Below are 55418 nucleotides of genomic sequence, written 5' to 3'. Positions count from 1 at the left end.
TGAAAGCAGTTGAGCGCCAACTTCCCAAACCTGAACCGGGAGAAATGGTCAAAATTACAGCTTACCTAACACCGAATAGTTTACCCGAATAATGCGTAAAAATCTCAAACCAATCCTGAGTCTGTTGCCCGATTCGATCGTCCTGTCATTCACCAAACAACTTCTGATTTATCTGAAATTGAAAGGTGCAATCACAGAATGGGTGATTGATCCACCAATCTCTGACGAATATGAGCACTGTGGATTGATTATCCGTTTGCGATGCTTTCACATTGATGGAGAGGGACGCTGGAGCGAACAATGGATCTGGTATGTCTACGATGGTATGTATCGGTTTCTTGACCAAGGCATGACCTATGACTCCGCTGACTCCCTCCTAGCAGCCAAAAAGTGGATTAACGATTTCATGGAGTATGACGATGAAGAATTGGGAGAGGTAAGCAATAATGTTAGATAAATTCTTGAATTTGTTGTCCGATCGTACCGTCAGCAACTTAGCCATGAAACTCTTGCTGAATCTGCAAAGAAGAGGCGTTATAGAATCTGACTCTGATGCTGAAGAATATGAACATTTAGGCTTAACAATCCAGCTTAAATCGGTTGAGTTGAACACAAGAGTTAAATGGTGTGTGTACGATCGACTGAAACAAGGTGCTTCTCACGACACGAAATCAGCTTTGTCCGATGCAATTATCTGGATCGATAATCTAAATCTTGATGATTCAACACAATTAGATTAAGAGGAAAATAATGCAACAACAACTCGACCAAGAACAAGATGTTTTGACCTACCTTCTCACAACGCTAGTCGGTGGCGCTCTTGATGCTGAAGGTGAGCAACTGTTGGATGAGGTCTTTGGCATCACAACTGCTGACTTGAACCAACTCACTCCCCAAGGCTGGGCTGCGATCGGCGATCGGGCAATCCAAGCAAAATGGTTTCTTGACCACATCACCGAAATCAAAGAGAAATTCAAGCTACTCATTGACGCACAAATCTGTTTCCGTGAGTTCCAAGGCTGGCTGATGGAAGCTGGCTATAAAGGCGCTGAGAAAATTAAGAAAGCTCAGATAGATGTTGCCGTTGCTCGTGCCAAATATGGCGCAACAGTAGAAGTCCAAGATTATCGACTTACGAAAAGCCAAGAACAATTCACTGGGGAAACTGAACAAGATAAGATTTTCTGGGACAACACGGTAATTGCTGCCCTCGCCAAGAAAGTTGCCGAAGTTGACGCAGCCAGTTTAAAGATGCAAGGAAATCCAGAGTTTGCTGCTGATTTAGCAAAATGGAAAGAAGAAGAAACCAATATCTATAAGCAAGCTTCATACGGTTTGAAACACGGTACTCATGGTTTGAGCCATCCATCTCTCGGCGGTTCCACTTCTGCTCCCCTCCAAATTAGTCAGTCCAATTACTCTCAACCTCAATTTGTTTCAGCTTCAAGTTCAGCTACACAACGATCGGCAGCAGTACAACGCTCAACAACAGCCAAAGCGAAGGATTCCATCAACGTAGCGGTTAACTGGTCAGGCGACATGGCAGGCAAAGTTAATGGTGTTGCTTCGCAGATAAATCGTGGTTTTTCAAGATTTACTAAATTCTTCAGAGGTGAAAGTTGATTATTTCTAAAGGTCAAGTTTTCAAAGTCGTCAGCTCGATCGATTACAAGAACGGCGCTGCTGCTACGACAAACACAGGCTGGTTAACGACAGATGACCATCAACCGGGAATCAAAGTACCCAACCGTTACGGATATTTAGTAGTTGCTGAAGCTTCGGCAATACAGAATATCGAGATTTGCCCCAATTGTTGTCTGCTCTACGGCAAAACCTTCAATAAATGCACCAACCATGTTTTTACAAACTCCACAATTACCACAAAACCCGAAGCCTGCTGTACAACAACCACAGCAACCTAAAGAAGAACTCGTTTTCAAGCCGTCAGCGGAACTGAAACACCTCAAGAATGTCAACAACTGGCTATTTTTGATAGTGAATTTCTCGATCGGCATTGGCATAGCGAATGTGTTTCGGTTCTTTCCGTCACATATTTTCTTAGGAATCGTGGCGATCGTCATCGGCTCTCTCAGTCTGTTTTTCATGTCGCCAGCCGATCGCGCTTATGTCGGACTCTGGCGGACTGGCGGTGCAGCACTGGCGATCGGAGGCATTCTCTGCTTCTGGGATTTGTATTATCTCCTGACCTGGCAGCATGGTTTGGCGATCGCAATCTTTATCATTGTCGCGATGTGGATCATTGGTGCGGGTAGTAAATAACACTTACCTCCCTGTTGCTACGGCTGTACTGATTTGAGTCAGCAGCAGGGAGATTTAAGTCTTGGCATCACTCATCACTCATCAGTCATCAGTCATCAGTCATTAGTCATCGGTCATCGGACATCGGATATCGCGCATCGGGCATGGCATCGGGCATCGGGCATTGGATTTTGGGTATTGGGGATTGGGTAAAGGATAGGAGTCATGAGTCATGGGTAACAGGGTAACGGTCGGGTCATTTTTCGGAGCATTTTGCTGTCTCGGTCTGGCATTGATGCCGCTTCCGTTCGATCGCTGGGTGGGAGTTCGGCAAGCCAGCTCGTTCGCTGCGATCGGCTGCGGATATTTTGGCTGGCACGACAGCCAGAAAAAAAAGGAGCAGCTCGAACGGCAAGAGCTTTGGGAATTTGAGCAGCGACTGAAACAACAAGCGCTTGATGCTGCTGTTAACTCCGCCCTCACTGAGGTTCTAGTTGAGGAGGTAGTGGTCAAAGAGAAGCTTCGGGCTAATGCCTCTGTTGAGGTCTACAAAGCCGAGACTCAGCAGAATTTTGTCCGAGTCATGGCTCACGATCACCCCACCATTCTTGAGCATCTTCTCAAAACTTCACAACCCCCAATACCAGAAACAAAAACTGTTTCTGATTCTCAGTCAGAAACAGAAACAGATTCTATTTCTGATTCTGTGGTTGATAGTGTGCCTGGTGGTGTGGCAAGAGAGAAAACAGCAGAAGAGAAGAGAGCGGAGTATATAGCTGCTGCCCGATCGACGCTGTTGAAATTGATTGAGGAGCATGAAGGTGGATGGATTGCACAACTGATGCACAAACCCATCCTAATTTATGGGGATATGGGTAGCTTTAAAAGTTACTTTGCAGCTTTTTTAGCACTGTGTCGGCATTATTTATATGGTCACAAAATCATTTCGATTGCCGACCCTCACTTTCACCAAAATTATGATGAATGCTGGAAAACTCTGGTTAAGTTAGGCGTTCCCGGCTACGGCGCAAATCAAAACTTTGAGGAGGTTGGCGCACAACTTAATGCTATGTACGATCGATTCAAGGTCAGAACTTTGAAGGATGATTGGCTGACCTCTATCTTTGATGAGATGACACAATATGGCTTTGAAGAAGGTACGGCGGAACCGGCCAGCAAACTAACCAGAAAAGTTGTTGGCGACCCTCGCAAAGGCAAAGAAGCGCCCATCTTTATTGCTCACAATGATACTAACGCTGCTTTCGGCGGTGGTGACGGTTTCAGTAAATCTGTCAACTCAGGAGTTATCAAACTTCAATTACGATCGGACAGCAAATATCAGCCACTTTTCAAAGGAACTATTTCGGGTATCAAAGATGAAGAGGGAGAGTGCATCAAAGATTTACCTATTTCTATTCTGCCGAACTGGATACGTCCTGAATGGGTTTACGAGTTATTTAATGGCTTTAGTTTAGAACCTGACCATGAAGTTATTAGTAATTCAGCAGTTGACCAGAATGTAAATCTTAGCTTGCAAAATACAGAACCTGAAGCAGAATTTCAAACAGAATCTCAAACAGAATTTCAAACAGAATCTGAAATAAAATCGGATATAGACAAACTAAATCGGGCATTAAATCAGTCTGTCTCGTGGGATTATTGGTTAGCCGAATCAACCACTGAAGAACTCGATCAAAAAATAGAGTTACATCGCTCGCAAGCTGGTCAAAACTCAGATAATTTACCAGATAATTCGGCAGATAACTCAGGTGAAGAATTATCCAAGTCCGATAACCTTATCAAAAGCGAGATAACTCCAAAACCCTTATCCAGAGAGGATTATCCAGTTATCTGGAATGCCGAAGATTTCTCACGATTACTGCCAAATGAGTCAGAAACAGCCCTTTTTGAGCGCATTTTGAAATTATCCCATAAATATACAAGTCCAAGTAAACTCATTCAAGTCGGTTTGGGTTTCACCCAAGGAAGGAGGAAGCCAAAAAGTTATTCAGATGTAGGTAAAAGATGTTTTCAATACCTTGTAATGAAACATGGGACACCTTCACTGATAGCTAAATTCAAGGATTACTTGGAAAAGAGCTAAGCCAAATCGATCATTTATTCGATCGATAATCAATCTTAACACTCAGTCAACCAAAACTAAGAGAGAATTAGGAGACAAAATGCGTAAACCAACACCAGGCGAATCGGTATTTTTGGCAGGAACATTGACAGCATCGGTATTAGCAACAGTCGAAATTGTTCCCGATGTTGCCAAAGAATTAGCAGAAGATGCACAGAGAACAGCTCAAGTGTACGCACAGCAAAAGTTGGTACATCCAGTAGATAGTTTTACCGCTGGAGCAATTCTCGGTATAGTAGCTGGTTCAGCAGTAACTCTGAAGGTTATCGCGGAAAAGATGAATAATCCGTAATCCATAACCAAAAAAAGAAATCTCATAGTAAAATCATGTTAAGTTGATTTTACTATGAGATTCTGAGTGAGATTTATGAATCAGTTGACGATTTTTATATTCGGTATTTTGTGCGGATTAATCGGAGTTTTACTGATACTATTACTCTCCCACCTCATTCACTAATAATTCATGACGCTCTGACCGTAAATATGGTTGCTGTTGTTGCTGTCGATTTTTGGGAGTCCGAGGTGCTTTATTACTAAAAAATCCCCAGGCAATTAATGCAAAGCCAGCGACTAACTGACCATCTTCATTACTAATCTTGCCAGTAGCCACAAGTAATTCTGCAACACCAGCGATCGTTCCTAAAATACTAGAAATAAGGTCTAATTGATCAATAGTAGGCTTTCTAAATCTTAAGTTCATCATTTTTGATTGAGTTCAGAAGTATCAGTCTTTATCAAGTATCAGTCTTTATCATCGTCAAAATGACTTTCGATCGATTCAATAATAGTGCAGGCAGCGATTTGTAGTTTGTGTTCAATAGCTTCGATTCTGCATTCCAAAGTAATGTCTCGAAGTCTATTTATATCTTGCCAGCGTCGCATTTTGTACCCGGCAGTAATCGTGTCACTCTCTTGTTTTTTAGTTAAATCATAGGCAAACTGATCAATTCTACGCACTAAACTATCTTTAATTTGCCGAGAAGCTAACCAGAAAATATAGGTAGAAATGATGGCAACAGTTCCGATCGAAGCAGCAATATAATCCAAAGTTTCTTGTTTCATTTCCCCATAAATTAAAGTTTATTACCTGGAATGATAGTTGTCGTAAAAATATACTCTTGATCAGCAACATAGCGAGGGTCAGTCAAAAGCCTCTTCATGAAGTCAAAGTGCTCCCGTCTAAGTCTCCCAACGAAGCAGCCAGCTCCGGCTGTATGAATATCATTTACTGGATGATCGAAACCGTGGTGTTGATTGATGCCGAAGTAACCCTCATCGATCGCATCCCCAGTTCTTTTCATGTCCCGGTTCCAGTCGCGATGCACTTTGACTAGCCCGACCTGGATAAGAGACTCGTGCGGGTCAGAGTAGCCGTGGATGCCGACTTGCCATGCTCGATACTGTCCAAAAGCTATTCTGGCAGCACCATTGGGGTTCATGGGGTTGTCGGTGTAATAGAAGCCTGGTTCCGTTGTCGCTTGCCAAGCAGCTTCGATCACCGGCAACCCATCCCGAAATATTAAAAGAATTCGGGCATCGTTGAAATGGTTCGGCTCATCAGCGTTAAGGGTTCCATCCGGGTCCCTCCCTTCCACATAAATTATGTTTTTTTCTCCCGGTTTCCGAGCCAAGTGATAATTTTTGGCTTCCATATACTTGACAATTTTTTCAGCTAATTTCATAGTTTTTCAGGATAAGGTTAATTTTTTGAATTCGTTAGGAAGAATTAGGTCAGGGTCTGACCAAAGACCTAATTTCTTACGGTTAGCACTGGCAGTTTCAGTAATAATTCCTCGGAGTACAGTCAACTCTCTGGTGTTGTAAGCAAAGCGGTTATATGGGAGGAAACTTACCCCCATTCCGCTCTTGCATTGAAGAATCTGGATATTTGTTGCTGCTGAAATTTTGTCAAAGTAACAGTCACATATCCAGCGATCGTATTGGTCTTTCTCGATCGGAATGGCAATAATTGGTTTATTTGCCACCATATTCATCAATGCAACTTTTGCTTTTTGCGCCCATTCCCAATGTTTTAGGACTCTGGGGTCTGTGCTAGTTACTCCCGGTCTTTGAGCTTCAGGAGTATCTATCCAGCGGAGTCGAACTCGTAAATCAGCACCTCGAAAATCGAGAGTTAAAGTATCACCATCAAAAATGAATTTAGAAAAACAGTTATATGTAGTTCCTGGAGTAATCATGGGGTTCAGCCTCGGAAGTATTTTATTTATTGTAATTTACTCTTGAGGCTGATGAACTGCTATTGTGGATTTACCCAAACAGGTTGAATCCAAAGCCGTTTGCTATCTCTCCAGCGCTTACCATGACCTGATTCTAACACCCTCCAATGTCCTTGTCTCCAGTGGCTATACGGAGATAAATGAGTTCCTTTTTATGCGGATAATACCGAGAATTTTGGATAGTTTCTGCCCAGCCAACGCGGCTATTTTATATTAGAAGAACTCCGATCCATCGGCTTGAATCCCTTGCTTTTAGTTTTGATGTCGGAATCTGTCACACTCGTCAATAAAGATGGTGCAAATTCCAAAGTCAAAAGTACATTGATTGCCAGATTTCTGATGCGTTGAAGAAATACTCTATCTTCACTTGAGATAATATGTTTGCCAACACTCTCAGTTTCATCGTAAATCAAAGTACCATCACAGTTAACAGCAGTTCCAGAAGTCCAAACAGTTTCATTAGAATCAACTGTGCAAATCTGGAAATATCGATCGTGATCTAGCGAAAATGGTTGAATATCGATATTATGCCATTTGCCGGAATTCTATTCAGGATGTTCACAATCGCTACAAGAAACTGTTAGATAATCTACTTCACCGCCGTCCGGTGTGTGGATAAATCCTTTAGGAATTGCTAAAACAAAAGTAGGTAACAATGGTTGCCAATCTCTAAGGATGCCAGGTTTATAAACAGCATCGGTTTGATCGAATGCTGTAATTAACTGCTCAGTCAAGCAATAAAGAGGAGCATCTTTGATAAACCAAAGAGCTGTTTCGATTTTTGCTAGTTTAAGCCATTAAACTCATTTATCGCCCCTAGCTCAAAGCAATCCCACACAAGGGAATTTGAGGCAAAATTAAAAACTGAGGGCATCAACCTTGATTCTGATTAATTTTCTCAGTTTGCTTCTGACTCGCGTCCCGCTTCCGAACTGGGATGCGTTTTTTTGTCTAAAAACTGTCGCTTTGCCCAAGCACGCAGTTGATTGTACGAGGAATAAACACAACGAACTCGAAACTTCTTATCGGGACTTAAACAAATTTTAAGCCCAAACAAAGCCTAAACTGGCTTTATAAGCGGAGAATACGTCCCAATTTTGGTTCAACCATTTCACAAACCTAAAAGATATGGCTGTCCGAAATGCTTCGAGTGCATCAGTAAAAGTGTTTAAAGATTTGTTTGCCCATCTACGCCTTAATCCTCCTGTTAAGGTATGCCAGAGAATGAAAGTGTAGGCACAAAACACCATAATAAAATGTCTTTTAAGGCTGGTTTCATCTCTGATTTGATATTCATTTAACCCCAACCAGCCCTTGGCTTCCCGATAGAAAACTTCGACCCAATTTCTTTGTGAATAAGTTTTTACTATCCACTCCTCTGTCGCTGTTGATAAGTCAACATTACTCATCAAATAATCTATTTCAGTGGCGGTATCGAAAGTATCTGCATTCATGACGATGGCTATTACTTTCTTACCCGTGCATTTTGATAATTCGACTTCTTTAATTGCTACCCATACTGTTCTCGGTCGTTCGAGATTGAGTTGAATTTTTGTGAAAGCCTCTACAGGTAAGGCTTTTGTTAACTTGTCTGCTCGAATTTCCTCTGTTTCATTTTCGGTTTTTTGAATTATTACTTTGCGATTTTTGGCGATTCCTCCGATGTATTTTAATTTTCGGTTTTCTAATTCTTGTAAAAAACTGGTGTTATTACCATACCCTGCATCCATCAAGACTATTCCTGGTTTATAGCCTCTCGCTAAGGTTTTGTCGATTAAATTTATGGCTATTTCTGGTTTTTTCTTGAATTCTGGGTCATCTTTTCCTTCTGGTAATGACTCGGCTTTTTTATATAATTCAATATCTAATGGCAGGCTCTTCTTACCATCATATAGATGACTTGTAACTACTACTACCCCATTATCAGTTTTTCCGATTTGTCCGATGTATTGTCTTCCTACACCTTCGGTAAAGTTACCACTTTTTCGGTGACCTGAATCATCTATTATCAGGCTAAATCCTCGACTAATCTTGGTTTGGTTACACTGATTCATTACGTCTAGGCGACGTTGATTGACCTCATTGAATGACCAAGGCGCTGCTGTTAAAAAATGATGTAATTTGTGGTAAGTTACTCCGACGGCGTTTGATGCCATCTGCGACAAGTTTTTTCGCTCACTTTCTCCCAATAATCCCCCTAAATAGTTCCTAAACTCTCGTTTTTGGGCAAGATGACCAAAAATATCGTCAAATCTTTGACACCATCTATCGAAGCAGGGGGGCATCGCGGCTGGGGTTGTCTCTTTCATTGGTCATTTTTTAACGTTATATGCTTGCTATGCAAGCATTATAACGTATTTTCACCGTATTTTTTGTTTAAGTCCCGTTATACTTTTTCTGGATTGCGTAGACGTTTCCTCTTCTATGTTCGTATCCGCTTGTCTCGGTCAGATTAACAATTTCCCAATCAAAATATGCAAGAGCTTTATGAAATTCCTCACTTTCTGATTGTTTTACCTTGGGACACAAGAAGCGATCGAATATCTGAGTCAAAGATTCATAATTATTGGTGTCACAAATCAAGGTGGCGTGGCAGCCGGACATAAGAATATGGCTTCGGCAATCGAAGAACAGCGGATAACTTTGGCTCTATTTCCGCAAATCTCAGAGATATATTTCTGTCCAAATTCAGGAGAAAGCTGCTACCAGGTGTGCCGTGGCAATGAACCGCTCGAATTCAGTGCGCCGTTGCGGGGTGATGGCACAAAGATATCGTGCCGGAAACCGGGATACGGAATGTTGTTGTTGGCATCCCGACCGCTGGCAGAACCGAAAGACTGCATTATGATAGGCGATCGACAAGAAGATAAAGACGCTAGTGATGCTTGCGGAATCAAATTCTTTTGGGCATCAGTGTTGAGAAATGAACAAGATTGGAAAAATCTTAAATAAAAGGATTCATGAAGCATTTGCCTGGACAGAGCAACATTGACTAGCTTATCTTCAAGCGATAACACTCGATCACATTGTTGCTACACTACCTCAAGTTCTCAGATGTGCCGATTCCTCAATGATTCATGGCATCATTCACCAACGGCACATTTCTTTCTCGAAATCGCACTGTAAAAATGCTACCCGTACCCAATTTGCTCTCCACAGTCAGGCTACCGCCATGTGCTAAGGTTATAGCTTGCGCTATCGCCAAACCCAATCCCGATCCGCCAGTAACGCGATTGCGTGAACTGTTAACTCGATAGAAACGGTCAAAAATTTGCTTTTGATCTTCTGCTGCAATCCCACACCCTGTATCTTGAACATGAATCACAACTAAATGGTCACTTTTCTCTAAAATAACATTTACTTTGCCACCAGGTGAAGTGTATTGAATCGCATTGACAATTAAATTATAAACTAAGCGATAAAGCTGGTTACAGTCGCCGATAACATTCAATGGCTGATGCACCCGCAATTCCGATGTTAGCGGTACCTCTCTTGCGATCGCCATTGCTGCCAATTCCTCTACTAAATCGCTAACCAGGTCATTCAAACAACACAATTGAGGGCGATAGGCTATCGGTTGATTATCCATGCGAGCCAGCAGCAGCAAATCAGCAACTAACTGAGTCAGTCGTCTGTTTTGGCGCTCTACAGTTCGCAAAATTTCCCGCGCTTCTTTTTCATCCAATTCAGACATCAACAGCGCTGATTCTACTGTCGCCTGCGAAGCAGCTAAAGGCGTTCGTAATTCGTGAGCGGCATCCGCTGTAAACTGTTGAATTTGTCGGTAGGAAGCATAAATCGGTTTCATTGCCAATCCTGCCAATAACCAACTAGAAAAACCGACACACAGCAATGCTGTAGGCAATCCTAATTTCAACACCCATTTCACTGTACGGAGATAATCATTAAAGTCTTGCAGGCTTCGCCCAACTTGAACATATCCCCAATCTTGCTGTGTTTTGGTATGTAGCCCTACAGAAATTTGATGATAAACATTGCCTTTGGTGTCAGTTATTGTTTGCCAGTATTGGGAGTTAAATTGGGCTGGTAATTCTTCTGAATAAGCGCCGGCAGTAGCAATTAATTTACCGGAATAATCAAATAAACGAATATAGTAATAGCCTTGGTTGAGAGCGCTTAAAATATGGTGCCTTGGCAACTGTTCTTTAATGCCTTTAACTCCAATGAGGCGGAGGTTGGGCAAAAATTCGTTTACTATAGGCTCCAAGCGTCCGGGCTGCTGCAATTTGAGTTCTAGGCTGTCGTGTAGCGTCCCCGCTACCAATTCTAATTCCCGGTCTATGGCTACCCAGTGAGCGTGGGCGATCGCCCTATATACGCCAAATCCCAACACGCTTAAAATCAAACCCATTACTGCTGCATAGGAAATGGCTAATTTCCAGCGAGTCCGGTTAAATAGTTTATTTTGATTCATTTTTCATAACTTAATAAGAGGTAATTGGTCAGACCTTAGATATTTCAACGTAATTCGGTAATTTTAAGTGTAGCGAAGAATCTCACAAATTCTTCACTACACTGCGTTGCCTTTGACTCATGACAGACACAATAGCTGCCTCTAGGACTATCGGTAAATAACAGGGGTTCTGAACAATATCCACCCTACTTTAATTTCTCATCCGGTATCCTACGCCCTGTACAGTTTCAATTAAATTCGCGCCGCCAACCGACTCAAGTTTGCACCGCAAGCGCACTTTAGCTGCTATGACATTGCTAAAGGTATCTGCACTAACCTCCCATAGCTGATTTCAAATTTGGTCAGTGTTGACAATTTGGTTCGGATGTTTCCTAAAGTATTCTCTCAGTTGAGACTCTTTGTTTATTAGAGCAATTAGGTGGCTTTTGCCACTTATAGCGAAATGGCAGACAGTTCGATTTCCGCAGTTCACCACCAGATTTTCTACCTGTAGCTGTTGCGGTTGAATGTGGGTCGATCGCCTTTGCAAAGCCCCAAATTTTGCTAACAGTTCTGCCATTCCGAACGGCTTCACTAAATAATTATCGGCTCCCGCATCCAGTCCAGCTACTTTGTTTTCCCGGAGGTCTTTTGCCGTTAGCATCAACACAGGCAAATTACTATTGCAAGTCCGCAATTTACGCAGCAGTTCTAAACCCGATATTCCCGGCAGTAACCAGTCGAAGATTGCCAGCGTATATGTTTTTTTTGGGTTCTCTAGATAATTCCAAACCTGGGTGCCATCTAAAACCCAATCAACAGTATATTTTCCTGGTTCAATGTTCGCTTAATCGCCCCACCTAAAACTCGCTCCTCTTCAGCTAGCAGAACTTTCATAATCAAGGACAGTAGGATAGTGTGTCTGCAACAAAAATCTTCCTATCAATAGACATGAATTTGAGCTAAACCCATTGGAATTTCTCCATTAACCCCAACAGATTTAGCAGAAATCCGGTATAGCCAAGCGTTAGAAACACCTCTTATTGCTACATCGTTCAAAACAAGTTTAAGCTTTGATTCTGACGCAAGTGGTTGAGAGATTTTTACTATAATTTGGTTGTCTACCATAGAAAAATCAGCATTAATTTTTCCTTCCACATCGTCTGTTAAAGTGATATTCTTGCTGACTATTAACCCCTTTGGAACATCAATAATCAGATGAGAAAGAGCGCTACGGCCTTCAGGAATGTGCAACCTAATCGTATGCCGAACAATCCTTGCCCGACTTTCAGGAAATTGTACAGCTCCATCGATATGAGGAGTAGATCCTATGCGGGCATCCGCATAGTCAGCAGCAATCGGAACTGTGAGAGCTAAAGCTACAGCCGAACAGATTAGCCTTTTCATTATTTTACCCCTGTATGACAACCGATCTCGTTAATCAAGCCTCAGAATCCTTAGTAAACGACTCTGTTATTATCTAAATTGACATATTGAGATGAAATCAGGATGAAATTTTTGACCTTTCAAGCCCATTTATCCAGAAATCAGATTTTTAAAAGAAACTATTCATTCCTGTTGTGGTAAGTTGCTACTGCCGAGGGTGCGATGGGATAGTATCGAGAATAGTGGGTATCAAGATATTTTTTATACTCACAACACAAGATTTTCTTGACCAAGAGGGCACGGAGAACTCCGATCGCCAGTTTCTACTTGGAACGTAGTGTGTTCAATACCCAAAGATACTGCTGCATCAGCAATCAGGTGGAGGAACGCGCCTCTGATGTTCAAGTCATTATGACGATCGGCCATAAACATTAAGGCACTTCCCGTAGTAATAGCGATACCTACGGCTGCAATGCCAATAATTCTACCGCCTGATACTGAGCTGGGTTCTGAAAAACGTTGAATAGCTTCAGGAGCGATCGCCCCTGAAGCTACCAGCAGAAGAATAGCGTTCAACAGAGCCGCCAAAATGGAAGAACGACGCAGCCCATAGGTGTGGCGGGCTGTCGGTCGCCGACGGGTCAGGATGGTTGTTCCCCAGCCAGTAGCAGACCTAAAACATCACTCAAATTGTGACCTGCATCGGCAAGTAGGGCAAGGGAATTGGCAAGAATTCCATAAACTGGCTCAATGATGACAAACCGCGTGTTGAGTGCGATGCTGATGGCAAAGGCACGGTTGTAATTACCACCGTGGTCGTATCCGTGTCAAACGTGACTGTGATTGTGAGACACGATCGCTACCCTTGAAGCTTGTTTCTCTTGCCCTACCCAACAGGGAAAATTTACTGCTTAAAACTAAAGCGACCGTCTACTTTTTTCCCGCCAATATCCGACGTAATTTTCACCTGATACTGACCCGCTGCCTTTCCAGGAAGCAAAGCCGTGTAGCTTTTTTCTTGAGCTCCATAGGTCATGGGAAGTGTCTTTTGACTACCATCAGGTAGCTGAATTTGAGCCGTTACTTTAGCATTAGAGATTTCTTCGTTATTTTCTTCTTTTAGAAGATGGAAATCTAAACGAGTTCCATTATCTTCTTTTTCAGAGATAAACTCTAAGTGATAGGGAGCTGACTCGACAACTTGAGCGCCTTTGTGAAACGCGCCGGCATGGGTAGAGGGCTCTTTTTTTGCTCCATCGGACGACGCGGACTCGGCGGGCTGGGCACCAGTAGAACTGGCATCTGAATTGGCGGCTGGGTTGCTGTTCCCACAAGCTCCCAAGAAAAGCAGACCCACACTTCCTAGAACAATCAAGCCTGATTTGAAAAAATTCATGTGCTTTACTCCCGGCATTCAATGATCAGTAATCTTAACAAATTTTACATCATGTTTATCTTGTATACTCCCCTAAGAATTAATGCCAATCTTTAGATTAATTAATCTGTGCGAAACTCAGCTATACCTATGGGAATCTCTGTGTCACTACCAACGACTTTAGCTGAAAATCGGTACACAGAAGTAGAATCGAGAATGGGTTGTTTAACTTGGTTGAGATTAATATCAATCCTGCTGCCAGGAGCGACAGGTTTCAGGAAGTCTAATATAATGTTTTTGCCATTGACAGAAACATTGATGCTAATTTTCCTACCCTTGTGTTCCAGCACCTCAATATCATTACTCACAGCGACAGTGGGTGGAGTAGCAATAATTATCTGAGTAACAGCTTTGCTATTTTCAGGAAAGTGTAACACGAAAGTTTGTTTGACAAGCCGCCAGCGAGTGGGGGAAAAGTACACATCTTCGTCAACATTAGAAAACCTACTCTCATCTGTCTCGAAACTTGCATAACTAGGAGCCATTAAAACTGTACTAGCCAAAGTCAATGCAACAGCCTTAATTAGTATTTTCTTCATATTGATTCTTTTGGATGACATAAACGAATGAGAAAATGTGAGCAATATACCGCAAAAATCACTTCTCAAAAACGGCTTGAACTACCTTCCCGTTATCCGAAACGGGCGGTGTTTGTTTAGGCACTAAGAATCTTCCAAACTTGGCGTACAACGCTGGTAACACCAGCAACGTTAAGGCTGTAGAAGTAAACAATCCGCCTAAAACTACTATTGACAAAGGTTGCAGGATTTCTTTTCCCGCGCCGCCTTCTAATGCTAAAGGTGCTAAACCTAAAGCTGAAGTTGAAGCTGTCATCAAAATAGCATTAAGCCGTTCCATCGAGCCTTTAATAATTGCTTCCTTAAAAGGCATTCCCTCTGCCAATTTAGTGTTGTAGTTGTCTACTAAAAGCAAACCGTTGCGGGTGGCAACGCCAAATAATGTAACAAAGCCAACCAGGGAAGCTACAGAGATGATGCCACCCGTCAAAGCTACCGCGATTACTCCTCCCACTAATCCGAGTGGCAAATTAATCATAATCATAGCAGTTGAAGGAATTGACTTGACCGAAATATACATTAATACTGTTATTACAAGAAAGGAGATCGCACTAAATATCATAATATTTTGCGAAGCTCTTTGTTCTGCTTCAAATTGACCGCCGTACTGGATAAAATAGCCAAAAGGCAACTCTACTTCTCGTTTTACTTTAGCTTGAATTTCATTCACAACTGCTCGCAAATCCCTACCTTTAGCATTAGCCGCTGCCACAATCAACCGGGAAACATTCTCGCGGTTAATCGTATTTGGACCCGTACCGTATTTGACAGTCGCAACTTGGGCGAGGGGAATTTTATTGCCACTTGGAGTATCAACCAACAAATTCTGAATAGTTTCTAAGTTATTGCGGGCTTCAGGCTGCAACCAAACAACTAAGTCAAAAGTTTGTTGCACTTCCAAAACTTGAGAAACAACTTTGCCGTTTAAAGCTGTCTCAATTATTTCAGAAAGCTCCCCGATTTTTAAACCGTATCTACCCGCAGCTTGGCGGTTAAACTTAATTTGAATCTGCTGCACTGGCACCTGCGGTTCGAGTTGCAAGTCTACAATCCCTTGAACAGTTTTCATTTGCTCTTCAACTTTGGCACCGAGGATGCGAAGCTGATCCAAATCCGGGCCAAAGATTTTGACAGCAATCTGACTTCTGACACCAGATAAAACCTCATCCATCCGGTGAGAAATAAAACCGCCGATATTTGGTGCAACTCCCGGCAATTTAGCAAATTCCTGCCGCAGCGCCTCCAAAGTTTTTGGTCTATTTTTCATGCCCTCCTCGCTCAAACCGATATCAATGTGAGCTAAATTGACTCCCGCAGCATCAGCATCACCCGGAGCTCTGCCCGATCGCACTTGCACGTATTCAAACCTGGTATCATTCTTAAGTGCATCTTCAATAGCAAAAGCTGCGCTATCTGTTGTCTCCAAAGACACTCCCGGATAAAGCTGAATAGTATTCACCAAAGTTTGCTCCTGAAACTCCGGCAAAAACACCCGTCCAAACGAAGGCAAAATAATTAATGCAGCCACCATGCTAGCAGCAGCTAAAGCTAAAATAATCCACGAATAACGCATTGAAATTCTGATACAATAATGATAAATGTGCTTGCAAAATCTCGGTAACCAAGGTTCTTTACCACTCATGCGTTTGGTAGGCAACAAAATAGCGCAAAGAGCCGGAGATATGAACAGCGATTCCAGACTAGAAATTACCACAACTACCAAATAAGTAATCCCCATCGGCGTAAAAACTCGACCTTCTATACCGGGTAAACTAAAAATTGGCGAAAACACCACAATCCCAATAACAGTCGCTCCAATTAAAGAATCGCGCACCTCCTGACTGCCATCAAAAATCACATCCATCACCGGACGAGGATGAAGAGAAGACGTATTTTCTCTCAAGTTGCGGTAGGTATTTTCCGCATATACAATAGCATCGTCGATCGCAGTACCGATCGCCACCGACAAACCCCCCAAAGTCATCGTATTCAGCCCCAGCCCCAGCCAATACATCGCCAGCAGCGCGAACAGCCAAGTCAGAAAGAAATCCAACAAAACAACCCCGAGAGTGCGCCAATTCATCAAAAACGGGATGAGAATAAGGGTGACGATAATACTGCCTTCAACTAAAGCCGAGCGCACATTCTCCACCGAGGAATTAATATATTCTTCCTGTCGGAAAGTCACAGTAACTTTAATATCTTTTGGCAGAGCTTCTTTCACCTCAGCCATTGCTGCCTCAACCGCTTTCGTTACCGCTGGAGTATCAGCAACGGGCTGTCTGTTTACCATCACAATCACAGCTTTTTTGCCGTTAAAGCTGCCGTCGCCCCGCTTGATAGCAGCACCAACCTTGACATCAGCGACATCACCAATTCTGACGACTGTTCCTTGCCGAGATGCGATCGCAGATTGCTGCAAATCTTCCACAGACTCAATCCGCCCCACCCCCCGGATTAAAGTTTCTTTATCCGGCGTAATTAAATACCCCCCCGGCGCGTTAACATTCGCAGCCGCTGTCGCTTCGGCAACTTGCTGCAACGACACATTAAAAGCTTTTAACTTGGCAGGTTCTACTAATACTTGATATTGCTTCTGCTCGCCACCGTAAGCCATGACTTGGGCAACGCCAGTCACGCCTAAAAGGCGATTTGTGATTTGCCAGTCAACCAGACGGCGCACTTCCATCAAAGGAGTAGTTTCCGAGGTAAAAGCATAGGTAATCACCAGACCAACAGGTGAAGTTGTCGGAGAAATTTGCGGTGTTTCTACCCCAGCCGGGAGTTTGCTTTGAGCTTGCTGCAACCTTTCTGTTATCAACTGGCGCGCTTGATAAATGTCAGTTTGCCAATCAAAGATAACTTTAACAGCAGAAAGGCCCACAGCAGAAGCCGATCGCACTGCTGTTACCCCAGGAGTTCCGTTAATCGCACTTTCGATCGGTAGTGTTACCAAAGACTCGATTTCTTCCGGCGCGAGCCCTGGCGCTTCCGTCTGAATTTCCACCTGTGGCGGTGCGAAAGGCGGAAAGACATCCAGCGACATTTGGGGAATGATAGAAAATGTCCAAAGACTAACAATAATGGTGGCCACAACGACTAGCCACCGGCGGTTTATGACCCATCTAAGAATTGTGCTGAACATTTTATTAGCTTGGAGTTAATAGATACATACTTTTGCCAACTAAATTGCTATATTCACGCAATTGTTTACTTCAAACTCTTGACTTCTTCCTCTTGAGTTTTAACGTGATGGTTGTCATTGTGTAACACCAGTTCAGTGTCCAACGCCGGTGCAGAGGCGGAAAAACCATTATTTGCGGCATGGTTTCCTGAATCCGCTGCCATTGCTGGCAATTTACGTCGATTTCCCCACAACACGCCGGCTGTGAAAGTCAGGGATGCGATCGCAATTCCTCCCCCTATTCCCGCCCACCATAAAGACACGGGTAAATTATTAAAATTAACCTCTGTTGCCTTTGGAGTTGCCTCTTTCTTTTCCTCGTCTTCTGAGTGTTTATCGCTACCGCCCCGCAAAGATTGTGCGTAAAGTTGAGGTGCTCGCTGCGTTACTATCAAATCTCCCTCGAATAAACCGGTCTTAACTTCAACTAAATCTCCGGCCGTTTGACCTTGTTCAATTTCAACAGCTTGATAAGCATTGCCATTTTGGACGTAAACGGTTTTTTTACCGCTAACATCTACTACCGCCGAACTCGGAATTGCTAAAATATTTGTGGCAGTTTTGTCGGTTAAAATCTCCAACTCCGCAAACAGTCCGGGCTTTAATTCGCCGTTAATATTATCTACTTCTGCTTTTACCAGCACAACCCGCGTTTCTCCTGACACGGATGACCCAATGAAAGTGATTTTTCCCTTAAAAATGCGATCGGGTAAATTAGCGACTTTTACCCTGACTTCCTGACCCTGTTTTACTTGATTCAGGTCTTTTTCGTAAATATTGGCTGTGGCAAAAACGCGGCTGTCATTTAACAGACTCATTAACGGTTTTTCAGCGTTTACTGACTCTCCGGGGGTGATTTCGCGATCGGCTACCGTCCCGGCAATCGGAGCAACTACGGTAACGAGTCCTCGATCGTTGGCAACAGTTCCTAATTGTTGGAGTCGCGCTTGATAGGCTGCGTCAGCCAAGCGAATGCGCGACTGAGCGACTTCGACGGCAGTTTTGCCGCGTTTGAGTTGGTTCTCGGCTTCTAGAACTTCCCGGCGGCTCAGAGATCTGGTAAGTTGAGCTTTTGCTTCTGCTACTGTGCCTTGAGATTCCCGCAACTCCCGCATCGGCAGGTCTACTTCGGCTTGTTTAATTTCGGTTTGGGCTTTGATAACTTCAGGACGGCTTTTTGCCTTAGCAACAGCGGCTTGTGCTTCGGCGAAGCGGGCTTGCGATTCCAGCATTGTGCGCCGCGCGATCGCCCCAGATGCCACTAATTCTTTGTCGCGATCGAACTGTTCTTTAGCCACAGTCAGTTCTGTTTCGGCTCTGGCGATCTCAGCTTGCGATATTTCAATCTGACGCTGATAATTTTCTTTAGCAACTTTGACAACAGAGCGTTTATTTACTAATTCTTGCTCTTTTTGGTACTGTTGGGTAGTTGCTACTAATTGAGTTCTGGCTTGTGCTATTTCAGCTTCAGCTATTTTCACGAGGCGATCGTAATTTTCTCGTGCTAGTTTGAGATCGCCTTCCGCTTGCTGCAAATCCGCCTCAGCTTCGGCACGTTTCGAGAGAGATTCAACCCGCAACTGTCCTAATTCTGAACTCGATAAAACCGCAAGCGGTTGACCTTTTGATACTTTGTCCCCAGGTTTAACCAGCAACTCTACTACTTTCCCACCAACAGGAGCCGTAACTTCTACTTTTTCGTTGGGCAAAGTTTCTATTTGTCCGGTGGTTTTGATGCCGATATCTAGTCGCTGTCGAGCGGCAGGGGAAACTTTAATTCCTAATCGTTTTGCTGTTTCGGCATCGACAGAAATAGCAACAGGAGTTTCAGTTGTTTCGTCGCTATGCTTAAATTCATCTCCGTGGCCAGCGTGGGCAAAAACAGCGACAGGAGAACTTAGCAAAATTATGCTGAACAAAATTCCAGAAAAACTGCTAATAATTGCCGGAGATTGAACATACTTGTGGAATATCATCGTTGGCATTGTCCTTGAAATCAGGTTGAGTGCCCCAGGTTTAACGGTTGGTATTTTGCCAAGGTAAGTAAGTGACACCCATTAGGTAAAGTTACTTATTAGCATTTTCCCATAAGCGACCGATAAGCAATGACCAAGAGCTAGAAATGCTCTATTCAACCTAGTATTTCACAGTCAAATGAAATTAGGATGAAATTTCGCTTCAGCAGCCCAGATGCCTACGGGCTGCTAAAATGCCAATGTTGAAGCCGATCTCAAGACGAAATTGAGGACAATTCAAACTGTGCCACCGGAAAATCAAGTTAGGAAAGCGAGCGCATCTGTTGGCTATCCAGGCGCTTGAAGACAGAAGTCAGAATATTACCCATTCCCAATTTCAGAGTGCATATATGGATCACCTCACAGTCAAACTCCAAGGCATGAGTTGAGTCGATGGCCCCTTCTGCTGGTATCCAGCGCGTTTTTGCTGAAGTTGGACTAGACCCAAAAGCAGCTCAAATCTAAACACTGCAAGCACCAGGGAAAATTGTAGCGATGCTGGGAGATGGGATTAACGATGCTCCGGCTTGGGCAATAGCGGATGTGGGAACTGCGACGCTGCTCATATAAGGGTATAAATAAGCTTTCAGGTGTTGACATATCATTAGTTGCTGATATGATGATATAAAAGAGCTTTGTATTGAAGCTAAGCATATGATTGTCTCTGCTCAATCCCAGTCCACTCGCTTGAAAGCAAAACTCTTTCGTGGGTTTTCCGATCCATCACGATTGGCGATTTTGGACGTGCTGCGATCGCGTCCAATGACCGTGAGTGAAATTGTTGAAGCAACCGGGCTATCGCAATCTAACACCTCAAACCACTTGGGCTGTCTCCGTGATTGCGGTCTGGTAAACACCCTGCAGCAAGGACGGTACACCAGTTATCAACTCGCCGATGCACGAGTTGCTGAGATTTTGGAAATGGTCGAAGAGTTACTGGCTGATGTAGCAAAAGGAGTTTATGAATGTACCCGCTACAACTGCTCAGAGAACGAATAACAACAAGCTAAACAGGAGGCAGGATGTCAGACTGTGGATGTCACATGGAAGCCAAGAACGCAGCCGAGCGTAAAACGTTGCGAATTCTGTTACTTATCAATGGCACAATGTTTGTCGTCGGAATTGTGGCAGGAGTTTTAGCGGATTCAACTGCCTTAGTTGCAGACTCATTAGATATGTTTGCAGATGCTTCAGTTTACACGATGTCGCTGTATGCAGTTGGCAAATCGGCGCATCACAAGAATCGTGCAGCGACTCTAAGTGGTATTTTTCAGATCACGTTAGCCGTGATGGTTGTCGTCGATGTGATTCGACGGTTTGTTTGGGGAAGTTCACCGGAATCAGGCTGGATGATGGCAATGGCTTTTTTGGCGCTGATTGCTAACAGTTATGGTTTGTACCTTCTCTCAAAGCATCGTAAGGGTGAGGTACATATGCGGGCAAGTTGGATATTTACGCAGAATGATGTAATTGCAAATTTTAGTGTGATCGTCGCAGGTTTCCTAGTCACTCTATTTAATTCTCGGTTTCCCGATTTAATTGTTGGATTTGGAATCGCAAGTCTAGTCGTTTGGGGTGGAATCAGTATTATTCGAGATGCACAACGCGACAGAATGAAGCAACAACGGCTGTAGTAATATTGCTTAACAGGTTTTGCAGCAACGATTTGAACGTTTCTCGCTTCGTTTTAGTTTTTTCATCGCCGAGACATAGAAACAGTACCAAAAATAGCTATGAGTAAAGTGTACTTCAGCAACTTTACTTTGGAACAATGGGAGTTGATTGAACCTTTTATTTCACCTCCAACATCTAGGGATCGTCACCCAAGGTTGAGGTGGGGAATGTCGTGAATGCAATCTTTTACCTGTTAACCCAAGGCTGTACTTGGCGTGACTTATCGGGAGACTTCCCACTTTGGCAGAGCGTCTATCGCTACTTCTACACCTGGCGTAAAGACGGAACTTTGCTGAGACTACATGACCGACTTAGAGCCTGGGTTAAAGTTAGCCACAACCGAGCGGTGAGTCCGTCTGAAGCCATCGTGGATAGTCAAAGCGTCAAAAATGCAGCAATGGTAAACCAAGCAATGGGATGTGACACAGGCAAGCAAATAATATGAGTCAATAATTTTTACTTAACATGAGCAAAACGATAATAATTCTTACTCTCGATCGCAACTTGTGACCGCAAACTTGAGCTAACTAGCAGCCAAATTTTTAACTCAATAATTTACCAAATTGTTAGCTTTGGAGATATAGTATGAATATATGTTCATAAGTTAACTGTATTTTCAACCTAGGAGACATCATGAACAATCCAAAAACCTCGGATTCCGGCTGCTGTAGTCACGACGATCGCCCCGATCTCAGTCATGAGAATCATAACCAGAACCACAGCCACGGCCAGGGGAACGGAGATTTTAACCTGAAGCAAGAATTGATTCCTGTGATATTGGTTGTTGTACTATTTGTCGGCGGTTTAATTTTTGAAGAAAAACTGCACAACACGCCCTATTGTATAGGTGAATATCTGGTTTTCATCCCAGCCTATCTTTTAAGCGGATGGAATGTTTTAACCAGTGCGGGTCGCAACATTCTGCGAGGCAGAGTGTTTGATGAAAATTTCTTAATGACTATAGCAACACTCGGCGCTGTCGCTATTCACAAACTCCCTGAAGCAGTCGGGGTGATGTTGTTTTTCAAAATAGGAGAACTTTTTCAAGAATTTGCCGTTGGGCGATCGCGTCAATCGATCCGATCGCTTTTAGAAATTCGTCCAGACAGCGCCAACCTCAAAGCAAATGGCGAAATCAAAAAAGTTGCGCCAGAAACCGTAGCCGTCGGCGAGATCATCCTTGTCAAACCGGGAGAAAAAATTCCCTTAGACGGTGAAATTATAGACGGCAATTCTCAGATTGACACATCTGCACTAACTGGAGAATCAGTACCTCGAACCGTGAAAGTTGGAGAAACAGTTTTAGCAGGAACTATTAACCAGACAGGAGTTCTCACCGTCAAAGTTACCAAACTCTTTGGTGAATCTTCAATCTCCCGAATTCTGGAATTAGTAGAAAATGCCAGAAGCAAAAAAGCTGAAACTGAGAAATTTATCACCAAATTTGCTAGTTACTACACACCGTTTGTAGTATTTGCATCGCTAGCAGTAGCTTTAATTCCGCCTTTGTTCATTTCAGGAGCAACTAATGCAGATAGATTTTTATGGGTTTACCGCGCCCTAGTCTTGTTAGTTATTTCCTGCCCTTGCGGATTGGTGATCAGCATTCCTTTGGGATACTTTGGGGGAATTGGCGGTGCAGCCAAGCGCGGTATTTTGGTTAAAGGCTCGACTTTTTTAGATACCCTCACAGCAGTCAAGACAGTTGTTTTAGACAAAACAGGAACTTTGACAAAAGGAGTTTTTAAAGTAGCACAAATTGTGCCTCAGAAGGGTTTTTCACAATCTGAGTTGATGGCAATAGCTGCTAAAGTAGAATCTCAATCAAATCACCCCGTCGCGAAATCTATTATAGAAGCTTACGGCGGAAAGATAGATTCATCGGATGTGAAAGATTACGAAGAAATAGCGGGACACGGGATTCGAGCAAAATTAAATAATCAAATTGTGCTTGCGGGAAATGACCGTTTGCTGCACCGAGAAAACATTGCTCACGATGTCTGCAATGCTGAAGGTACGATCGTTCATTTAGCGGTAGACAACCGCTACGCTGGGTATATTTTGATTGCTGACGAGCTTAAGGAAGACGCAGTACAGGCTATTCGCGACCTCAAAAAATTAGGTGTCGAGCGAATCGTGATGCTAACAGGAGATAATCAAGCTGTAGCTGAGAGTGTTGCGAAAAAGCTCGGTTTAGATTCCTATTTAGCCGAGTTATTACCCGAAGGAAAAGTAGAGGCGATCGAAAAACTGATCGGTCAATCTAAAAAAGGCGAGAAAATTGTCTTTGTGGGGGATGGAATTAATGATGCACCCGTGCTTGCTAGGGCTGATGTGGGCATAGCGATGGGGGGTTTGGGCTCCGATGCAGCGATCGAAACTGCCGATGTTGTAATTATGGCAGATGCACCGTCCAAGGTGGCTGAAGCTATCCAGATTGCCCGAAAAACTCACAATATTGTTTGGCAAAATATCATTTTTGCCATGTTAGTCAAAGGCATATTTATTGCTTTTGGTGCTTTTGGGTTAGCTACAATGTGGGAGGCCGTTTTTGCCGATGTTGGGGTCGCTTTAGCAGCAATTTTCAATGCGACTAGAGTTTTGAAATAGAGTGTTCGCTGGGCGGGCATTGCCGAACTTACGCCACAATTGAAACATACATTTTGAGGTCAAATATACTATGCGTCGTCAACGTTCTCAGCCTTGGATTCACCGCTATTCTCGTCCCATCACGGCAGGAATTGCCTCGATAGGGGCTGCGATTACTGCTTATCTAACAGTGGTCAAGTTATCCAACGGGACGGCAGTTTGTCCGATCGAAGGCTGCGATATCGTGCTTTCGAGTCCCTATGCCTATGTCTTTGGTTTGCCTCTTTCTTTGTTCGGTTTTTTGGGCTACTTGAGCATGATAGTTTTTGCCGTAGCTCCCCTACTTGTTAATCCAGCAGAACAGAAGAGTCTCCGCTCTAAGTTAGAGTCTTGGACGGGCTTATTTCTGTTTGCTGGTAGCACAGCTATGACGATTTTCAGCGGCTATCTGATGTATGTACTGGCTGTTGATATTAAAGCAGCTTGTATTTACTGTATTGCTTCTGCTTTGTTTGCAACTAGCTTGTTTGTCTTAGCATTAATCGGTCGTGAATGGGATGATATCGGGCAACTATTTTTTATAGGGATTCTGGTATCTATGTTAGTGCTGATTTCCTCTCTGGCTCTTTATGCCGATGTCAATAATCTCGGTACAGCTAAGGAAACAAGTATGAATACTACAACATCCTCTGGTACTTCAGAAATTGCTTTAGCGCAGCATTTAAAAAGAGTGGGAGCTAAAATGTACGGTTCTTTTACCTGCGATCACTGTCAGATGCAGAAGGAAAGTTTTGGCAAAGAAGCGGCTCGCATTATCAATTATATCGAGTGCAATCCGCAAGGGAAAAATGCTCGTCGCGATCTTTGCGAAGCTGCCAAGATTCAGGGTACTCCTACTTGGGAAATTAATGGTAAGTTTTACTCAGGGCAAAAATCTTTGCAGGAGTTAGCTGATTTATCAGGTTATCAGGGAACTCGCGAATTTAGAAACCTTTCTAATTAGGAACGTTGACAAGAGTGATTTTTGGCGATCGACCTCATCATAGTCGATCGCACGCATCTCGGTTTAAGGTATGAAAAAATACACAATTTTATATTTATGGTAATCGTGCGGTTGTAGCTAATGGGCGATCGATTATAGTTTGTTACTTTTTCAGGAACAGAAACTGTTGATTGTGAGAGGAACTAAAGTCGGATGAGACGAATACGATTTTCGGGCATTCGTTGGAGATTGGCAGCAACTCTGGGGCTTTTATCGTCGCAAACGGCAAGCATAAAATCGGCTTCTGCGCTCATAGCAATATCTTGAGCGGGATATTGACCGACATTGACGATCGGATACCCCAGATTATCCTTGTTTACACTTTGATAAACGGTAACTTTATGATATTCTAAAATAAATAAGATTCCTAAAGCAATTTCGTCAAAGTCGCTAAAGTTTCCAATCAAGATTTCGGCATTGAGGTCAATTACTTTGCAGATTCTCAAACTGACTTGAGGATGGATTATTTCTAGATGGTCGGGCCCTGTAAAAAATACTTTCATTCGAGTTCCTGTTTGGTTAATGAGCGTGGAAGCTAAACTCGGATAATGCGAATACGATTTTCTGGCATCCGTCTCAAGTTAGCTTTAACTCCATAACTAAGACCGTCATGAACTGCCAACATATAATCTGCCGATCGATTCATTAGGATATCTTGACGTGGATATCGACCTGCATCAATGATTGGATATCCAAAACCTATATCGCTTCCCGCTTCATAAACTTTAACGTTAGGATATTCCAAAACATTTAAAAATGTTAATGCTAACTGATCAAAACCGCGATAATTCCCGATTAAAATTGTAGCATTGAGCTTCATGATATTGTGAATTTTCGTCCACATTTCCTCGTTCATTTTCTCAAGTCTTTCGGTTCCGGTGAGAAATACTTGCATAGATTTAGGGTATAATTAATTGACTTGCTATTGTGATTTAATTGACTGTTATATGAGCACGATGTAACAGTCAATTTTTGTGATGAGTTTTTAGATTCTTTTAAGAAGCATGGCAATTCGATCGTATCGATCGGCATGACTACCGCTATCATAAAATCCAAATCGGTAGTGAGAATAGTTAATGCTGAGTACCGAGATAACGCAGTAGTGGCTGTAATAAGGGAATAATATTGAGCCTAAATATGGCTCAATATATTCCATCTCAAACAAAGCTTTCGCTGTTAGTTTTTGATACTGTTGCTGGGTGTTTTGTCCCAAAAATTCTAAAGTCTGAATGTTCATTGGTCAACGATTAGCTAAACACTACCCCTCTACAGCGAAGCACTACGACTGTAATAATTCAGTTGTTTGACTTCTGTAAGTTGATCGATCGACCACATCTTGGCTAACAATTCACCAATTTCAGCATAAGTTTCGGGAGACTTAGCAGATTCAAATCCCTGGGTTCTGTCCGCAAGAGAACAGGTGTTACGGTAATAGCGAAAAAGTCTTTTTAGCTCTGGTTCAATATTCAATCTATCCCAACGTAGTCGATTAGCTAATCTTACCGCTGGTCGCTCGTATTGGATGGCTGAAGGATGGATGAAAGAATGATTGGAATCGTCGATTTTTGTGAGATAGGGTAGTGACATATTACTGTTTCTAGAAATCACTACCCTACAGCGAAGCATTACTTATGGGCTACCTAGCACCACGACTGTAATGATTTACTTTTCTCTCTTCAGTTAGCTGTTCGATCGGCCACAGCTTAGCCAAACGCCGACCAATCTCATCATATTCTTCTGTGCGAGAGTGGTAAAAGCCATAACCTTCTCCCACATAGCCTTCGTCACAGCTAAAGGTTAGGAAGATATAACAGGTGTCGCCATAGGATAGGAACAAGTCCCCCAAAACGGGCTTAATATGTTCTTTTTCCCAGCGAACTTTAGCGGCTAAGTTCTTAAACATTGATTCTGCACTAAACCCAGAATCAGAAGTAGAGGCAGGTTCAGGCTTAGGCTCAGGAAACTTTTCATTTTTCTTAGGAATGCGAATTGCCATATTATTTGTCCAAAATTTGAAACCCTTCGGCTACGCTTTACAGCGAAGCAAAACCAGCTAATTTTCTAGTAACCATTTTTGAATCACACTTAACTCGTAGTCTGACATTTGGTTTTCTAAGCAGATTTTATGCTTTTCATCCAAATGGCAGAGACTACGGTAAGCCCACAAATTATCTGTGGTTTCGACATAAATCAAGTGAATCGATGTCGCTACGCGACCCGCAAGCTACGAGAGTAGTTGCGGTTATAGTCGCTGTAAAAGTCACAGCTATTGAATCCGCAAACTTTAGCAACGCGGAACTTAAAAGCCATTAGATTGCCGGGTGTGATTGTGATATTGCGGTTCTTGTTTCCGTTGGCGTTCTCGATCGATATGGCAGGGAACGCAAACACATTCGACTTCTAAATGGTTCACGGCATCGTACCCGACACCGCAGCGGACAGCAGAGCATTAGGAAGAAGGAGTCAGTATAGGAAACTGACGAATTCTTAAATCTTCGGGAAATTCATCGATCGTCCCACCTTTCTTGTCTTTGAGTTTCAGTTTTTGGTAAGTAGTTGCTACTCCTTCGATAGAGCAGGCAGTTAGAAGAGGATTAGAGCCAAGTTGTTTGACAAATATCGCCACGTCTTTAGCACTTTGACATTGGTTAACCATGAATCGAATCCAGTCAAGTTGACAGGGACGCGCACCGGGCCCGGATTCACCCCCAATAATTACTTGGTCGATTTGATCTAGCCATTCCTTCTTAATGCTTACCCGTTCTAGTAAAGGCTCACAGCTCAGAAACCAAATTACTGATTCTGTTTCTAAAAGGTAAGGAATTCTTTTAGTACAGTCTTGGTTCTCGATCGTCGTGCCAAGCCAGAGATTCGGAATCGGCCACACAAACTCTGCCGGGGGTAATTTCAGTTCCCGTCTCAAATCCTCAACAGTTTTTCTGATTCGTTCTTTTGCTGATCGAAAATAGTCCGGCATCCGCTCCGGGCGTTTTGTCAGAATTTGGAAGGTGTGCTGGGACGCTATCACCATATAAGCAAAAGCTAAATCCAGCCAATCATTACTGACCCAATCCCCGAAGCAATCAGTCATGGAGAAGATGAAAATTCTCTCACCTTTCTTCATTTTCACCAGCTTCTCCATGATGACTGAGGAGAAAACCATGTTGACAGGAACTGTCCCGCTGTAGGCTAAGCCACTGGCAAAGATGAAGTAGTTACTTAGATTCATTGTTTCGGCATAACAATGAAGGCATCCTGGACTGATTTTATGACACCAGTGTCCGCCGTGTCTGCCATCGGCTTTGACCAAATGGATGGGATTAGCCGTGATGCCAGTCCACTGAATATTGCTCATGTGTTTTAGATGTTGGGGTAATCACGCGCGCGTGATAATTAACGTGCGCGTGTGTATGTAGAGAAATGAGAAACTAGCTAGTTACAGTGATATCCAGGTCATAGACGGCATTACCTTCAAGCAATCTTTCTGAGGTGTGGCTGCGGATGGCTTGCTCAGACTTGAGGTAGATAGTGCAATCGCCATCGGTTCCGTTGCCATTCGTAGCTTGCGGGCGCGTAGCGCATCGAATGTGCCAAGCCCAAGATACTGTTTCGACTAATTCAGCGGGAGAAGAATCTGTGACCCATTCCCAGTCAGACTTTTGAAATTCAGGCAAAAATTCTTGACCGTTTTCTTCGGCAACAGCTACAGCTTTTTTCAGAACATCTATCACATATTCCTTGAAGAGTTTGGCAATGTGTTCTTGATTGCCTGTTGTGCTAGTTATTTTGATTGTTTTCAGCATCAGATTACCTTTCTTTGACAGAAGAGCGAGTTAATTGGGTCAGCTCGTAAGTTGCGATCGTAAACAATTAAAATTGGGAAAAACAACACTTCAGAAAAATCGTGTCCTCCCCAATTTTAAGAATTATTTACCTTTGAGCTGCTTAGTCTCTGTTACTGGAACAGCAAGGTCTGCAACTGGAACTGTTGCACCGCCCAAGCACATCTGCTGATTTTCAACTAAGCGAGGGTCGCTACAGTAATCTATCCCGGATTGTTTCATTTCGTGAATCTGACGGACAACTTTCAGAGCTGCTTCATCAAGAGCGCTGGAAGGAGGGCGAAGCGTCGTTGCCACATAGTGGAACGGCCCATGTTTACCCTCTGTAAGGGTCAGTTGAAATCGAAAAATATTGGAGAAATAAGCTTCCGAAGCTTTGCTCCTCGCATATTCGTTGTGGTCGCCCTGCATCCCCTCCTCAACCCAGGAATTAAAAGCCGATCGACTGAACACTTCTATCAAACCCTTCATCCTGTCCTGAGACTGGCGATGAATCAAGAAAGTTGAGAGTTCACTGCATTTCTCATGGAAGAAGGTTTTCATCTCACCTGCGACTGGGATACCCCAGACTTCGGTAAATTGCTCATTGATGTAATGAGGTTCAAATGTCAGCGTTTTGTTATCGATCGCACAAATTGCCATCTCAACAAAGTCACCACGGGTCAAGCCCGCTTTTTCAGCTTTACTGACATTCATGCCTTTGGTATCGCCTGTTACGAAGCAACCGAAATCTTTACCGCAAGATGCGCGATATCGGCTAGCGATACCAGGAATTCTGAATGCAAATCCGTCCATCATTATTACGTTCATGATTTTAGTTCTGACTAAGTTGGAGATGAGTTTCTGTTTTGGTTTTGGTTTCTGTTTCTGTTTCTACCAATGGTAAAAAAGAATCAAAACCTCAAAGCGAAGCATTACGATTGCTTTGGGTATATCTATTAAGTTTACCGCAGGTTGCCATTGCCTTGCTATTACGCAAACCACTGACAAACTGCCAAGTTAGACTCGCATTTCATTCAATCTTTCATCCTGACAGAAATCTATCTCAGAGTTTAGAATATCGTCAGCAACTTCTAAAGCATACTTTTCGATAGCATTAACAGGATTGCGAGGAAAAGCGTTTACCGTGAACCCTTTCCCTAGGTCAGTCTTGAATGGCAGAAAATCTAATTTATAGATTTTGCCAGGTTCGATCGGTGGTAAATCACGCTTTAACGTAAGCACAGTTGAAAGTGTTCCGCCCGAATCATTGACGACAAATCCCCAAATTTCATTTACTGGTAAAGAGGCAAGTACCGAATCGAGTGTTAAGGTTCGGCTCTTAATCTTTACGATTGCCATATTCAGCGAAGAAAATTCTTGACTTTGTAAACTAAAGTGTCCTTTGACTCGATTTTCTTTGTAGCGGACAAAGGGTTCTACCTGAAAACTGGATTCATTGATTGTGATTGTTGTCATTTTAGAATTTACGAAAGAATCAACAACCTAAAGCGAAGCATTTTATTTAATGAATACTATCGCTTTAGGTTTATTTTAACGCTTTAGGTAATGAACATAAACCGCTAATCCTGGCACTTTATGCTCAGTTTTATTGATTGCGATCGCCCGCTGTTTCCGTAACGTTTCTAAATACGGAGAAGTGAGAAGCGCTTCATGTTTTGTTTCTGCTTCTGTAAGCATTTCTTTGATATCGTTGAGGTAAGATTCACTGTTGGCGATGGCGGTTGCGTTCGATCGACAGACTTTTTCGTATTCACGGACCATATCCTCATCTAACCGAACGACACTAAGGTTTTTGTCATCGTAGCGAGTTCGTAGCTGGATAACGATTTTCGCATTGTCGTCGTTATAGACTACGTTTTTGCGAGAGTTGTTGGATTCAATTATGTCAAACCCTTCCAGGATTGCATCAGGTTCGATCGCATCAGCTTCAGCTTTTAATCTTTCAATTTGATTGCGAAGTTCAGCAAGTCTTTTGAGATGTTTCATGTTAGAATTGTTGTGTGAAATACCTGAAACTGAATTTAAAAGCGGGTAGTCCTACGCTAACCGCTTTTTTTGTTGACTATTTAGCTACCAAGTTAAAGCATCTGCTGCTGCTTGTTGTGCAGTGCCAGTAAACTGATCTTCAAGACTAGAGTTATCGAATAATCCAGCTTCATGAGCATCACCGATTTCTTGATAAACAGCTTCAACATCAAACTCTCGTTCGATGGCATCTTGTAACTCATCAAACGGTAGATGTCGATCGAAATGCTTGAAATCCTTGCTCAGATACCATTCAGGTTGGAGTTCGATCGACTCAAGATGATTCTCAATCCATTTGAGGAAAGCAAACTTAACTTGATTAGGCGTGAATAAACTGCACTGCTGACAATCCAACGCCTGAAGCCGATCGACGATTTCATTCAGATTGATAAGTTTGCCGATCGCTTCTAGAAGCATCTGGTCTGCTGCTTTTTTAGGAATTAGAGTCTCAACAGTTTCACAATCAAGATTAGAATCGATTGCTAATTCTTGAACAGTTTGTGATAGAGTGGAAGATTGGATGGACATATTTGTTACCTTTGACAGATTGCTTGACAGAGTGATAGAGAATCAGTACCCCCCGGCGAAGCCTTCACGAGGGGTACTTTTGTTTTTGATTTCTGGAGCTTTTAAACTGTTTCTGTTTCTGTTTCTGCTACTGTTTCTGATGTGGGATTGGCTAAAGCATAGGAATTGAGAAGATAAAGGAGACTAGCAGCAGCGACGGTAGTATATTTGGTGGTTTGTGGTTTGCCGTCATTTGTATCGGGAACAGAACGCTTGATTAAGTAAGAGCCGTCGGAGATGCGATCGCAACTGAGAATGTCTCCACGTTCGATCGCACCCTTCGCTAGTTTCGTGATTCGAGCATGAATGTGGGTCATGATTACTTTTTTCTTCATGATTTTGCGTTGGTAAGTGTGTGATTTTGAACAATCCCCCTTTTTAAGGGGAATATGGCCCAATAGCTAGAAAAGTGACAATTGTTGATAAGCGGGTTCAATGATTACGAACCGAGATTCAGCAGGGATGTACTGATAAATGAGGAGATTGCGATTGCGGGCCATCTTGAAAGTTGAGGCAGTTCCACCGCCAACACCGCTAGGATCACCAGAGAAAACAGCTAGGCAAATGTCCGATCGGCTCACCATCCACTGATTTCGAGCGTGCATAACACCAGTGCTATAAGTCTGGTAAAGGCATCTCTGTTCTGTAGCTTGTTCCAGTAATCTTTTGTAACGGCTTTGTTGATGTGGTTTCCAAAGTTTGTGTTGATCAGCGCAAGGAATTACGGCTGTCCATTTCAGTTTACGCCGAACTAAAATCTCGGCTGCAATTTGGTCGGTCCCGAGTGCCATTCCACACAAGAATTTACTCACACCTTGATTGAGTGCCATTGTGATAAGTTTGTCAACTTTAATGTCGTACTCAAACCAACGATGCCCGGTTATCATTGCTGTGTGGTACTCTTTCGGTTCAAATGGTTCCTCAAAAGTGTACTGAGTTTCGCGATTGAGAGTTCGATCGACACGTTGAAGTAACGCTGGAATTTTGCTTGCTGCCATGAGTGTTTATCTGAAAAAGAATCAAAAACTCATGGCGAAGCATTACTTATTTATGTGGCTAATAAACTTGTCGAATTGTCAAGTTTAATCGACCGTTATTTTTGAGTAAATCTGACGTTTTTGGTAGAATTCTTTGGACTCCGTGATAAGCTAAACGGCTGTCACCGTGGAGGATAAGGACATCGCCCGATCGTAATAAAATGCCTTCGAGTGGATCTTTCCGATTGCGGTTGCTGCCGACAACAAAACTGCAATCGTCACCGAGAGATATTGAAATGATGCAGGGTTTGAGGTTGCGCTCGGTATTATCTTGATGCAAACCTAACTTACTTTTGGCGGTGGCTGGATAAAAGTTGATTAGACAGGTTTCGGGCTGGTAATCAAACTCACCAACTAATTTGGCTAAACTTTGAGCAATGTCTATCAACTCTGTCGGCATTGCTGCGAACGGCTGATTATTTACTGGATTGATGGATGAATAACGATAGCCTTTGCGATCGGACAGCCAGCCAACTATTCCGCAACTGGTTTGGCTACAGTTGAACTTTTGACCCGTAGGCATCACGGGAATTGTCATCCCGCCATTGACTTTGGCTATATTTCGGGTCATGTCAACGAGATTGTGTTGTTCCTGAACAGAGAAATACTTTTTGAGGTGCAGCATGGTTGATTCCAGATAGGAAAAATCAAATCCTTAACGCGAAGCGCTTTTGGTTATCTTCGATCGCTTTAAAAAAAAATCTCCAGCGAGGGCTGGAGACTCTTCTATTTGCATTCAGATTTGCGTGAATCCATTTTCTGCTTGATGCGCTGGGGTAGACCCAGAATTGCGCCTTGATAGACTCGATCGAACTCTTGCTCAAAGTGAGTGCCGACCGTGGCACTTTCAATCACCAACAAAGTTTCATCATTCGCTCGGTTGGCGGCTTCACTCCAGTTGTGAGAACCGGTGATGACTTTGGTTCCATCAACAACACCGAACTTGTGGTGCAGTCGATCGCCTAGAGGAAGTTTCGGCATCCCGACTGTCGCTAGTGGTTGACTCCAGAGACGGTTTTCGACTTCCAACTTGCAACCTTCCAGTAGGCTAGCGCCCATCATGTCCATCGCTTCACTGTAAGGACGGTAGACAAAACTCGAATCAACCAAAGCTCTGATACCTACTCCAGTCTGGGATTTAGCTCCCAGTGTATCTGCCAACTGCTGGGCAGAAAAGACAAACAGCGCCAGATTGACGGACTTGGATGAATTGGCTAAAGTCCGATCGATTAATCCGTTCGGTGTTTGCTGCCAGGGAGTTTTCGCGGTCGCTGGCGAGAACTGAACTGCGACAGTTGCACCGCCAACAGAAACTCTGGCGATGGCGCTTCGCGCCCCGCTAGCTAACGAACGAATCGCTTTCTTGACACCAAACTTACTGTCTGGCTTTCCGCCAGGGCCGTCTCCCCACATCTGACTGAACTCTTCACTGAAAACTTTTGCCAGCTCCGGGCTTTGCATTTTCAGCAGATTGTTGGGATTGCCCCGACTTTCGACGCTCTTGAAATCGCCGTGAATATCGCTGGTTGTGAAATTCGCTGAAGTGACGATGAGAGTTTTGCCATCAATGACAATGAACTTGTGGTGCATCAATCCGCTGCCTTTGCTGCCGTCAGCGGTATCGTCAATCATGGGGATTCCTGCTTCACGGACGATCGCCAGAGCATCACCGCTGGAGATTTCGGCATCGGAGAGAGAACCGTCTTTATCGGTATCTGCAAGGCTAACTAGCTCTGCATAGCGATCGTGCTCTCGCTTGGGCAATGCTCTCACCTGTGAGGGAGAAAGAGCGACGGGACGATTGTACAGATTTTCGATAATCAACCGAACTTTGATACCTGAGCGATGGCGATGCGCTAGAGCTTGCGCTATGCGAGGCAAGCGAAGTTCCTGAACTGCGACATCGACACTCTCGCGAGCACTGTTGATGGAATAGACCATGAGCTGTTCCAAATCATGACCCGATCGCGTGACCTGACGATATGGCTCAGTGTAGCTAGAAGTTTGAGATTGATTGAAATAAACCTGAAGTGATGGATCTTGAGGCAATGCTTTGATGACTGGAGCTGCGGAAATTTCTTCTGTTGGTTTTGGTTTCATGAATTGATTGCAGGAAACGAAACCAGCGACAATTAAAAGTGCTAAAGCGACGATTTTCTTGTTCATGATATTTTGGGTTGATGAGTAATATTTACGTGGGTCTAAAAAAAAATCTCTAGCTTGTGCTAGAGATTTTCTTGTACTTGAACATTGCTATCTACAATCCTTGTCAGTTTTGATGACGACTTCGCCTTGATTGCCCAAAGCTCCGCCTCTAACCAAACAAAACTTCTTTCTTGACCAGGGATGGCTGAATGTGATTGTTCCATGCTGACCGTAGCTACCACCAATTCCGCTGTTGGTTTCGCTACTCCAACTAATCAAAGTTGCTACATTGCTGCCAGCTCTGCCTGCAACTCTCGCATCAATGCCTCTAAAAGTTGATTCAATCTTGACTCCGCTGGGCAAGGAGATTTTCTCTCCACAAACTCCACCTAAACACTCTGCGATTGCTGCGTTCTCGCCTGTGAAAACTGCAACGCTTCTTACTTGACCATAATTAACAATTGCGTCATATCTGCTTTGCTTCGCTGTCTGAACTAACTGGACATGGGCTGCTGTGACTTTGGCATAACCAATCAATCCAGTAGCGCCTAACAAACCAAGCGCTGCTAATTCACCAGCAATAACGATAGATACCATTGTTTCAACTAAGTTAGCCATGAGAAATACCTAAATAACGACAGTGAGCTGCATTAACTACAGCTCACTCCCTTATCGCGAAGCGCCCTCACTAAAAAAATTCACCTCGCTCTTTCTCTTTCCATTTCTTTTAATTTGAAAGCCCCAACATCCATGACGGATATTGAGGCTTTTCTGTGGTATCGATCGGTACTAACTTACTTGATTAGAACTCATCAGTTCTATTGTTGTTGTTGTTGTACTCCTTCTTGTTTGCATAATATTCAGTACGAATCTGCATCAATTCATCTGGCGTATATCCAAGGTCGCTAACAAACGTATGGATTTCTGGCAGAAGCATTGTATGAATCTTGTAACCTTCCCAGTCACGCTTGAAAACGTCATACAAATCTAAGCCTTTGAGATCGGTATCATTCTCAGCTTTGAACTGACTCCAAGCCAAGATACGAATTGCATCTCTCAAATTGGATGCTTCTTTTTCTGATTTGGTCAAGATATTGATAGCCATGATAAACCTCTAAGTAAAGTACAGAAATCTAACTCAATCCCTTAAGGCGAAGCCCTACAAAATGCTTAACTTTACCATTGTTTCTTCATTCAGCGATTAGTAGATTAAGTCAAATACTTTCGATCGAAAAGAATCAAAAATATTTAACTTAATCTTACCATTGGCTGATGAACTAACTCACGCTAAAACAAATCGCCAACATCAAATTCTTCGTCAGGAACAGGAACAGAAACATTGCTATTAGCCGATGAATCGTTGACTTTCCGAGTAGGAGTAGCACTAGCCGTAGCCGTAGAAGTAGCACTCGTAGTAGCACCAGAAGAATTGTTCTTCTTTGCATAATAGGTCGATCGAATGCTTAACAATTCTACCTCGGTAAACTCTAAACTTTTGGCGAAAGCGATAAGTTCTTCATACGTCATGTCATGAAGTTTCTCATCTTTCCATTCAGCATCAAACACTGCATAACCGCCATACTGGAGATCTTTCAGTGATTCTTTGTTGGTAGATTTGTATTCTTCCCAGGCAAGAATACGAAGCGCATCAAGCAACAAACTACGCTTTTTGGCAGTCTTGGACATGAAAACGATAGCCATGATAAATTCCTTTGGTGTAATGTACAGTGATTTTGGAAATAAGCAGAAAGCCTATCTCATTTCCCTATCGCGAAGCGACCCTAACAGAAAAACTACTGTAGGTTCTTTCAATTGAATTGATTGTTGAAAGTAACAAAGGCTGGATAGAATGTGTTTCTATCCAGCCTTTATCTACCATTCGATCGGCTCTATCATTTGCGATTTGTAGCCTTTCTTCTCGTTCAAAGTCCAAAGTACCAGGGAAAAGCGTTCAGGGGTAAGGATTCGTGGTACTGAATGGGTAAGCTTGCAGTTAAATTCGCAGATGTCGCCATCATTGAGTTTATGAAGCTTGCCATCGATCGCAAATTCAGCTTCGCCAAGGTTGATGCTTACTGTGTGAGGCATTGCGTAGCCGTGATCTTTGTGAGGTCGGATCAAGCCACTGCTGCCTCCTCTCTCAGATCCGTGATAGGTGAGTAAGCCTATGTTGCTGCCGGGATAGACTCGTTGGGAGAAGTTATAAAGCCGATCGTCAAAGTAAGCTGGTTTTACTGTGCCGTTGCCTAGATGTACTTCGTTAAAAAGCCAAAGTTCTAGTCGCCGAGTAGTCAGCGTTGAGTAGCTAGGCTTCATTAGCGTTACTAAGCTACGGCAGTAATCGCGAAAAAGCTCAAGGTTTGGGATCTGTTTCTTTAGTCGTTTCATGCTAGTCACCAGTAAGGAGCATTTCCTTACCGCGAAGCGCACCTCATAGATAACTTTCTGTAGGTTCTTTTCTTTCGATCGATGAAAATGAAACGATGTTGATGATGGAAAGATAAACTCGCCATCATCAATTTAGGTCAACGGTTAATCGTCAAGAAACATTTCTGATGGATAAGGTTGTGTGATCGAGTAGTAACATTCTCTGATAATCAACAGTTGTTCGACTGAGAAACCTCTTTCTGTTGCTAATAGAGTAAGTTCAGTTAGATCCATCGATCGAATCTTGCTGTTTCTCCAGCGACTGTAGAATCTGGTGTAACGCTGGTTTAAGTCTTCACGAATCTGAGGATTTGTCTCAAACACCTCCCATGCGAGCACTCGGAAGGCATCACGTAGGCGTAGAGTTGTTTGTTCTGTTTGTGAATCAACCTGAATCATGTTTCTGTTCTCCTGTTACTTATAGCGTGAAAATATCTTGTAAGAGTTGAATGAGATTGTCTTTGTTGTCGATCGCCACCCTGAGTGCGTAAGGAAATAGTGCATCTGGCTCTGTCACAAATTGGACTTTACCACTTAAATTAGACGGAAATGATACTTGAAGAAAACTGAGTCGAGGAGTTAGCACCAATTGGTATCTTTTATCCCCTTTATTTTTGTAAGCCACGTATTGCTGCTTATTGAACTGCACTAATTTGGTATTCTTTGCTATCCAAGATTCTGCGATGTCGCTACGCGACCCGCAAGCTACGAAAACAAACTTGTCCCGCCTTCGATACTGTTGATTTGGCTATGAAGTAAATGAGGTATACCGTCAATAACTTCAAACCGTTGGATTAAGTCGTAAACTATTTTGTCAGTCATTTGAATTGTGTGAATTGGATAGTGTAAGTTTCTCTTCATCAAGAAGTAGTGAAGAGAAACTTACGTTTAGTATTAGCTACTTTTTCTGGCAGCGAATTACTTCAGCAACAAACTCAGGACTTAACCCGCGTATTTTAATTTCAAACGGGAAATCTTTAATCCGTTTAGCTTTTCTCGGTTCGGCTTCTTTCGGGAGTGTGTAACCGCCAACTGTAGCTACCAAACTTAGATATGTAGTAGCCTCAGTTTTCGATCGTATGCCTATGTACGTGATGAAAGATTCAAATCCTGAAGCAGCATCGGGCATTTCTTGCCAATTGAATTGATTATTGGTTGTGCCGACAATGGTGATTCGATCGCTCAATTTTACTACAACGTAACTGCCATGCGGTGATGTTTCGATAACTTCACCTTCAACACCTGCAAAATTGATTTTGTCCATGATTAAGTTTCTAAGTAAAGAACTAACTCCACACTTCATAGCGAAGCAAAACACTAATAACCTTGGAAACAGTTTTTAATTTTGTTTCTTTGATGAAGAGTGTTTGCTTCTGTAACTAAGCAGAATGAGGATGAGGAAATGCTATAGAGTTTGCAGACACAGGAGATAGAACAAACGACTTGAAACGAGCTTGATGTTGAATCCTGTGCTGATTACCAATCGATCGAAAAACTTCTTTGACGTATTTGAGACGAAGATGCTGAAGATTGAGTGAGCCTTGGGAATATTCTTGCCACAATCCTTGCTGTTGAAGATGCAGACACAGATAGAAACCGTAATCTGGCAAAACTAAAACTGGACATTTGATGCCTGTGAGGTAAGGCTGAAATTCTTTAACTGGCTCACCTAATTTATGTTTGCTACTTTTATTAATCAGCCAAAAATCTGCTTCCGGGAAATTGTTTTTCACAATCCAGTCAAACAGTAATAAGTTTTCCATTTCGTTTGGGGAATAACATCAGTTCCCCCAAACGAAGTATTCTTATTTCTCTTTCTTCACTTCAACTCACACATAACCTGTACCTGTAGCGCATGACCGTTACATGACCGTTACATGAGCATTGGAATGGAAAACAGGAACCGCATAGCTGAAGGGTTCCTGTTTCTGCTAGAAGTTACCAGAAAATACTAAGAAAATCACGGTTGTCGATTTCCCAGGACAGAAGTTTTTCTTCAGTTCCTTGTTCAGTTTCCACAATATACTCAAAATATTGAGCAATTGTTGCTGAAGGAACGATCGACTTAACTCTAACTATCCCGCAGACAGTGAAATAAGCAAAACCCACCTGGATGCGATCGCCGTTGACACAAAGCGGGAGTTCGCAAGAAAAATAATATTTTTTCCTACCATCCACACAAATATAGACACCGCCTCGCCAAACCAAATCCTGACCAATTGGCAAATCAAACTCAGACCAGTGTGGGCGGGAAATTGGGGCGACTACCTTCTTTCCTGTTTCTGTAACTGTAACTAACGTCATGTCAAAACTCGCTGGGTAAAAACTCATGTCCTTACCGCAAAGCGCCTTTGTGATTGACCTCTGCTACTGTTACTTGCAAATTAAGTCTGTTTCTGTACCTGTTTCTGTTTCTGGTTTGGTTTCTGTGATTGTTTCTGTTACTGTTTTTGTTTCTGAGGGTGGAGATTTTTTCCAGGGAGCAAAGATTTCGGTATCCTGGAAAAGCTCTTGAGGACTGATGGTAGAGTTAGGACGCTTCAGAATGCCTTTATCTCGGTAGAATAACTGCTCATCCAAAGCGTAGGCAACAAGTTCGCTGCAAATCCATTTATCGGGATGATTAAGCAGATTGCCTAACAGTTCCTCCAGTTTTCCGGTCAGCAGTCGATCGAGCATCCGCCCAGGGAAACTGCCTGAGAGTCCTTGGGTCAAGATTGCGCCGAAATCGTATTGTTTGCCGACTTCGAGACTGGCTTTGTGTGCGATCGCATAGCCTACCGAATCGTTGAAAAATATGGGTTTGCGGAAGAAGATTTGACAGTTAGGGTCATTGAAGTATTTGCTTAATGTGCAAAGCTTGACTGTGTTATTTACCATGTCTGCTTCAATACATTGATCCTCACCTACGACAATCAAAGTATGAGTTACATGGATATCGCTGATCATGTCCCAACCTGTAAAGTAAGCGATACCGAGAGATGTTACGTCCGCTCCTTTGTTGAGAAATCCTATGTACCCAGTTTTATAGTTCACTTCATAATCCGGGGCTATGTCTGTTACTTGGATTGCTGGTTTATCAGGAGATTCTGTTGCAAACATGAGGCTATACTCCAACTAAATTAATTAGAGTATAGCAGTTTTTAACTGTTGATTATTGGGTATTCTGACCAATACCATTCCAGAAAACGCTGGATAAATTGAGCTGTCGGTAAGTCATGGCAACTGAGATACCAAAGATATAAATTTTCAGTTCTAAATTTTTCACAGAAACTGATTAGATGTCTGTTAACAGTTCGAGTTTGAAATTGCTGCCAAATAACTAAGCGTTTTTGTTCGAGTGTGTCACCATCAAAGTAAGTGGCTAAGTTGGTCAATTCCTTACGCTGTTTCCATGCCCAAGTTGACAAACGGATATCGCTACCTTCATAAGCAACAGCATAATGACCTTTGAGAAAGTCTTTATCAATTTGCTTACCGTTTCGATCAAAGTAGGTTCCTTCTCGCCTGTTGACATCGTAAGGAAAAAGGTTCATTGGATTGATGTGAATTTCTGACATGATTGTTGTTGATATTAGGTTATGGTTTAGCCTAGTAGGATATAATGACTCAATCGGGCTTCTTACCAGAGATTAATTTCTGGTATCGCTGATAAAATCGGCTTTTTATCAGGAAAGGAATTAATCACTTTCCTGATACCGCCGAAATTCTAATTTAGAACCTGATTTGCTAAATACTCAACACATTTGGCAATAAGTTCAGCATGGGAACGATCGGAAATATAAATCAGCTTGAGCCGATTTGTATCTCGGTAAGCATGGGCTAATTCCATAATCGATCGAAAGATATCTGAATCAGGCACTAAATTAGGCTCGTAGAAACCTTTTAATCTGACTTTTAAATATCTGGGTAAATGCTTCTGGATTTGTTGCCATAGCATTTGCCTATATTCCTCAACAGAAAACTTACCTCGCCAAAGTGGAGAATTGTCTAGTTGGTCATACTGATCGTTTAGACCTTCAGACACATTGAAAACTTCGCGGTCAATATCGATCGCAAACTTAACTTTCTCAGTCGTGAATTTATCGAAGTCAAACTTTTCTACAGCAATAGTCATGATAGTTAGAAATGACAGGTCGCTCCCTTACCGCGAAGCGACCCTAACCCAAAAACTTTAACTACCTCAATTGCCTATTCTGATAATTTTGATTTTACTTTGAGTTCGATCGATATTCTCTTTAGTTCCCCGACTGTTGCCATCCCAGAGAGCCAAACCGTAATCGCAAATTGAGCACATTGCTATATCTCGATTGACATAGCTTCCTGCAACTCCCACCGTTTCATATCCTGTCGTGTTTCTCGGTTTTGCGTTACCGTCCCACAAAGCAAAGTAAACCTTAACGTTGAGGTAATTCGATCGACGTAAATATTCTTGGACTAGCTTGTCTACGCCTCCCGCATCACCAACAATTATGGAAAAGTTTAGCTGCATTATTCGATCGATTGATGGTAATCCAGCACTGATATCTTTGATAGAACGACTGCCAGAAATCATTACAATTTTAGTCAGATTAGTCATAGTTGTTGGTTAATAACTGCTTCCCAAACACGAAGTGCAAGTGATAGAATTAAAATAAAGTCACTAACATGAAACTAAAATGCCTTGATTTATTTGCGGGAATAGGAGCTTGGGAACTAGCAAGTAGTTTAGTTAACAAGAACTCTCAGATTAGATTAGAGACGATCGAATTCGTAGAAAACAATCCTTACTCCCAACAAGTTCTGAGAACGCACTTCCCAGGAATTCCAATTCATTCCGATATCTGTGACTACCTACCAACCAAAAATAAAGCCGATGTCTTCTTCTGTAGTTTCCCTTGCCGAGGCACATCAAGAGCCGGAACCAAAACCGGACTCGTTCATGTTGAATCAAGTTTATGGTTCCAAGCACTCCGCTGCATCATACTCGGTAGACCAAGTTTTGTACTGGTGGAAAATCCAGCAGGACTCATCGATCGAGGGCTACGAACAATCCTTGCCGGATTCAGAATGGCTCATTATCAAACAGAAGTTGAAGTTGTCAGCGCGTCGGAGTGCGGTGCGCCACACGAGAGACAAAGAGTGTTTGTCATTGCCCACACCAACAACTTACAGCTCCAGCAACGGCAAGGGTGGACCTGCTGGTCTGACAACATTGGAAAGCAAATTGAGATCGCAAAATCGTTTATCAGCTACCCAAAAACTGAATCCCGAACTCTGCCTCTGGTTAATGGCGTTCCCTCCTACCTGGCTGGAGTGCATTATGACCACTGGTGGAGAATGAATCCGCCACCAGTCAGTCCTGGATTAAAGCCTAGAACGCCTGGAAGACGTGAAGCAGTAACTCTAGCTGGTTTGTCGATCTGCGTCCCCCAAGCCACTGTGCCCTTAATGCGTCTCCAGTTTCTAGCTTCCTTACTTCCTCAACATTAGTAATTGTTGCAAAGAGATGAGCAATGTAGAAGAGCAAATCCGTTTGTACCGTCAAGGGCTGTCTTATTCCCAGATAGCCAAACATACTAATACGACAGCAGCAGAAGTACAGCGCAGTATCAGGGCATGGAACTTGCAGCCTAAGCAAGTAGAACCTACTCGATCGGCTAAGGAAATTGAAGCCCTGAGAGAGCGCATCCGTAGCTTGAGAATGGATGAGCAATCCATGAAGTCAATCGGTCGCCAAGTTGGGATTGAGGAAATTGTAGTTTATCGACATTTGCAAATTATGGGATTGCTTTAGTTAGTCAAATAAACTCAATTGTTTCCATTCTAAAGGTTTGTTTTTGTTTTTGTTTCTGTTACTGTTTTTATTTACATCGGTGTTGGTGTTACTAAAATTGCTGTTAGCAATATAATTAACGTGTTTCCAGATATCGTTTTGTTTGATGTATGCGATAGTTCGTTGGGAAACATCAAATAATATACTGATTCTTTCAACCGTTAAGTTAGTTTCAACTAACAAAGCTTTGATTTGAAAGACTTCTTTTTCGGTCAATTTAGACTGAGGGTTTTTAGAACCTCTATTAGAGCGTCCTTTTTCTACCATGTCTCTCATATTTTCTGTATGAGTGCCGAGGAATAAATGCTCAGGATTTACACAAGGTGGATTATCGCATTTGTGACATACAAACATACCTTCAGGTATTTCCCCGTTGTATATCAGAAAACTTGCACGAGAAGCATTCATCCGGCTTCTCTTTAGATGGAATTGACCATAACCTCTCTGATTACACCACAAATCTGTTAACCAGCAATTATCTTTGCTGATAATGTGTTTTTCAAACCGTTCTTTGCTACGATCGTCCATAAGTAAAACGTCCCTTAATTTGTAGCTCAATAAAATTATGAAAACGAAAATCAAAAACAGAAACAAAAACAGAAACACACGTAAATTGTTTCTGGAGATGAATAGAAGTCAAAAGGTGATTGTGCGATGTTTTATTGCCCAGTTAGAAGGTGTTGAGGGTCATGCGGTTTACTTAGCAATCGATCGAAATGGAGAAATTGAACTAACAGTAGTTTCTCTTCATTCTACAGTAATAAAAGCCTGGAGTGTAGCCGTAGCAGCTAGAAGAATCTTAGAAAATAGCAGTTATAGTTATAAGCATAGCAACGAAGTTATTCTTAAGACTTTCGTTGCTGCACTCGTTGCTGATTACTTTGATTATTCTTCAGATTCTGTACTGAACGAAATTGAAGTTCCTAGCAAGTGGAAAACTTTTAGCACTAAATCGAAACATCCTGACTTTGCTAATGGAGTTTTTGTCATCGGTACATCAGCAACTGAAATTTTAATGCTGGAAGAAGAACCCAAAAAGTTAATTCTGGCAAATACCTACTTGATGTCTGCTTATATTGCTGATTTCATGAACGAAAACCAGCTTGATTCTCTGGTTCTGCCAGATATCGATCGCTTAGTCCATGAAGCACGTAGAGCCTTTTCCTCAACCAAACATCGAGTTAACTATTCTTTGACCGCTCATGAGCTTCTTCGCTGGGCTTATAAATAATCCATTGCCATCACCCTGTCAAACTCTTTGACGACATACTTTAAAAACTTGGGATTCTGATCGAACAACTTTAAAAATCTGTCAGGCAGACCACTAAATCCTTGTCGTACCAGTTCTTCTACCATGAAAAACACAGCGTAGCCGAAATAATAAAGCTTAGGAGCTATATCACCCTCTGCTGTTAAACCTTCTGTTGATATGTACGATTTCTCATTTTCATCCACATACTGAACAAAATAGAGGATTCCGCCACTTTTCAGCTTTATGAATTCTCTATTATTCTCAGTCAAACTTCCATTCGGTCGATCGAGCTTAAACTCCCTATACATTGATTTTCCTAACTCGTTCATCTCCACCAAGCGGTTATTTATTCTCAGATTTTCTGCTTGGATTCTCAACGTTTCTATTATCAGATCCGTGTTGTACTTTGTTAATTCCGTATTCTCGATCAACAATTCCGTATTCTCTGCCAACAAACGCTCATTTTCCTTGGATAAATCACTGTTATCTGACATAAAAACTCTCAATTATTTGTTATATTATAGCAAGAATTAAGGTTTCAGGTAGCTTCGCTTTTAGGTTTTGATGTTCTTTTTTTAAGTTAATGATAGTAACAGAAACAGAAACAAAACGTGTAGTGAATATTCATTGTGATGGTGCTTGTTCAGGAAATCCGGGACCTGGTGGTTGGGCTGCAATCCTCACAATTCCTGGTAAGTCCAATAAAAAAGCGATTAGTGGTAAATCTGACACCACCACTACTAACAATCGCATGGAATTAACAGCAGCAATCGAAGCTTTGAAAGCTCTCAAGAAACCTTGCAAAGTTACACTATTCTCGGATTCAACCTACGTCGTAAACACGATGGCTAAAGGTTGGAAACGTAACGCTAACCAAGATTTGTGGGAAGAACTTGATAAGTTAGTAAAAGTTCATGACATCACATGGCTGTGGCTGTCGCGGAATTCAACTCCTGAGTTGAGTGAATGCGATCGACTCGCCAAAGAACAAGTTGGCAACTCTTGAGAGCTAAATTTTAGCTTAACTTAATCCCAAAATGGGCATTGTTAATAGTCACAATGTCCATTTTAGCTATGTTAAAATAAGCTAACTTTTAGCGCAGTATTTAGGGAAAAATGATGAGTCAATTTGATTATTTACGAGCCCAGCTTGCCGATAACGTATGGGCTGGAAAGCCAATTTTGACAGTAGCCGATGCTGTTACTCAAGGAGTAACGAGCGGAAAAGATTGGTATTTTAGCCTGCCCCATATCCAATTTATTATGGCAAATCCAGTAATGGCAGGGGTCAAAGATTTATTAGTAGCATCCCAAAATGTGGGAAATACCGTGATTGATTGCAGTCTGGTATTTTTGGAGACGCTTAATGGCATCAACCGTGCCTACAACAGCAAAGCATTCACAAACCTAGCCGGCAAAGGCCAGCAAGAATTAGCAAGTCTCCTTCCATCAACCAGAGAAAGGATAATTTATGAAGCGTCGGTGATGGCGTACAACGAATCGTTGAATTTACCTAATTTATCAGTAACGATCGACTCGATTGAGGCCGACGTTCGAGCAATTCAGCAAGGGGGAGCCACAGCCGAAGCTCAAATAGAGACATGGAAATCACAAGCTCTTACTAAAGTCGAGCAGCTTAAGGCTGAGATTTTAGCAACGATCGAATCTCTGACCGGGAATCCACGCCGGAACGCTCGCGCACGTATCCGACGGGCAGAGGCAGCACGGATTGCTATGACTACGAACACGATTCCTAACATCATTGCTCACAACCCTTACTCCATCAGCTCAACCTACAATCACTCCATCAGTTCCATTTACAGCCGTCTGCCCGTCCTAAATACTGCACTGGTGCCGATCGCAGTAGGGGGAGCAGCTACGATCGCAGGGGCAGTGGGTGTGCTCACAAGCATTGCAAGTTGGCTGCTAGGGAGTTTTTTCCTGAAATCATTCAATATTCCCGCAGTTTTGTTACCAGCGTTGACCAATACTGTGGTGTCGATCGTCCTAAAATTATCAGGTAGTTCAGGCGGTGCTGAAGCGGTTAGATATTTAGCGGCATCTGCTTTGAAAGCTGGAGCAAGTTTGTTGCCCCGCCTCTTTGGAACCACAGGAATGCGAGCAAGTGGTTGGGCTTATTTGATGGCTTGGGCAGCTCCTATAATTGGTGCAGCCGTTATCATTGCCACTGCTATGAGAAACCGAACTGATCTCGCTGAATTCCTTTACGTTTTCGCAGATATTGGTGATAAAACACCAAGAAAGTTTAACTTGTCGTTATCGCATATGTACGACACGAATCAAGTTGAAATTCTTGAGAAATTGAAGAGTAATGCAAGAAGTTTAAAAAATAAAGCTCTTGTGCCGATCGAGAAAATCATCGGAGTTGGACTAAACGCTAAACGCGAATTTATTCTTGGCTATGATTTAACCAATCCCGATGAACCAATTCTGATTCCCAAGGACGATATTATTACCACATTAGGAGGGGACAAAGTTGCTAAAATAGCAACAGGAAAATTTTACTTTGGCGACTAATATGCCTACGGATTACGACCTTGAATATTCTTGGGTTGATGAGAGCTTAGGACAAATTGCTACTACTGCTGTTTGGTCAGTTTGGGATTGTGTTCTTAAACAATGGTCAAACACTCCTAAAGTAACTCTCCGCAATATCCTTCTCTCTGGCTGGCATCAAGACGCTGGTAAAGAGCGATTTTGTATTGGACAAATCCCCGAAAACACCAAGACTGCTGCTCTCCTCGACCCCTTTATTGCTAATAAGAACGATCGATATATCCTGGACTTAGCTAGTGGCTCTCGGAACCACGGGAGATTCACTTTTAATATGGCTCCAATCGGCTCAAACTACTATGGCAGCAAAGGAACTGAGCAATGGAAACGCATCATTTACGGGAGTATCATGCACACCGGATGCAAGCACTTAGTCGGTAAAGAATTTAACTTTGTCATTGTAGATGATACCCGGCGTGATGCTCAAGGTAATCCCCAAGATGACCCCACTAATGGTAGACACTGGAACAGCGGAGACAGCCATGCTAAGGGGTCTAAGGAGTTTCTTACTATACTTGGAACAGGTGATGTTCACTTACCTAATGACGAAGGAATTCCCCTCCAATTTCGGATAGCCTCATTTAAAAAGTGGGTAGCCAAAGGAACGATTGCCCACAATCCAGAATTAGATGGGTCTGGCTATGATTTAGTCATTCCGTGGAGTTCACTCAAAGGCAACAAACCCGCACTCGGAAACTACAAAGAAAAACTGCTTTGTGGGTTGGTATTTGAAGGAGAAAAACGCATGGCTAAAGCTGGTTGGATGCTATTCCAATGGTTCAAATTTGAAACACTAGAACAAGACCAAATAATTAGCCGACTCCGCACGAAATGTGAGAAGTTAGTAGCTGCTACTAACTCCATTCAAGCGTTGGCTAAAGAGTTGAGAATCCATCAAGTAGAAGCAGAACAAGAACGCGAACAAGGCGATAGTATTCAGTCAGAAGCTGAATATGTCAATACTGCAATGGAGATAATTAAATACGATATCAAAGGACGACTTCTGCTTCATCCTTACATCACAGGTAAGGTAGCAGAAAGACTTCAGGCAGTTTGGTTGAATTTAGCAAAGGCTGCGGGGGTTCGTTTCTGGTCATTGATGTCCCAACCAGATGAGTATTTTCAAAAATACGAAAGCACGGACAATAACGGAAAAACGACTTTTAGCGAGAAAGTTTTCTGTGCACCTGGTATGGCTCCCGGTGAGTACATCGTATTTTGCAATCCCATGAGGCATTGGGGAGACTGCCAACTGTGGATTAACAGAATTGAAGGCACTTATACTCGGGGGACGAACCTCATGGCAGCATCCACCAAGCTCATGCTGAGTCTGGGCAGAGACTTTGACGGCGACTTTGTTCAGCTCATCGCCTCTGATCAATATCCGGCGCTGAGAGATGCGATCGCCAATTTCGACAAACCTCCCGAAGTTGACAAGCTTCCTAAAATGGCGTTGACCGGAACTCTCCAAGAAGTCGCCATCAACAGCATGAACGACATCACTGGTGTAGTTGCCTCACTCCTCGGTCGCGCCAGAGCAGCGGGAGTAGAAGGAATAGTCCTGAACATCCCGCCGGGAGGAATGCAGACTGAGCCAAAAGAGATGGCTATCATCAACTTCCTGAGTCAGGAACTTCAAATCGCCGTTGATTCCCTCAAATCGGCATATCCCAATAATGATAAGGGTTTGAAGGCGGTTACTGATTATCTCAACGGTCTGGGAGATGCGGGCAAAATTCCCTGGCTCAAAGATTTTAAGGAGAAGGACACTTTTCTAACTCGACCCTGCGCCGTTGCCAATGATGCGATCGATACCATCTCCCGACTCGTCAAAGTAGTCAATAGCTATTGGCGACCAGCTCAGCTAGAAACTAACATCGACATCAACTCGTTTCACAATGCGCTTTTTGATGGAGTTGAGGTAGCCCACGAACAGATGGACTTTGCGTTTGAACAGCGCAAGGGATATGGCTCAGAGATGGGAGCTGCGATCAAATGGAAGGAAGAAAACGAGGGTGACACTACCAAACTCCGGGAAGTCTCCGCTAAATATCAAGCTCTCAAGAACTCAGCTCTTGAGCAATTTGCCGATGCCCAGGGTCAGGCTTATACCGATAAATCTTGGGCTGCTGCTTATTGGCGCGCTGTCCACACCAGTGCTAGCGAACTTAGCACTGGCTCGCTAGCGTTCAACTTATTCCGAGAAGAAATCGTGACTGAACTACAAGAGAATCCCGATACTTTGCCTTACTTCGGTGTCTTTAACGTCCACAAACAAGAACCCAATGTCTGGAGCCGAGGTGAATGGACTGGACAGAATGTTCTGATTCGCATTGTTCAACGTCTGAAACCTGCTGTGGGTCAGCAAGCCGCACGGATGGAGTTGGCGATCGATATGAGGTATCCCGACAGTACCAAAAATATCGGCTATTTTCCCCTTGGATGGGTTGGTGAAAAATATCGAAGTAAAGTGGCGATCGGTGAAACTCGTGAAATGAGAATTTACACCGATGGCAAATATATGGATGAAGCGGGTAGAACTATTACCAAAACAGTTCGTTTATTTAATCAATCCCTGAGTCAAGAACAGATTGATTTCTTAAATGGCAAAATGCCAGCAGGTCTTTATAGCCCTGAAGATTTTGGTTTACCACCTAATTAATGAGGAGTGGTATTTACGACAAGTGGTAAATACCACCAACTTCCTGCCAGTTTCATGCCTAAAAATGAGAAAAATGTTTGTGATTTATTGTGCTTTTATAAAAACTAGGGCATAATCAAATCAAGCGTCTATCTCAATCAAAATTTTAATTATGGCTTCAGTTGTTGAAAATCTCCCATTTGGAGAAGTTATCTCCAGTGTCGTAGCTTCTCTAGAAAGCGGAAAGGATATCAAAATCGAAGGGTTTGGCACTTTCTCTTTGATTGAAAAACCAGAACGGGAAGGACGAAACCCAAGAACAGGCAAACCCACCATTTACAAGCCTACTCGCCGACCGAAGATTACGTTTGACAAGAAGTTCCTGGAAAGAGTTTATGCGGGTTCAAGTGCTTTGGAAACTTCGACTGAAACAGGTTCGCCAACAGCTTCAGTAGCAAGCCCCGCAACGACTCCAGCTTCGACAGCAGCTTCGACAGCAGCTCCGGTAGCAGCTCCAACAGCCCCTGTTTTGCCTCCTCCAATTCCAGCGGAATTGCTTACTCCTTCGGCACCACCAATTATCTGGCAAATCAAAGCCCCAGACGGTAGCTTTATCGAAGTTCCGAGCCAGGATCTATCCAAGTGGGGAGTCGGTGCAAATACTCCAATCTACTCTGCTGCCACTGGTTGGAAATTAGCAGGGAGCATTCCTGAACTTGTAGGACTGGTCTAATAAGAAGAGCTTCAGCTAAACTGAATCTGCGACGAACGAACTGCACAAAAAAACCTGAGTGACTGCACCCACGCTCAGGTTTTTTCATGTTTCTTGTTTCTAACAATTTCTAAGAATTAGTTAGAATTTCTTAGCAAGTTTAAACAAAAGCAGAAAATACGGGATGTCTCAAAGCACCCGTAGCAGTGATGCCAAGATGGATGACTTCGACTATTCTGCCCATATAATTAACTTGGTTAGCCCAAATAGTCGATCGCTCGGCATCCGTAAATCCAGTTCCGACTCGGGCATTGACAATTCGCTCGTTGAGAGTGCCACCAACTAAGAGATTGCCTAGTGATGCAGAATATTTCCCTGAGCCTTTGGTAAACCCGGTAACTGGCAAGCGGTCTTTCACAAAATTCTTGACCTTCAAAAGTGCGATCGATCGACCCTGGAAATAAACAGAATTCGGGTTCCTCAACATTATCCCCTCAGCCGATTGCCCTGATGCCTTGATTGAGTCAGCTTCAGCTTGGATAACCAAAGGCTTATTCTCAATCAACTTCTGAGGAACGTAGCTAACCTTCCCCATTGCCGGAAAAATTTGCTGAACCTGGCTATATTCGTCTGTTGCCACGATGTTCGGATATTGAGTGAAGCCGATCGCAAAGATGCGAAATTCCATCCTCTGTTTCGCTTCGACAACGGTTGCTGTAGTTTTTGTCGAGCGGACAATCCCAGAAATTCTATCGAAAGGCTCTCCGGGGATGTACAGCTCACCATCCAAAAATGACAAATTGTTGGCTAACCGGATGCTTTTACAGATTTGCTCAATTTCGGTAAGTCCTGAATATCGAGTCAAGCCCGATCGACTCCTCAACCCACTGGTCGGGTTCTCATACAAACAGCGCACTCCATCCAGTTTGGGGCTACTGAGCCATTCAGCAACACCATAGTTTTTGGTGGGACTGTAAGTATTTGCTAATTGCAGTAACATCTTTGTTGCTCCTCATTAAACAAATCGACCCAAAGCAGGGCTTCGGAGATTGCCTGTTGATGTCAAACCCATGTAAATTACTTGAACTTGTTTGCCAATGTAAGAATCTCTGTTCATCCACAAATCCTGTTCCTCTTCATCGTTTAAGCCATAAACACGAGAAACTTTATTAACTCCATTCACCATGCCTTCAACGGACATATAACTCACGTAACCCACTATTGGATTTTGCGTAAACCCAACGACAGTAAAGATTCCGCTTGTTATCCCCTTCACTTTAAGAAGATTGTCCGATCGCACCCCAGAATAAACTGAGTCCAGATTTCTGAGGATGATTCCTTCAGTTTCTCCAGAATTAAGAACGGTGGTTGCTTCATCCAGAACGCTTAGAGGTGTGTTCCGAATTAGTTTTTGAGGAATCAAACTAATCATTCCCTGTGCCGGAATGATTAGTTGCATGAAATTCATCATTTGTTGGGCTGTTAAGGTGGGATTTGTTGCCGCACCAACAGCAGAAACTCGGAATTCAACAGCAAATTTTTCATCAAGGTTGTATGTGGCTCGATCGCGAATTAATACCGTAAGCTCCTCGAAAGTTCTACCAGGGATGAACAGCTCACCGTCAAGGAAAGACAAATTGTTAGCGTCACAGATGGCACGGCAAGCTAACTCAAGTCGATCGAATCCCACAAATCGCGTGGTCAAAGTCTGGCTTCTTAATCCGCGTGAAATGCCGTCCCGGGTGTAAATACAACGAACTCCATTAAGCTTTGGGCTGCTTAACCAAAATCCAACCATGTATTCTTTAGCTGGATTGTAAGTATTTGGTACTTCTGCTACAAAAGTCATGGTTTTTCTTAGTTCACTGCCATGATGAAATTGCTGACGCATCGGACTTGTTCGTTCACGATTTTGTCAAACATAAGAGCCAAATCTCGGTTATTTGGTTGGAATCTCATCAATCCCCATTGACCAGTAGCAGCAATTGTTAAGTCAGGTTTGAAAATCAGTGCTGTGGAATGGAACCATGTATTAAACACAGTCGCTGGCATATTAGAACAGATAATCATGCCAGAAATGTTGGCATAATTTATCAGCACATCTACGTTAAGACGAACCAATTTCCCACAGGTTTGATAAGTTACGTTGCCTGTGACGTTCCACGATAAAGGCAACGAAATTGGCGCTGACCAAACAATTCCGGCTGGCCCGGCTGGACCAATAGCACCAGTATCTCCTTTCGGTCCGATCGCGCCAGTTGCACCAGTTGCACCAACAGCGCCGGCAACACCTTGAATTCCTTGAGCGCCCGCTGCACCAGTATCACCTTTCGGGCCCGCAACACCCTGAGCACCAGTGGCTCCCGCAGCGCCAGTTCCACCAGTAGCTCCGGCTTCACCTCTAGCACCAGTTGCACCCGCAGCGCCGGGAATTCCTTGCGCTCCAGTATCACCTTTGATTCCCTGAGCACCAGTCGCACCAGTTGCGCCAATATCACCTTTAGGACCGATCGCACCAGTTGCACCAGCGACACCTGGATTTCCTTGCGCTCCAGTTGCACCAGTCGCACCAGTCGCGCCAGTGGCTCCGGTTGCACCTGCTGAACCAGTATCACCTTTGAGTCCAGTCGGCCCTTGTGCTCCAGCGGGACCAGTTGCACCTTGAATTCCGGCAGCGCCAGTTGAACCAGTTGAACCGATCGCTCCTGTGTCACCTTTAGCTCCCGGAAGTCCTTGCAAACCTTGGTCGCCTTGTTTAGCTCCCAAAGTCCAGGCGATCGACGGCGGTGGATTATTGATGCTCGGCCCGGTGGCAATGTAACTGCTTCCGTTATGAGCAACAGCATCAAACATGGCGTATTGGAATGTTGGGCTCCAGTTTCCGCGCCAAATCAAGCCGGGTCGCCCTTGAGGACCTTGTGGCCCTGTTCCACCTTGTGGCCCAGTTGCACCAGCCGGCCCCATTTGACCAGTCGGGCCGATATCACCCGGTGTACCTTGAATTCCTTGCTCTCCACGTTCGCCGGGAGTGCCGGGATTACCTTGCAAACCTTGCGAACCCATTTCGCCTGGAATTCCTTGATCACCGCGATCGCCTTTTTGACCTGCGGGGCCGGTTAAGCCGATCGAACCTGTAGCGCCAGTAGCGCCCATATCGCCGGGAATTCCTTGATCACCACGATCGCCTTTTTGACCTTGCGGGCCCGTCAAACCGATCGAACCTGTAGCGCCAATATCGCCGGGAATTCCTTGATCGCCACGATCGCCTTTAGAACCTTGCGGGCCGGTTAAACCGATCGGACCAACAGGGCCGAGATCGCCAGCGATACCTTGATCGCCCCGATCACCTTTAGAACCTTGAGCACCAGTTAAACCGATCGGGCCCGTTGCGCCAGCTTCACCAACTAAACCTTGATCACCGCGATCACCTTTAGCACCCTGCGGGCCGGTTAAACCTTGATCACCAGTCGCACCGACCGTGCCGGGAATTCCTTGATCACCTCGATCGCCTTGTGGGCCTCTATCGCCTTGCGGGCCGGTTAAACCTGCCGGGCCCGTTGCGCCAATATCACCGGGAATTCCTTGGTCGCCACGATCGCCTTTTATTCCGGGACTGCCTTGTGGGCCGGTTAAGCCTGGATTTCCTTGAGAGCCAGTAGCGCCAACTAGACCTTGATCGCCTCGATCGCCTTTTTCACCAGCCGGACCGGTAGCGCCGGGATTACCAATCTCGCCTTTATCACCTTGCGGGCCGGCAATCCCAGGCACACCCTGTAAACCAGTAGCACCTTGAGCGCCCGGTTCACCTGGTAAACCACGACTGCCGGGTTCACCTTGAACGCCGGGATTTCCTTGAGGACCAGGTGAACCATCAGGGCCGGTCAAACCTTGAATGCCTTGAATTCCTTGACTGCCTGGTTCACCTTTTTCACCAGCAACACCGGGAGAACCTGCTACGCCAGCAGCACCGGGATTTCCTTGATCGCCTTTCTGGCCGATCGGACCGATCGCACCAGTCGCGCCAGCAGCACCGGCAATTCCTTGATCGCCTTTCTGACCTGGTGCTCCTGTTTCACCAGCCGGCCCGATCGCACCTGCTGTACCGGGTTCACCGGGAGCGCCGGGATTTCCTGGATCACCTTTAATACCCTGCGGGCCGGTAGCACCAGCCGGGCCGGTAGCACCGGGTGTACCTGCTGCACCGGGCATACCATCCGCACCAGTCGCGCCGGGATTCCCCTGAATTCCCTGAATCCCTTGAGCGCCAGGATTACCAGTTGCACCAGTTGCGCCTGTTGCGCCGGGAGTTCCAGGCTGACCAACATCACCGCGATCGCCTTTCTCGCCGGGAACGCCTTGAGGTCCGATCGGGCCAGCCGGGCCGGTTAAGCCGATCGGACCTTGTGGCCCAACGATTGCCGGCTCTGGAGGAATAAGAGAAACCTCACGAGAAGCGGTAGCAACAACACTCGTGCCAACCATCAAATCAGCGCGTAGAGTTCCATTTTGTGTGATGGCTGTCTCGAATGGAATCCAAGGAGATTCTTTGATAATTGTGCCATTGAGAGTGAAACGGACAAAAGAGTTAGTTGGCGGATATGCTACATCAGCAACTACTACAGTTTGTCCTGAGTAAAGAACAGGAGCGCGTAAGGCAATTGTTGGAGCATTGACCTTGACTTCAAAATTGATTTGAGCGGTCGATCGAACTGTAACTGGAGCTGTTCCAGAAATATCCTCGACTTCAATTAGGTGAACACCTGCGGTATTAATTGGAATCGACATTCCAAATTGATAGATAGGTGCAGCAGTAGTTCCTACATTTGTGGCTGTGGTATCTGTCCCAACAACTACACCATTTAATTTGAAACGAACATCGGTATTGGTGTTAGTGTCAGTGACTGCTGTAACGGGGAGAGAATAGGGCAATCCTCCGACTTGAATGCTGGGTTGAGTGGGAGATGTGATTCTAATTGGCATTAGCTTAACCGCCTAAAATTTGATAGACAAACAATCCCTTTCTTGGCATCGGCGTACCAAGAAAGAGATTACTGAAGCAAGGCTGAAACTAGCTTTGAGAGAGAAGAATTTGGGTTTCGCGCTTAACAATCCCGCGTCTGGTGGGGAATCAGGTCTGAATCAAAAGAGTCTGAGCGATAATAACCTCAAGCTCCATTGACTCTCCGACAATCATCAGACTGGTGTAAGCGTCGGGAGTGGGACTAGCATCATCAGAAACCCGGATAACTTTGGGGTTTTGTAGCTGGCTGAAAACTTGGTAAAGTTCAGTCAGGTATTCGATAGCTTCGATCGGCATTAAAATGCCAAAAACCGCCTCTGCCGGAACAGTTCCGTCCATCGTCAAACCTTGATTCTGGGTAACTGTCGCTAACTCGGTCAGCGCATTTCTAATCAAAGGCTG

66 protein-coding genes and 2 pseudogenes (1 of these 68 running past the window's edge) are annotated in these 55418 nt (G+C 43.6%); 21 read left to right on the top strand and 47 right to left on the bottom strand.

What is annotated here, in order from left to right; all coding sequences use genetic code 11:
• The first annotated feature begins 91 nt into the window (after positions 1-91).
• The 8 genes from QUB44_RS10165 (at position 92) to QUB44_RS10130 (ending at position 4694) form a co-directional block, all read left to right on the top strand.
• Positions 92-457 carry a hypothetical protein gene (locus QUB44_RS10165; protein ID WP_333366270.1) on the top strand — a complete coding sequence of 122 codons (366 nt, stop codon included), beginning with the start codon at positions 92-94 and terminating at the stop codon, positions 455-457.
• The gene (locus tag QUB44_RS10160; protein ID WP_333106788.1) at positions 447-740 is read left to right on the top strand and encodes a hypothetical protein; all 294 of its coding nucleotides are present in this window, start codon (positions 447-449) and stop codon (positions 738-740) included. The genes QUB44_RS10165 and QUB44_RS10160 overlap by 11 nt, the downstream gene beginning before the upstream one ends.
• 10 nt (positions 741-750) lie before the next feature.
• Positions 751-1623, top strand: coding sequence for a hypothetical protein (locus tag QUB44_RS10155; RefSeq protein WP_333366268.1), 873 nt, complete (start codon positions 751-753; stop codon positions 1621-1623).
• Positions 1620-1922 (top strand): hypothetical protein, encoded by a 303-nt coding sequence (locus QUB44_RS10150; protein ID WP_333366265.1) that lies wholly within the window; start codon positions 1620-1622, stop codon positions 1920-1922. Before QUB44_RS10155 ends, QUB44_RS10150 begins: the two co-directional genes overlap by 4 nt.
• Positions 1855-2280: a hypothetical protein gene (locus QUB44_RS10145; RefSeq protein WP_333366262.1), complete on the top strand. Its 426-nt coding sequence runs from the start codon at positions 1855-1857 to the stop codon at positions 2278-2280. Before QUB44_RS10150 ends, QUB44_RS10145 begins: the two co-directional genes overlap by 68 nt.
• Before the next feature lie 252 nt (positions 2281-2532).
• Positions 2533-2691, top strand: coding sequence for a hypothetical protein (locus tag QUB44_RS10140; RefSeq protein WP_333366259.1), 159 nt, complete (start codon positions 2533-2535; stop codon positions 2689-2691).
• Between the two features lie 73 nt (positions 2692-2764).
• On the top strand, positions 2765-4363 hold the full coding sequence (locus tag QUB44_RS10135) for a hypothetical protein (RefSeq protein WP_333366256.1): 1599 nt from the start codon (positions 2765-2767) through the stop codon (positions 4361-4363).
• A 79-nt stretch (positions 4364-4442) separates the two neighbouring features.
• Positions 4443-4694, top strand: a complete 252-nt coding sequence (locus tag QUB44_RS10130) for a hypothetical protein (RefSeq protein WP_333328000.1) — start codon at positions 4443-4445, stop codon at positions 4692-4694.
• Positions 4695-4835: 141 nt separating this feature from the next.
• Here QUB44_RS10130 and QUB44_RS10125 read toward each other — a convergent pair whose 3' ends face one another.
• The 5 genes from QUB44_RS10125 to QUB44_RS10105 form a co-directional block, all read right to left on the bottom strand.
• The gene (locus tag QUB44_RS10125; RefSeq protein WP_333366252.1) at positions 4836-5105 is read right to left on the bottom strand and encodes a hypothetical protein; all 270 of its coding nucleotides are present in this window, start codon (positions 5103-5105) and stop codon (positions 4836-4838) included.
• A 38-nt stretch (positions 5106-5143) separates the two neighbouring features.
• Positions 5144-5464, bottom strand: a complete 321-nt coding sequence (locus QUB44_RS10120) for a hypothetical protein (protein WP_333142247.1) — start codon at positions 5462-5464, stop codon at positions 5144-5146.
• 11 nt (positions 5465-5475) lie between these two features.
• Positions 5476-6084, bottom strand: a complete 609-nt coding sequence (locus tag QUB44_RS10115) for a hypothetical protein (protein ID WP_333366249.1) — start codon at positions 6082-6084, stop codon at positions 5476-5478.
• Between the two features lie 6 nt (positions 6085-6090).
• Entirely contained in the window at positions 6091-6600 is a 510-nt protein-coding gene (locus QUB44_RS10110) for a thermonuclease family protein (protein ID WP_333366247.1), read from the bottom strand.
• Positions 6601-7682: 1082 nt separating this feature from the next.
• Positions 7683-8948, bottom strand: coding sequence for an IS701 family transposase (locus tag QUB44_RS10105; RefSeq protein ID WP_333366243.1), 1266 nt, complete (start codon positions 8946-8948; stop codon positions 7683-7685).
• Positions 8949-9147: 199 nt separating this feature from the next.
• Between QUB44_RS10105 and QUB44_RS10100 the strand changes: the two genes are divergently transcribed.
• On the top strand, positions 9148-9591 hold the full coding sequence (locus QUB44_RS10100) for an HAD hydrolase-like protein (protein WP_333366240.1): 444 nt from the start codon (positions 9148-9150) through the stop codon (positions 9589-9591).
• Positions 9592-9706: 115 nt separating this feature from the next.
• Here the strand turns inward: QUB44_RS10100 and rppB are convergent, their stop codons facing one another.
• The 9 genes and pseudogenes from rppB to QUB44_RS10060 form a co-directional block, all read right to left on the bottom strand.
• A complete protein-coding gene (gene rppB, locus QUB44_RS10095) occupies positions 9707-11074 on the bottom strand; it encodes a two-component system sensor histidine kinase RppB (protein WP_333339042.1) in 1368 nt (455 codons plus the stop codon).
• Between the two features lie 190 nt (positions 11075-11264).
• Positions 11265-11351, bottom strand: a complete 87-nt coding sequence (locus QUB44_RS31125; protein ID WP_333339423.1) for a hypothetical protein — start codon at positions 11349-11351, stop codon at positions 11265-11267.
• Between the two features lie 54 nt (positions 11352-11405).
• Positions 11406-11894, bottom strand: a complete 489-nt coding sequence (locus QUB44_RS10090; protein ID WP_445299885.1) for a response regulator transcription factor — start codon at positions 11892-11894, stop codon at positions 11406-11408.
• A 101-nt stretch (positions 11895-11995) separates the two neighbouring features.
• Positions 11996-12460 carry a hypothetical protein gene (locus tag QUB44_RS10085; protein WP_333366237.1) on the bottom strand — a complete coding sequence of 155 codons (465 nt, stop codon included), beginning with the start codon at positions 12458-12460 and terminating at the stop codon, positions 11996-11998.
• 246 nt (positions 12461-12706) lie between these two features.
• A pseudogene (locus QUB44_RS10080) lies at positions 12707-13173 on the bottom strand (cation diffusion facilitator family transporter).
• Positions 13174-13343: 170 nt separating this feature from the next.
• Complete coding sequence (locus QUB44_RS10075; protein ID WP_333339036.1) at positions 13344-13835, bottom strand: hypothetical protein; 492 nt, start codon at positions 13833-13835, stop codon at positions 13344-13346.
• 101 nt (positions 13836-13936) lie between these two features.
• Positions 13937-14413: a DUF2808 domain-containing protein gene (locus tag QUB44_RS10070; RefSeq protein WP_333339033.1), complete on the bottom strand. Its 477-nt coding sequence runs from the start codon at positions 14411-14413 to the stop codon at positions 13937-13939.
• A gap of 58 nt (positions 14414-14471) precedes the next feature.
• Positions 14472-17597: an efflux RND transporter permease subunit gene (locus QUB44_RS10065; RefSeq protein WP_333366233.1), complete on the bottom strand. Its 3126-nt coding sequence runs from the start codon at positions 17595-17597 to the stop codon at positions 14472-14474.
• 65 nt (positions 17598-17662) lie between these two features.
• Positions 17663-19621: an efflux RND transporter periplasmic adaptor subunit gene (locus QUB44_RS10060; protein WP_445299883.1), complete on the bottom strand. Its 1959-nt coding sequence runs from the start codon at positions 19619-19621 to the stop codon at positions 17663-17665.
• A 684-nt stretch (positions 19622-20305) separates the two neighbouring features.
• Here QUB44_RS10060 and QUB44_RS10055 point away from each other — a divergent pair.
• The 5 genes and pseudogenes from QUB44_RS10055 (at position 20306) to QUB44_RS10040 (ending at position 24917) form a co-directional block, all read left to right on the top strand.
• Entirely contained in the window at positions 20306-20650 is a 345-nt protein-coding gene (locus tag QUB44_RS10055) for a metalloregulator ArsR/SmtB family transcription factor (protein WP_333151755.1), read from the top strand.
• A 44-nt stretch (positions 20651-20694) separates the two neighbouring features.
• Positions 20695-21285 carry a cation transporter gene (locus tag QUB44_RS10050; RefSeq protein ID WP_333224264.1) on the top strand — a complete coding sequence of 197 codons (591 nt, stop codon included), beginning with the start codon at positions 20695-20697 and terminating at the stop codon, positions 21283-21285.
• A 197-nt stretch (positions 21286-21482) separates the two neighbouring features.
• Positions 21483-21770, top strand: a pseudogene (locus QUB44_RS31120) (transposase); the annotation flags it as partial.
• A gap of 188 nt (positions 21771-21958) precedes the next feature.
• Positions 21959-23935, top strand: a complete 1977-nt coding sequence (locus QUB44_RS10045) for a heavy metal translocating P-type ATPase (protein WP_333339412.1) — start codon at positions 21959-21961, stop codon at positions 23933-23935.
• A gap of 70 nt (positions 23936-24005) precedes the next feature.
• Positions 24006-24917, top strand: a complete 912-nt coding sequence (locus QUB44_RS10040) for a vitamin K epoxide reductase family protein (protein ID WP_333339410.1) — start codon at positions 24006-24008, stop codon at positions 24915-24917.
• A gap of 182 nt (positions 24918-25099) precedes the next feature.
• Here QUB44_RS10040 and QUB44_RS10035 read toward each other — a convergent pair whose 3' ends face one another.
• The 27 genes from QUB44_RS10035 to QUB44_RS09905 all read right to left on the bottom strand — a co-directional run bounded on the left by QUB44_RS10035 (position 25100) and on the right by QUB44_RS09905 (position 41581).
• On the bottom strand, positions 25100-25459 hold the full coding sequence (locus tag QUB44_RS10035) for a hypothetical protein (RefSeq protein ID WP_333339407.1): 360 nt from the start codon (positions 25457-25459) through the stop codon (positions 25100-25102).
• A 32-nt stretch (positions 25460-25491) separates the two neighbouring features.
• Positions 25492-25851: a hypothetical protein gene (locus tag QUB44_RS10030; protein WP_333339405.1), complete on the bottom strand. Its 360-nt coding sequence runs from the start codon at positions 25849-25851 to the stop codon at positions 25492-25494.
• Between the two features lie 90 nt (positions 25852-25941).
• On the bottom strand, positions 25942-26193 hold the full coding sequence (locus QUB44_RS10025) for a hypothetical protein (protein WP_333366228.1): 252 nt from the start codon (positions 26191-26193) through the stop codon (positions 25942-25944).
• A gap of 29 nt (positions 26194-26222) precedes the next feature.
• On the bottom strand, positions 26223-26543 hold the full coding sequence (locus tag QUB44_RS10020; RefSeq protein WP_333339399.1) for a hypothetical protein: 321 nt from the start codon (positions 26541-26543) through the stop codon (positions 26223-26225).
• 49 nt (positions 26544-26592) lie between these two features.
• Positions 26593-26952 (bottom strand): hypothetical protein, encoded by a 360-nt coding sequence (locus QUB44_RS10015; RefSeq protein ID WP_333339396.1) that lies wholly within the window; start codon positions 26950-26952, stop codon positions 26593-26595.
• 453 nt (positions 26953-27405) lie between these two features.
• Positions 27406-28311: a DUF5131 family protein gene (locus QUB44_RS10010; protein WP_333366224.1), complete on the bottom strand. Its 906-nt coding sequence runs from the start codon at positions 28309-28311 to the stop codon at positions 27406-27408.
• Positions 28312-28384: 73 nt separating this feature from the next.
• Positions 28385-28759: a hypothetical protein gene (locus QUB44_RS10005; protein WP_333366222.1), complete on the bottom strand. Its 375-nt coding sequence runs from the start codon at positions 28757-28759 to the stop codon at positions 28385-28387.
• 123 nt (positions 28760-28882) lie between these two features.
• A complete protein-coding gene (locus QUB44_RS10000; protein ID WP_333174065.1) occupies positions 28883-29608 on the bottom strand; it encodes a hypothetical protein in 726 nt (241 codons plus the stop codon).
• Positions 29609-29797: 189 nt separating this feature from the next.
• The gene (locus QUB44_RS09995; protein WP_333366220.1) at positions 29798-30256 is read right to left on the bottom strand and encodes a hypothetical protein; all 459 of its coding nucleotides are present in this window, start codon (positions 30254-30256) and stop codon (positions 29798-29800) included.
• Positions 30257-30331: 75 nt separating this feature from the next.
• Positions 30332-30787 (bottom strand): hypothetical protein, encoded by a 456-nt coding sequence (locus QUB44_RS09990; RefSeq protein WP_333366218.1) that lies wholly within the window; start codon positions 30785-30787, stop codon positions 30332-30334.
• An 84-nt stretch (positions 30788-30871) separates the two neighbouring features.
• Positions 30872-31354 (bottom strand): hypothetical protein, encoded by a 483-nt coding sequence (locus tag QUB44_RS09985; protein WP_333366216.1) that lies wholly within the window; start codon positions 31352-31354, stop codon positions 30872-30874.
• Between the two features lie 101 nt (positions 31355-31455).
• Positions 31456-31728, bottom strand: coding sequence for a hypothetical protein (locus tag QUB44_RS09980; RefSeq protein ID WP_333339380.1), 273 nt, complete (start codon positions 31726-31728; stop codon positions 31456-31458).
• Between the two features lie 66 nt (positions 31729-31794).
• Positions 31795-32391: an SLOG family protein gene (locus QUB44_RS09975; protein WP_333366213.1), complete on the bottom strand. Its 597-nt coding sequence runs from the start codon at positions 32389-32391 to the stop codon at positions 31795-31797.
• 58 nt (positions 32392-32449) lie between these two features.
• Positions 32450-33055, bottom strand: coding sequence for an alpha-ketoglutarate-dependent dioxygenase AlkB (locus tag QUB44_RS09970; RefSeq protein ID WP_333366210.1), 606 nt, complete (start codon positions 33053-33055; stop codon positions 32450-32452).
• A 101-nt stretch (positions 33056-33156) separates the two neighbouring features.
• Positions 33157-34596 (bottom strand): phospholipase D-like domain-containing protein, encoded by a 1440-nt coding sequence (locus tag QUB44_RS09965; protein ID WP_333366207.1) that lies wholly within the window; start codon positions 34594-34596, stop codon positions 33157-33159.
• A gap of 87 nt (positions 34597-34683) precedes the next feature.
• Positions 34684-35193, bottom strand: a complete 510-nt coding sequence (locus QUB44_RS09960) for a hypothetical protein (protein WP_333339365.1) — start codon at positions 35191-35193, stop codon at positions 34684-34686.
• 184 nt (positions 35194-35377) lie between these two features.
• Entirely contained in the window at positions 35378-35680 is a 303-nt protein-coding gene (locus QUB44_RS09955) for a hypothetical protein (RefSeq protein WP_333339364.1), read from the bottom strand.
• Positions 35681-35862: 182 nt separating this feature from the next.
• On the bottom strand, positions 35863-36276 hold the full coding sequence (locus tag QUB44_RS09950; protein WP_333366203.1) for a hypothetical protein: 414 nt from the start codon (positions 36274-36276) through the stop codon (positions 35863-35865).
• A gap of 171 nt (positions 36277-36447) precedes the next feature.
• Positions 36448-36891 carry a hypothetical protein gene (locus QUB44_RS09945; protein ID WP_333366201.1) on the bottom strand — a complete coding sequence of 148 codons (444 nt, stop codon included), beginning with the start codon at positions 36889-36891 and terminating at the stop codon, positions 36448-36450.
• Positions 36892-37107: 216 nt separating this feature from the next.
• A complete protein-coding gene (locus tag QUB44_RS09940) occupies positions 37108-37401 on the bottom strand; it encodes a hypothetical protein (RefSeq protein WP_333366198.1) in 294 nt (97 codons plus the stop codon).
• Between the two features lie 499 nt (positions 37402-37900).
• Positions 37901-38266, bottom strand: coding sequence for a hypothetical protein (locus tag QUB44_RS09935; RefSeq protein ID WP_333366195.1), 366 nt, complete (start codon positions 38264-38266; stop codon positions 37901-37903).
• A 115-nt stretch (positions 38267-38381) separates the two neighbouring features.
• Positions 38382-38765 (bottom strand): hypothetical protein, encoded by a 384-nt coding sequence (locus QUB44_RS09930; RefSeq protein ID WP_333366192.1) that lies wholly within the window; start codon positions 38763-38765, stop codon positions 38382-38384.
• A gap of 175 nt (positions 38766-38940) precedes the next feature.
• On the bottom strand, positions 38941-39333 hold the full coding sequence (locus tag QUB44_RS09925) for a hypothetical protein (protein WP_333366188.1): 393 nt from the start codon (positions 39331-39333) through the stop codon (positions 38941-38943).
• Between the two features lie 42 nt (positions 39334-39375).
• Entirely contained in the window at positions 39376-40104 is a 729-nt protein-coding gene (locus tag QUB44_RS09920) for a hypothetical protein (RefSeq protein WP_333366185.1), read from the bottom strand.
• Positions 40105-40145: 41 nt separating this feature from the next.
• Positions 40146-40562 (bottom strand): hypothetical protein, encoded by a 417-nt coding sequence (locus tag QUB44_RS09915; RefSeq protein ID WP_333339340.1) that lies wholly within the window; start codon positions 40560-40562, stop codon positions 40146-40148.
• A 149-nt stretch (positions 40563-40711) separates the two neighbouring features.
• Complete coding sequence (locus QUB44_RS09910; RefSeq protein ID WP_333366182.1) at positions 40712-41119, bottom strand: hypothetical protein; 408 nt, start codon at positions 41117-41119, stop codon at positions 40712-40714.
• A gap of 66 nt (positions 41120-41185) precedes the next feature.
• Positions 41186-41581 (bottom strand): hypothetical protein, encoded by a 396-nt coding sequence (locus QUB44_RS09905; protein WP_333339333.1) that lies wholly within the window; start codon positions 41579-41581, stop codon positions 41186-41188.
• 68 nt (positions 41582-41649) lie between these two features.
• On the opposite strand from QUB44_RS09905, the gene QUB44_RS31115 reads away from it, so the two are divergent.
• Both QUB44_RS31115 and QUB44_RS09895 read left to right on the top strand, forming a co-directional pair.
• Entirely contained in the window at positions 41650-42474 is an 825-nt protein-coding gene (locus QUB44_RS31115; RefSeq protein ID WP_445299882.1) for a DNA cytosine methyltransferase, read from the top strand.
• A gap of 16 nt (positions 42475-42490) precedes the next feature.
• Positions 42491-42778, top strand: a complete 288-nt coding sequence (locus QUB44_RS09895) for a hypothetical protein (protein ID WP_333366177.1) — start codon at positions 42491-42493, stop codon at positions 42776-42778.
• Here the strand turns inward: QUB44_RS09895 and QUB44_RS09890 are convergent, their stop codons facing one another.
• Complete coding sequence (locus QUB44_RS09890; RefSeq protein WP_333366174.1) at positions 42779-43345, bottom strand: HNH endonuclease signature motif containing protein; 567 nt, start codon at positions 43343-43345, stop codon at positions 42779-42781.
• A gap of 37 nt (positions 43346-43382) precedes the next feature.
• Between QUB44_RS09890 and QUB44_RS09885 the strand changes: the two genes are divergently transcribed.
• On the top strand, positions 43383-44048 hold the full coding sequence (locus QUB44_RS09885) for a hypothetical protein (RefSeq protein ID WP_333339325.1): 666 nt from the start codon (positions 43383-43385) through the stop codon (positions 44046-44048).
• Here the strand turns inward: QUB44_RS09885 and QUB44_RS09880 are convergent.
• Positions 44039-44563: a hypothetical protein gene (locus QUB44_RS09880; RefSeq protein WP_333339323.1), complete on the bottom strand. Its 525-nt coding sequence runs from the start codon at positions 44561-44563 to the stop codon at positions 44039-44041. The two genes, QUB44_RS09885 and QUB44_RS09880, sit on opposite strands and share 10 nt — an antisense overlap.
• Before the next feature lie 122 nt (positions 44564-44685).
• On the opposite strand from QUB44_RS09880, the gene QUB44_RS09875 reads away from it, so the two are divergent.
• The 4 genes from QUB44_RS09875 (at position 44686) to QUB44_RS09860 (ending at position 50017) form a co-directional block, all read left to right on the top strand.
• Positions 44686-45075, top strand: a complete 390-nt coding sequence (locus tag QUB44_RS09875) for an RNase H family protein (protein WP_333339320.1) — start codon at positions 44686-44688, stop codon at positions 45073-45075.
• Positions 45076-45185: 110 nt separating this feature from the next.
• Positions 45186-46607 (top strand): hypothetical protein, encoded by a 1422-nt coding sequence (locus tag QUB44_RS09870; protein WP_333366169.1) that lies wholly within the window; start codon positions 45186-45188, stop codon positions 46605-46607.
• 1 nt (position 46608) lies between these two features.
• On the top strand, positions 46609-49305 hold the full coding sequence (locus tag QUB44_RS09865) for a hypothetical protein (RefSeq protein WP_333366166.1): 2697 nt from the start codon (positions 46609-46611) through the stop codon (positions 49303-49305).
• Positions 49306-49456: 151 nt separating this feature from the next.
• The gene (locus QUB44_RS09860; protein ID WP_333339311.1) at positions 49457-50017 is read left to right on the top strand and encodes an HU family DNA-binding protein; all 561 of its coding nucleotides are present in this window, start codon (positions 49457-49459) and stop codon (positions 50015-50017) included.
• Positions 50018-50156: 139 nt separating this feature from the next.
• On the opposite strand, the gene QUB44_RS09855 is transcribed toward QUB44_RS09860, so the two are convergent.
• From QUB44_RS09855 to QUB44_RS09840, 4 genes are all read right to left on the bottom strand, one after another.
• Entirely contained in the window at positions 50157-50996 is an 840-nt protein-coding gene (locus QUB44_RS09855; RefSeq protein ID WP_333366163.1) for an ATP-dependent DNA ligase, read from the bottom strand.
• Positions 50997-51011: 15 nt separating this feature from the next.
• Complete coding sequence (locus QUB44_RS09850; protein ID WP_333366159.1) at positions 51012-51845, bottom strand: hypothetical protein; 834 nt, start codon at positions 51843-51845, stop codon at positions 51012-51014.
• Between the two features lie 8 nt (positions 51846-51853).
• Positions 51854-54976: a hypothetical protein gene (locus tag QUB44_RS09845; RefSeq protein WP_333366156.1), complete on the bottom strand. Its 3123-nt coding sequence runs from the start codon at positions 54974-54976 to the stop codon at positions 51854-51856.
• 148 nt (positions 54977-55124) lie between these two features.
• Positions 55125-55418, bottom strand: partial view of a hypothetical protein gene (locus QUB44_RS09840; RefSeq protein WP_333366154.1) — the 3' portion only. The gene runs 252 nt beyond the window's last position; 294 of the gene's 546 nt are visible here — the last part of the coding sequence; the start codon falls outside the window, past its right edge — the gene reads right to left on this strand; the stop codon is at positions 55125-55127.

The sequence above is a fragment of the Microcoleus sp. AT3-D2 genome, assembly GCF_036705715.1.
Classification (GTDB): Bacteria; Cyanobacteriota; Cyanobacteriia; order Cyanobacteriales; family Microcoleaceae; genus Microcoleus.
The sequence above is the reverse complement of the archived record's forward strand: the minus strand, read 5'-3'. Positions and strand labels throughout refer to the sequence as shown.

Bases quoted from the DNA above. Each gene is read 5' to 3' on its own strand.
- QUB44_RS09945 (WP_333366201.1), bottom strand. From the start codon at position 36,891: ATGAAGCCTAGCTACTCAACGCTGACTACTCGGCGACTAGAACTTTGG.
- QUB44_RS09985 (WP_333366216.1), bottom strand. From the start codon at position 31,354: ATGTCCATCCAATCTTCCACTCTATCACAAACTGTTCAAGAATTAGCA.
- QUB44_RS10130 (WP_333328000.1), top strand. From the start codon at position 4,443: ATGCGTAAACCAACACCAGGCGAATCGGTATTTTTGGCAGGAACATTG.
- QUB44_RS09925 (WP_333366188.1), bottom strand. From the start codon at position 39,333: ATGAGTTTTTACCCAGCGAGTTTTGACATGACGTTAGTTACAGTTACA.
- QUB44_RS10165 (WP_333366270.1), top strand. From the start codon at position 92: ATGCGTAAAAATCTCAAACCAATCCTGAGTCTGTTGCCCGATTCGATC.
- QUB44_RS09860 (WP_333339311.1), top strand. From the start codon at position 49,457: ATGGCTTCAGTTGTTGAAAATCTCCCATTTGGAGAAGTTATCTCCAGT.
- QUB44_RS10115 (WP_333366249.1), bottom strand. From the start codon at position 6,084: ATGAAATTAGCTGAAAAAATTGTCAAGTATATGGAAGCCAAAAATTAT.
- QUB44_RS09980 (WP_333339380.1), bottom strand. From the start codon at position 31,728: ATGAAGAAAAAAGTAATCATGACCCACATTCATGCTCGAATCACGAAA.
- QUB44_RS09960 (WP_333339365.1), bottom strand. From the start codon at position 35,193: ATGGCTAACTTAGTTGAAACAATGGTATCTATCGTTATTGCTGGTGAA.
- QUB44_RS09845 (WP_333366156.1), bottom strand. From the start codon at position 54,976: ATGCCAATTAGAATCACATCTCCCACTCAACCCAGCATTCAAGTCGGA.
- QUB44_RS10105 (WP_333366243.1), bottom strand. From the start codon at position 8,948: ATGAAAGAGACAACCCCAGCCGCGATGCCCCCCTGCTTCGATAGATGG.
- QUB44_RS10065 (WP_333366233.1), bottom strand. From the start codon at position 17,597: ATGTTCAGCACAATTCTTAGATGGGTCATAAACCGCCGGTGGCTAGTC.
- QUB44_RS10070 (WP_333339033.1), bottom strand. From the start codon at position 14,413: ATGAAGAAAATACTAATTAAGGCTGTTGCATTGACTTTGGCTAGTACA.
- QUB44_RS10060 (WP_445299883.1), bottom strand. From the start codon at position 19,621: ATGCCAACGATGATATTCCACAAGTATGTTCAATCTCCGGCAATTATT.
- QUB44_RS09920 (WP_333366185.1), bottom strand. From the start codon at position 40,104: ATGTTTGCAACAGAATCTCCTGATAAACCAGCAATCCAAGTAACAGAC.
- QUB44_RS09950 (WP_333366203.1), bottom strand. From the start codon at position 36,276: ATGGCTATCGTTTTCATGTCCAAGACTGCCAAAAAGCGTAGTTTGTTG.
- QUB44_RS10035 (WP_333339407.1), bottom strand. From the start codon at position 25,459: ATGAAAGTATTTTTTACAGGGCCCGACCATCTAGAAATAATCCATCCT.
- QUB44_RS10005 (WP_333366222.1), bottom strand. From the start codon at position 28,759: ATGCTGAAAACAATCAAAATAACTAGCACAACAGGCAATCAAGAACAC.
- QUB44_RS09970 (WP_333366210.1), bottom strand. From the start codon at position 33,055: ATGCTGCACCTCAAAAAGTATTTCTCTGTTCAGGAACAACACAATCTC.
- QUB44_RS09995 (WP_333366220.1), bottom strand. From the start codon at position 30,256: ATGACAACAATCACAATCAATGAATCCAGTTTTCAGGTAGAACCCTTT.
- QUB44_RS10155 (WP_333366268.1), top strand. From the start codon at position 751: ATGCAACAACAACTCGACCAAGAACAAGATGTTTTGACCTACCTTCTC.
- QUB44_RS10110 (WP_333366247.1), bottom strand. From the start codon at position 6,600: ATGATTACTCCAGGAACTACATATAACTGTTTTTCTAAATTCATTTTT.
- QUB44_RS09880 (WP_333339323.1), bottom strand. From the start codon at position 44,563: ATGTCAGATAACAGTGATTTATCCAAGGAAAATGAGCGTTTGTTGGCA.
- QUB44_RS10040 (WP_333339410.1), top strand. From the start codon at position 24,006: ATGCGTCGTCAACGTTCTCAGCCTTGGATTCACCGCTATTCTCGTCCC.
- QUB44_RS09905 (WP_333339333.1), bottom strand. From the start codon at position 41,581: ATGACTAATCTGACTAAAATTGTAATGATTTCTGGCAGTCGTTCTATC.
- QUB44_RS09940 (WP_333366198.1), bottom strand. From the start codon at position 37,401: ATGATTCAGGTTGATTCACAAACAGAACAAACAACTCTACGCCTACGT.
- QUB44_RS10085 (WP_333366237.1), bottom strand. From the start codon at position 12,460: ATGAAAAGGCTAATCTGTTCGGCTGTAGCTTTAGCTCTCACAGTTCCG.
- QUB44_RS10075 (WP_333339036.1), bottom strand. From the start codon at position 13,835: ATGAATTTTTTCAAATCAGGCTTGATTGTTCTAGGAAGTGTGGGTCTG.
- QUB44_RS10055 (WP_333151755.1), top strand. From the start codon at position 20,306: ATGATTGTCTCTGCTCAATCCCAGTCCACTCGCTTGAAAGCAAAACTC.
- QUB44_RS09935 (WP_333366195.1), bottom strand. From the start codon at position 38,266: ATGGACAAAATCAATTTTGCAGGTGTTGAAGGTGAAGTTATCGAAACA.
- QUB44_RS09955 (WP_333339364.1), bottom strand. From the start codon at position 35,680: ATGGCTATCAATATCTTGACCAAATCAGAAAAAGAAGCATCCAATTTG.
- QUB44_RS09915 (WP_333339340.1), bottom strand. From the start codon at position 40,562: ATGTCAGAAATTCACATCAATCCAATGAACCTTTTTCCTTACGATGTC.
- QUB44_RS09855 (WP_333366163.1), bottom strand. From the start codon at position 50,996: ATGTTACTGCAATTAGCAAATACTTACAGTCCCACCAAAAACTATGGT.
- QUB44_RS09930 (WP_333366192.1), bottom strand. From the start codon at position 38,765: ATGGAAAACTTATTACTGTTTGACTGGATTGTGAAAAACAATTTCCCG.
- QUB44_RS09865 (WP_333366166.1), top strand. From the start codon at position 46,609: ATGCCTACGGATTACGACCTTGAATATTCTTGGGTTGATGAGAGCTTA.
- QUB44_RS09910 (WP_333366182.1), bottom strand. From the start codon at position 41,119: ATGACTATTGCTGTAGAAAAGTTTGACTTCGATAAATTCACGACTGAG.
- QUB44_RS10000 (WP_333174065.1), bottom strand. From the start codon at position 29,608: ATGAACGTAATAATGATGGACGGATTTGCATTCAGAATTCCTGGTATC.
- QUB44_RS10145 (WP_333366262.1), top strand. From the start codon at position 1,855: ATGTTTTTACAAACTCCACAATTACCACAAAACCCGAAGCCTGCTGTA.
- QUB44_RS09990 (WP_333366218.1), bottom strand. From the start codon at position 30,787: ATGAAACATCTCAAAAGACTTGCTGAACTTCGCAATCAAATTGAAAGA.
- QUB44_RS09870 (WP_333366169.1), top strand. From the start codon at position 45,186: ATGATGAGTCAATTTGATTATTTACGAGCCCAGCTTGCCGATAACGTA.
- QUB44_RS10015 (WP_333339396.1), bottom strand. From the start codon at position 26,952: ATGGCAATTCGCATTCCTAAGAAAAATGAAAAGTTTCCTGAGCCTAAG.
- QUB44_RS31115 (WP_445299882.1), top strand. From the start codon at position 41,650: ATGAAACTAAAATGCCTTGATTTATTTGCGGGAATAGGAGCTTGGGAA.
- QUB44_RS09850 (WP_333366159.1), bottom strand. From the start codon at position 51,845: ATGACTTTTGTAGCAGAAGTACCAAATACTTACAATCCAGCTAAAGAA.
- QUB44_RS10030 (WP_333339405.1), bottom strand. From the start codon at position 25,851: ATGCAAGTATTTCTCACCGGAACCGAAAGACTTGAGAAAATGAACGAG.
- QUB44_RS09895 (WP_333366177.1), top strand. From the start codon at position 42,491: ATGAGCAATGTAGAAGAGCAAATCCGTTTGTACCGTCAAGGGCTGTCT.
- QUB44_RS10120 (WP_333142247.1), bottom strand. From the start codon at position 5,464: ATGAAACAAGAAACTTTGGATTATATTGCTGCTTCGATCGGAACTGTT.
- QUB44_RS09885 (WP_333339325.1), top strand. From the start codon at position 43,383: ATGAAAACGAAAATCAAAAACAGAAACAAAAACAGAAACACACGTAAA.
- QUB44_RS10125 (WP_333366252.1), bottom strand. From the start codon at position 5,105: ATGATGAACTTAAGATTTAGAAAGCCTACTATTGATCAATTAGACCTT.
- QUB44_RS10045 (WP_333339412.1), top strand. From the start codon at position 21,959: ATGAACAATCCAAAAACCTCGGATTCCGGCTGCTGTAGTCACGACGAT.
- QUB44_RS10050 (WP_333224264.1), top strand. From the start codon at position 20,695: ATGGAAGCCAAGAACGCAGCCGAGCGTAAAACGTTGCGAATTCTGTTA.
- QUB44_RS10160 (WP_333106788.1), top strand. From the start codon at position 447: ATGTTAGATAAATTCTTGAATTTGTTGTCCGATCGTACCGTCAGCAAC.
- QUB44_RS10025 (WP_333366228.1), bottom strand. From the start codon at position 26,193: ATGAACATTCAGACTTTAGAATTTTTGGGACAAAACACCCAGCAACAG.
- QUB44_RS10020 (WP_333339399.1), bottom strand. From the start codon at position 26,543: ATGTCACTACCCTATCTCACAAAAATCGACGATTCCAATCATTCTTTC.
- QUB44_RS09975 (WP_333366213.1), bottom strand. From the start codon at position 32,391: ATGGCAGCAAGCAAAATTCCAGCGTTACTTCAACGTGTCGATCGAACT.
- QUB44_RS09890 (WP_333366174.1), bottom strand. From the start codon at position 43,345: ATGGACGATCGTAGCAAAGAACGGTTTGAAAAACACATTATCAGCAAA.
- rppB (WP_333339042.1), bottom strand. From the start codon at position 11,074: ATGAATCAAAATAAACTATTTAACCGGACTCGCTGGAAATTAGCCATT.
- QUB44_RS10010 (WP_333366224.1), bottom strand. From the start codon at position 28,311: ATGAGCAATATTCAGTGGACTGGCATCACGGCTAATCCCATCCATTTG.
- QUB44_RS09965 (WP_333366207.1), bottom strand. From the start codon at position 34,596: ATGAACAAGAAAATCGTCGCTTTAGCACTTTTAATTGTCGCTGGTTTC.